The sequence below is a fragment of the Nocardia sp. NPDC004278 genome (assembly GCF_053602975.1).
Genome location: NZ_JBSGEQ010000024.1, coordinates 1 through 56,489, shown reverse-complemented (window position 1 = coordinate 56,489; position 56,489 = coordinate 1). Strand labels below are relative to the sequence as shown.

At 66.1% G+C, this 56,489-nt stretch carries 57 protein-coding genes and 1 pseudogene (1 of these 58 running past the window's edge); 27 read left to right on the top strand and 31 right to left on the bottom strand.

Translation table 11 applies throughout. From position 1 onward, the window contains the following. On the top strand, window positions 1-195 hold the 3' portion of the coding sequence (locus ACWEO2_RS30460) for a hypothetical protein (protein ID WP_452408477.1). The gene continues 321 nt to the left of window position 1, outside the view; only the last 195 of its 516 coding nucleotides appear in the window; its start codon lies off the left edge, out of view; the stop codon is at window positions 193-195. On the opposite strand, the gene ACWEO2_RS30455 is transcribed toward ACWEO2_RS30460, so the two are convergent. The 5 genes from ACWEO2_RS30455 to ACWEO2_RS30435 form a co-directional block, all read right to left on the bottom strand. Then, window positions 192-1,223 carry a glycoside hydrolase family 172 protein gene (locus tag ACWEO2_RS30455; protein WP_452408476.1) on the bottom strand — a complete coding sequence of 344 codons (1,032 nt, stop codon included), beginning with the start codon at window positions 1,221-1,223 and terminating at the stop codon, window positions 192-194. The genes ACWEO2_RS30460 and ACWEO2_RS30455 overlap by 4 nt on opposite strands. Next, the gene (locus ACWEO2_RS30450; protein ID WP_452408475.1) at window positions 1,220-1,684 is read right to left on the bottom strand and encodes a thioredoxin family protein; all 465 of its coding nucleotides are present in this window, start codon (window positions 1,682-1,684) and stop codon (window positions 1,220-1,222) included. Before ACWEO2_RS30450 ends, ACWEO2_RS30455 begins: the two co-directional genes overlap by 4 nt. Window positions 1,685-1,743: 59 nt before the next feature. Next, window positions 1,744-3,225 carry an FGGY-family carbohydrate kinase gene (locus ACWEO2_RS30445; RefSeq protein ID WP_452408474.1) on the bottom strand — a complete coding sequence of 494 codons (1,482 nt, stop codon included), beginning with the start codon at window positions 3,223-3,225 and terminating at the stop codon, window positions 1,744-1,746. Window positions 3,226-3,252: 27 nt separating this feature from the next. Then, entirely contained in the window at window positions 3,253-4,665 is a 1,413-nt protein-coding gene (locus ACWEO2_RS30440; RefSeq protein ID WP_452408473.1) for an L-fucose/L-arabinose isomerase family protein, read from the bottom strand. A gap of 83 nt (window positions 4,666-4,748) precedes the next feature. Next, complete coding sequence (locus ACWEO2_RS30435) at window positions 4,749-5,603, bottom strand: SDR family NAD(P)-dependent oxidoreductase (RefSeq protein WP_452408472.1); 855 nt, start codon at window positions 5,601-5,603, stop codon at window positions 4,749-4,751. 107 nt (window positions 5,604-5,710) lie between these two features. On the opposite strand from ACWEO2_RS30435, the gene ACWEO2_RS30430 reads away from it, so the two are divergent. Beyond that, a complete protein-coding gene (locus tag ACWEO2_RS30430; RefSeq protein WP_452408471.1) occupies window positions 5,711-6,301 on the top strand; it encodes a TetR/AcrR family transcriptional regulator in 591 nt (196 codons plus the stop codon). Here the strand turns inward: ACWEO2_RS30430 and ACWEO2_RS30425 are convergent. Both ACWEO2_RS30425 and ACWEO2_RS30420 read right to left on the bottom strand, forming a co-directional pair. Then, on the bottom strand, window positions 6,279-7,160 hold the full coding sequence (locus tag ACWEO2_RS30425; protein WP_452408470.1) for a glycosyl hydrolase family 32: 882 nt from the start codon (window positions 7,158-7,160) through the stop codon (window positions 6,279-6,281). The genes ACWEO2_RS30430 and ACWEO2_RS30425 overlap by 23 nt on opposite strands. A gap of 68 nt (window positions 7,161-7,228) precedes the next feature. Next, complete coding sequence (locus ACWEO2_RS30420) at window positions 7,229-8,119, bottom strand: LysR family transcriptional regulator (RefSeq protein ID WP_452408469.1); 891 nt, start codon at window positions 8,117-8,119, stop codon at window positions 7,229-7,231. Window positions 8,120-8,230: 111 nt separating this feature from the next. On the opposite strand from ACWEO2_RS30420, the gene ACWEO2_RS30415 reads away from it, so the two are divergent. Next, on the top strand, window positions 8,231-9,391 hold the full coding sequence (locus ACWEO2_RS30415; protein WP_452408468.1) for an iron-containing alcohol dehydrogenase: 1,161 nt from the start codon (window positions 8,231-8,233) through the stop codon (window positions 9,389-9,391). Between the two features lie 31 nt (window positions 9,392-9,422). Next, window positions 9,423-10,049 carry an FMN-dependent NADH-azoreductase gene (locus ACWEO2_RS30410; RefSeq protein ID WP_452408467.1) on the top strand — a complete coding sequence of 209 codons (627 nt, stop codon included), beginning with the start codon at window positions 9,423-9,425 and terminating at the stop codon, window positions 10,047-10,049. A 38-nt stretch (window positions 10,050-10,087) separates the two neighbouring features. On the opposite strand, the gene ACWEO2_RS30405 is transcribed toward ACWEO2_RS30410, so the two are convergent. The 3 genes from ACWEO2_RS30405 to ACWEO2_RS30395 form a co-directional block, all read right to left on the bottom strand. Further along, window positions 10,088-10,858, bottom strand: coding sequence for a tyrosine-protein phosphatase (locus ACWEO2_RS30405; protein WP_452408466.1), 771 nt, complete (start codon window positions 10,856-10,858; stop codon window positions 10,088-10,090). A gap of 4 nt (window positions 10,859-10,862) precedes the next feature. Beyond that, the gene (locus tag ACWEO2_RS30400; protein WP_452408465.1) at window positions 10,863-13,106 is read right to left on the bottom strand and encodes a pyruvate, phosphate dikinase; all 2,244 of its coding nucleotides are present in this window, start codon (window positions 13,104-13,106) and stop codon (window positions 10,863-10,865) included. 421 nt (window positions 13,107-13,527) lie between these two features. Further along, window positions 13,528-15,807, bottom strand: a complete 2,280-nt coding sequence (locus ACWEO2_RS30395; protein ID WP_452408464.1) for an ATP-binding cassette domain-containing protein — start codon at window positions 15,805-15,807, stop codon at window positions 13,528-13,530. A gap of 64 nt (window positions 15,808-15,871) precedes the next feature. Here ACWEO2_RS30395 and ACWEO2_RS30390 point away from each other — a divergent pair, with 64 nt between their 5' ends. Next, on the top strand, window positions 15,872-16,840 hold the full coding sequence (locus ACWEO2_RS30390) for a helix-turn-helix transcriptional regulator (RefSeq protein WP_452408463.1): 969 nt from the start codon (window positions 15,872-15,874) through the stop codon (window positions 16,838-16,840). 28 nt (window positions 16,841-16,868) lie between these two features. Here ACWEO2_RS30390 and ACWEO2_RS30385 read toward each other — a convergent pair whose 3' ends face one another. The 5 genes from ACWEO2_RS30385 to ACWEO2_RS30365 are packed head-to-tail and all read right to left on the bottom strand — an operon-like array spanning window position 16,869 to window position 21,080. Then, the gene (locus ACWEO2_RS30385; protein WP_452408462.1) at window positions 16,869-17,066 is read right to left on the bottom strand and encodes a hypothetical protein; all 198 of its coding nucleotides are present in this window, start codon (window positions 17,064-17,066) and stop codon (window positions 16,869-16,871) included. 15 nt (window positions 17,067-17,081) lie between these two features. Continuing rightward, window positions 17,082-17,900, bottom strand: coding sequence for an SDR family NAD(P)-dependent oxidoreductase (locus ACWEO2_RS30380; protein ID WP_452408461.1), 819 nt, complete (start codon window positions 17,898-17,900; stop codon window positions 17,082-17,084). Between the two features lie 15 nt (window positions 17,901-17,915). After that, window positions 17,916-18,647: a glucose 1-dehydrogenase gene (locus tag ACWEO2_RS30375; RefSeq protein ID WP_354956199.1), complete on the bottom strand. Its 732-nt coding sequence runs from the start codon at window positions 18,645-18,647 to the stop codon at window positions 17,916-17,918. Between the two features lies 1 nt (window position 18,648). After that, a complete protein-coding gene (gene kstD, locus ACWEO2_RS30370) occupies window positions 18,649-20,328 on the bottom strand; it encodes a 3-oxosteroid 1-dehydrogenase (RefSeq protein ID WP_452408460.1) in 1,680 nt (559 codons plus the stop codon). 14 nt (window positions 20,329-20,342) lie between these two features. Then, window positions 20,343-21,080 (bottom strand): glucose 1-dehydrogenase, encoded by a 738-nt coding sequence (locus ACWEO2_RS30365; protein WP_452408459.1) that lies wholly within the window; start codon window positions 21,078-21,080, stop codon window positions 20,343-20,345. A gap of 170 nt (window positions 21,081-21,250) precedes the next feature. Here ACWEO2_RS30365 and ACWEO2_RS30360 point away from each other — a divergent pair, with 170 nt between their 5' ends. From ACWEO2_RS30360 to ACWEO2_RS30325, 8 genes are all read left to right on the top strand, one after another. Further along, window positions 21,251-22,378 (top strand): LLM class flavin-dependent oxidoreductase, encoded by a 1,128-nt coding sequence (locus ACWEO2_RS30360; RefSeq protein WP_452408458.1) that lies wholly within the window; start codon window positions 21,251-21,253, stop codon window positions 22,376-22,378. A 28-nt stretch (window positions 22,379-22,406) separates the two neighbouring features. Beyond that, complete coding sequence (locus ACWEO2_RS30355) at window positions 22,407-23,195, top strand: glucose 1-dehydrogenase (RefSeq protein WP_452408457.1); 789 nt, start codon at window positions 22,407-22,409, stop codon at window positions 23,193-23,195. A gap of 10 nt (window positions 23,196-23,205) precedes the next feature. Then, on the top strand, window positions 23,206-24,147 hold the full coding sequence (locus tag ACWEO2_RS30350; protein ID WP_452408456.1) for an alpha/beta hydrolase: 942 nt from the start codon (window positions 23,206-23,208) through the stop codon (window positions 24,145-24,147). After that, window positions 24,144-24,539: a VOC family protein gene (locus ACWEO2_RS30345; RefSeq protein WP_452408455.1), complete on the top strand. Its 396-nt coding sequence runs from the start codon at window positions 24,144-24,146 to the stop codon at window positions 24,537-24,539. The genes ACWEO2_RS30350 and ACWEO2_RS30345 overlap by 4 nt, the downstream gene beginning before the upstream one ends. A gap of 103 nt (window positions 24,540-24,642) precedes the next feature. Continuing rightward, complete coding sequence (locus ACWEO2_RS30340) at window positions 24,643-25,158, top strand: hypothetical protein (RefSeq protein WP_452408454.1); 516 nt, start codon at window positions 24,643-24,645, stop codon at window positions 25,156-25,158. A 93-nt stretch (window positions 25,159-25,251) separates the two neighbouring features. Beyond that, complete coding sequence (locus tag ACWEO2_RS30335) at window positions 25,252-25,668, top strand: nuclear transport factor 2 family protein (RefSeq protein ID WP_452408453.1); 417 nt, start codon at window positions 25,252-25,254, stop codon at window positions 25,666-25,668. A gap of 86 nt (window positions 25,669-25,754) precedes the next feature. Then, window positions 25,755-27,836: a TRAP transporter permease gene (locus ACWEO2_RS30330; RefSeq protein ID WP_452408452.1), complete on the top strand. Its 2,082-nt coding sequence runs from the start codon at window positions 25,755-25,757 to the stop codon at window positions 27,834-27,836. Beyond that, window positions 27,833-28,828, top strand: coding sequence for a TAXI family TRAP transporter solute-binding subunit (locus tag ACWEO2_RS30325; protein WP_452408451.1), 996 nt, complete (start codon window positions 27,833-27,835; stop codon window positions 28,826-28,828). The genes ACWEO2_RS30330 and ACWEO2_RS30325 overlap by 4 nt, the downstream gene beginning before the upstream one ends. A gap of 6 nt (window positions 28,829-28,834) precedes the next feature. Here the strand turns inward: ACWEO2_RS30325 and ACWEO2_RS30320 are convergent, their stop codons facing one another. Further along, entirely contained in the window at window positions 28,835-29,701 is an 867-nt protein-coding gene (locus ACWEO2_RS30320) for a helix-turn-helix domain-containing protein (RefSeq protein WP_452408450.1), read from the bottom strand. Between the two features lie 91 nt (window positions 29,702-29,792). On the opposite strand from ACWEO2_RS30320, the gene ACWEO2_RS30315 reads away from it, so the two are divergent. The 3 genes from ACWEO2_RS30315 (at window position 29,793) to ACWEO2_RS30305 (ending at window position 33,314) form a co-directional block, all read left to right on the top strand. Then, window positions 29,793-30,587 carry an SDR family oxidoreductase gene (locus ACWEO2_RS30315; protein WP_452408449.1) on the top strand — a complete coding sequence of 265 codons (795 nt, stop codon included), beginning with the start codon at window positions 29,793-29,795 and terminating at the stop codon, window positions 30,585-30,587. Further along, window positions 30,584-31,660 carry an NAD(P)H-dependent amine dehydrogenase family protein gene (locus ACWEO2_RS30310; protein WP_452408448.1) on the top strand — a complete coding sequence of 359 codons (1,077 nt, stop codon included), beginning with the start codon at window positions 30,584-30,586 and terminating at the stop codon, window positions 31,658-31,660. The genes ACWEO2_RS30315 and ACWEO2_RS30310 overlap by 4 nt, the downstream gene beginning before the upstream one ends. Before the next feature lie 295 nt (window positions 31,661-31,955). Beyond that, the gene (locus ACWEO2_RS30305) at window positions 31,956-33,314 is read left to right on the top strand and encodes a cytochrome P450 (protein ID WP_452408447.1); all 1,359 of its coding nucleotides are present in this window, start codon (window positions 31,956-31,958) and stop codon (window positions 33,312-33,314) included. 156 nt (window positions 33,315-33,470) lie between these two features. Here ACWEO2_RS30305 and ACWEO2_RS30300 read toward each other — a convergent pair whose 3' ends face one another. Beyond that, the gene (locus ACWEO2_RS30300; protein WP_452408446.1) at window positions 33,471-34,712 is read right to left on the bottom strand and encodes an epoxide hydrolase family protein; all 1,242 of its coding nucleotides are present in this window, start codon (window positions 34,710-34,712) and stop codon (window positions 33,471-33,473) included. Window positions 34,713-34,797: 85 nt separating this feature from the next. On the opposite strand from ACWEO2_RS30300, the gene ACWEO2_RS30295 reads away from it, so the two are divergent. Beyond that, a complete protein-coding gene (locus ACWEO2_RS30295; protein ID WP_452408445.1) occupies window positions 34,798-35,235 on the top strand; it encodes a MarR family winged helix-turn-helix transcriptional regulator in 438 nt (145 codons plus the stop codon). Window positions 35,236-35,422: 187 nt separating this feature from the next. Beyond that, complete coding sequence (locus ACWEO2_RS30290) at window positions 35,423-36,040, top strand: hypothetical protein (RefSeq protein WP_452408444.1); 618 nt, start codon at window positions 35,423-35,425, stop codon at window positions 36,038-36,040. 210 nt (window positions 36,041-36,250) lie between these two features. On the opposite strand, the gene ACWEO2_RS30285 is transcribed toward ACWEO2_RS30290, so the two are convergent. Next, a complete protein-coding gene (locus ACWEO2_RS30285; RefSeq protein WP_452408443.1) occupies window positions 36,251-36,580 on the bottom strand; it encodes a hypothetical protein in 330 nt (109 codons plus the stop codon). A gap of 151 nt (window positions 36,581-36,731) precedes the next feature. Here ACWEO2_RS30285 and ACWEO2_RS30280 point away from each other — a divergent pair. The 3 genes and pseudogenes from ACWEO2_RS30280 to ACWEO2_RS30270 all read left to right on the top strand — a co-directional run. Next, window positions 36,732-36,956 (top strand): annotated as a pseudogene (locus ACWEO2_RS30280) (IS3 family transposase); the annotation flags it as partial. Window positions 36,957-36,992: 36 nt separating this feature from the next. Next, on the top strand, window positions 36,993-37,697 hold the full coding sequence (locus ACWEO2_RS30275; protein WP_452408442.1) for a TetR/AcrR family transcriptional regulator: 705 nt from the start codon (window positions 36,993-36,995) through the stop codon (window positions 37,695-37,697). 22 nt (window positions 37,698-37,719) lie between these two features. Beyond that, the gene (locus tag ACWEO2_RS30270) at window positions 37,720-39,249 is read left to right on the top strand and encodes a glycosyltransferase family 39 protein (RefSeq protein WP_452408441.1); all 1,530 of its coding nucleotides are present in this window, start codon (window positions 37,720-37,722) and stop codon (window positions 39,247-39,249) included. 168 nt (window positions 39,250-39,417) lie between these two features. On the opposite strand, the gene ACWEO2_RS30265 is transcribed toward ACWEO2_RS30270, so the two are convergent. From ACWEO2_RS30265 to ACWEO2_RS30250, 4 genes are all read right to left on the bottom strand, one after another. Further along, window positions 39,418-40,467 (bottom strand): aminotransferase class V-fold PLP-dependent enzyme, encoded by a 1,050-nt coding sequence (locus ACWEO2_RS30265; protein WP_452408440.1) that lies wholly within the window; start codon window positions 40,465-40,467, stop codon window positions 39,418-39,420. 215 nt (window positions 40,468-40,682) lie between these two features. Next, the gene (locus ACWEO2_RS30260) at window positions 40,683-41,096 is read right to left on the bottom strand and encodes an SRPBCC family protein (RefSeq protein ID WP_452408439.1); all 414 of its coding nucleotides are present in this window, start codon (window positions 41,094-41,096) and stop codon (window positions 40,683-40,685) included. Between the two features lie 24 nt (window positions 41,097-41,120). Further along, a complete protein-coding gene (locus ACWEO2_RS30255) occupies window positions 41,121-41,603 on the bottom strand; it encodes a nuclear transport factor 2 family protein (RefSeq protein WP_452408438.1) in 483 nt (160 codons plus the stop codon). A 44-nt stretch (window positions 41,604-41,647) separates the two neighbouring features. After that, entirely contained in the window at window positions 41,648-42,001 is a 354-nt protein-coding gene (locus ACWEO2_RS30250) for a hypothetical protein (RefSeq protein WP_452408437.1), read from the bottom strand. Window positions 42,002-42,195: 194 nt separating this feature from the next. Between ACWEO2_RS30250 and ACWEO2_RS30245 the strand changes: the two genes are divergently transcribed. Then, window positions 42,196-42,492 (top strand): three-helix bundle dimerization domain-containing protein, encoded by a 297-nt coding sequence (locus ACWEO2_RS30245; RefSeq protein ID WP_452408436.1) that lies wholly within the window; start codon window positions 42,196-42,198, stop codon window positions 42,490-42,492. On the opposite strand, the gene ACWEO2_RS30240 is transcribed toward ACWEO2_RS30245, so the two are convergent. From ACWEO2_RS30240 to ACWEO2_RS30205, 8 genes are all read right to left on the bottom strand, one after another. Further along, window positions 42,440-43,402, bottom strand: coding sequence for an NAD(P)H-dependent flavin oxidoreductase (locus ACWEO2_RS30240; RefSeq protein ID WP_452408435.1), 963 nt, complete (start codon window positions 43,400-43,402; stop codon window positions 42,440-42,442). The two genes, ACWEO2_RS30245 and ACWEO2_RS30240, sit on opposite strands and share 53 nt — an antisense overlap. Before the next feature lie 56 nt (window positions 43,403-43,458). Then, window positions 43,459-44,490 (bottom strand): zinc-binding dehydrogenase, encoded by a 1,032-nt coding sequence (locus tag ACWEO2_RS30235; RefSeq protein WP_452408434.1) that lies wholly within the window; start codon window positions 44,488-44,490, stop codon window positions 43,459-43,461. Next, the gene (locus ACWEO2_RS30230; protein WP_452408433.1) at window positions 44,490-45,695 is read right to left on the bottom strand and encodes an LLM class flavin-dependent oxidoreductase; all 1,206 of its coding nucleotides are present in this window, start codon (window positions 45,693-45,695) and stop codon (window positions 44,490-44,492) included. Before ACWEO2_RS30230 ends, ACWEO2_RS30235 begins: the two co-directional genes overlap by 1 nt. Window positions 45,696-45,720: 25 nt before the next feature. Further along, complete coding sequence (locus ACWEO2_RS30225) at window positions 45,721-46,608, bottom strand: VOC family protein (protein WP_452408540.1); 888 nt, start codon at window positions 46,606-46,608, stop codon at window positions 45,721-45,723. A gap of 13 nt (window positions 46,609-46,621) precedes the next feature. After that, window positions 46,622-47,632 (bottom strand): 2Fe-2S iron-sulfur cluster-binding protein, encoded by a 1,011-nt coding sequence (locus ACWEO2_RS30220; RefSeq protein WP_452408432.1) that lies wholly within the window; start codon window positions 47,630-47,632, stop codon window positions 46,622-46,624. After that, on the bottom strand, window positions 47,629-47,814 hold the full coding sequence (locus tag ACWEO2_RS30215; protein ID WP_354956258.1) for a hypothetical protein: 186 nt from the start codon (window positions 47,812-47,814) through the stop codon (window positions 47,629-47,631). The genes ACWEO2_RS30220 and ACWEO2_RS30215 overlap by 4 nt, the downstream gene beginning before the upstream one ends. 53 nt (window positions 47,815-47,867) lie before the next feature. Beyond that, window positions 47,868-49,013 carry a Rieske 2Fe-2S domain-containing protein gene (locus ACWEO2_RS30210; RefSeq protein WP_452408431.1) on the bottom strand — a complete coding sequence of 382 codons (1,146 nt, stop codon included), beginning with the start codon at window positions 49,011-49,013 and terminating at the stop codon, window positions 47,868-47,870. Window positions 49,014-49,109: 96 nt separating this feature from the next. Next, entirely contained in the window at window positions 49,110-49,586 is a 477-nt protein-coding gene (locus ACWEO2_RS30205; protein ID WP_452408430.1) for a flavin reductase family protein, read from the bottom strand. A 239-nt stretch (window positions 49,587-49,825) separates the two neighbouring features. On the opposite strand from ACWEO2_RS30205, the gene ACWEO2_RS30200 reads away from it, so the two are divergent. Next, entirely contained in the window at window positions 49,826-50,668 is an 843-nt protein-coding gene (locus tag ACWEO2_RS30200) for an IclR family transcriptional regulator (protein ID WP_354956263.1), read from the top strand. 68 nt (window positions 50,669-50,736) lie between these two features. Then, on the top strand, window positions 50,737-51,882 hold the full coding sequence (locus tag ACWEO2_RS30195) for an acyl-CoA dehydrogenase family protein (RefSeq protein WP_452408429.1): 1,146 nt from the start codon (window positions 50,737-50,739) through the stop codon (window positions 51,880-51,882). Window positions 51,883-51,938: 56 nt separating this feature from the next. Here ACWEO2_RS30195 and ACWEO2_RS30190 read toward each other — a convergent pair whose 3' ends face one another. Further along, on the bottom strand, window positions 51,939-53,567 hold the full coding sequence (locus tag ACWEO2_RS30190) for an MFS transporter (protein WP_452408428.1): 1,629 nt from the start codon (window positions 53,565-53,567) through the stop codon (window positions 51,939-51,941). A 216-nt stretch (window positions 53,568-53,783) separates the two neighbouring features. On the opposite strand from ACWEO2_RS30190, the gene ACWEO2_RS30185 reads away from it, so the two are divergent. From ACWEO2_RS30185 to ACWEO2_RS30175, 3 genes are all read left to right on the top strand, one after another. Continuing rightward, window positions 53,784-54,284, top strand: a complete 501-nt coding sequence (locus ACWEO2_RS30185; protein WP_452408427.1) for a hypothetical protein — start codon at window positions 53,784-53,786, stop codon at window positions 54,282-54,284. Between the two features lie 127 nt (window positions 54,285-54,411). Then, entirely contained in the window at window positions 54,412-54,705 is a 294-nt protein-coding gene (locus ACWEO2_RS30180) for a hypothetical protein (RefSeq protein WP_452408426.1), read from the top strand. Window positions 54,706-55,231: 526 nt separating this feature from the next. Beyond that, the gene (locus tag ACWEO2_RS30175) at window positions 55,232-56,380 is read left to right on the top strand and encodes a S8 family serine peptidase (RefSeq protein WP_452408425.1); all 1,149 of its coding nucleotides are present in this window, start codon (window positions 55,232-55,234) and stop codon (window positions 56,378-56,380) included. The last annotated feature ends 109 nt before the right edge of the window (window positions 56,381-56,489 follow it).

Below are 56,489 nucleotides of genomic sequence, written 5' to 3'. Positions count from 1 at the left end.
TGTGACGGCGTCGGGTGGTATCGCGTCGACCCGGCGGTCGCGGAATTGGAAGCCACCCGTCGCGAGCTGTCCGGCCTGCTGGACGGGTTGTCGGTGCTGGACGGCATCGAATCGGCGATGGACGATGCCCTGTCCCGCGCCGATGAGCTACTCGCCATGGAACTGCCGGATGACGAGGACCTAAGCCCGCACTAGGCCCTGATACCCCGCACTAGGCCCTGATACCACAGCGCCGTCGTCGCGATATCCGCGTTTTCCAGCGGCAGGTACGTGCCGTCGTCATGCCAGCCGAGCGCCTGCATTGTCACGCGCAGCTCCCGCTGGTAGCAGATGGGATCGCGGATATGCCAGCGATACATGCCGAATCGCTGCTGTGGCCGGTAGATCTCATCGGAGGGCAGCACCTGGTGCAGTCCGAGGTAGGGCGTCGAATAGGTGCGGTACGCGCCGTCGAGGTCGAAGTTCCAGGCGCCGCCGAAGTAGTCCTCGGTGCCGGTACCGCACAGCGTCGGATGGGTGGTGTCGCCGTCGAGGTAGAACTTCAGCTCGCCCTCACCCCACCAGCCCGGTGCGCCCGGCCGGATGGCCAGGTAGGTGCCGACATACCGGCCCGGTCCGGGCACCGTGTCGAGGATGGTGTGCACGGCGGGCGCGCCCAGCGGTGTGCCGGTGCGACGCAGCGCGTGCAGATATCCGGCGTCCGCAGGGACGTCCTGCTCGGTGTAGGTGAACTGGTAGTAGACCGGAACCGCACGCGCACTGCCATTGTGCAGGGTGATCCTGGCGTGCGCGCGAAAAGGCATGGGCCAGTAGCTGTTCAGGCCTCCGGCCGGGGCGACGACCACCATTTCCGATCGCACCAGCGCCAATTCGTCCCAGCCATTGCAGAAGAAGTCGCCGAGCGGCAGCTCGATCGCGGGCCGCGGCTCGGCGTCCCAATACATGCGCAGGGTGATCAACCCGAGCGCGCTGCGGTCGGTGGTGAGCCAGCAGTGCCGGAGTACACCGGGGCCGGAAATATCTGCCAGCGTTGCGGTTTCGCCCGCCGCCAGGTGAATGGAGGGTGAGACCTTCCAGCCGGGGCCGAGCAGCCGCGCCGCATGTGCGCCGGTGCCATCGGTCGCGCGAGCACCCGCACCGGGGGCGCCGGTCGGATTCTCCGCACTGATCGAGCGGGTGCGCGCGGCATCCAGGCGCCAGAGTTCCGACCCCGGCGTGCTCACAGCCCCGGCCAGCCGTATCGGTCGGTCACCGCCGCGTGGCCCGCGCGCTTCTGGTAAGTGAAGCCGGTCTGCGGCTGTTCGGGTTCGCCGACCGACACGCTGGCCGAGAGTTCGGCCAGCTCGCGCCGGAACTGGTCCATATCCAGCCAGAGGATCTGCTGCACCAGTTCCTCCATCGATTCGGCGGCCATCGCTCCGGCCTCCGAATACACCAGCAGGCCCTCGCGGAAGGCCATGAGGGTCGGATACGCCTCGATCTTGGCCACTTGGGTCAGATGCTGTTCGGCGTCGATATCGACCGTGCCGTAGACGATCTCGGGGTGCAGGTCCGAGGATGCCTCGAAGACCTCGGCGAAGCGGCGCGATGGCTCACACCATTGCGCGCCCCAGTCGATCAGCACGATATGACTGTTCGCGACGGTCGCGTCGAAGTTATTTCGGGTCAGGGTCATGGTCGGCATCGAGATCCCTCGCGATCACTGTCCTATCGGCAACCTTGCATCCTCGCACAGGCACGGGCTTATGGGGGAGGTGCGGATCGGTGCTGTTCCGCCGCAAGGAAATGCGCGATATGCCTGGTGGATTCGTACATCTCGCGGTAGCGCGGGTAGTACGCAGCGTAAATTGCTCCGTGCTCCGGATCGGGTTCCACCACGCCGATGATGGGGTTCCAGCCCGCGGTATCGACGCCGACGGCCGCCGCCGCGAGCAGGGCGTCGCCGAGGCAGGCCCCGACGGTATCGGCCGGGAGTTGCTGCGGCAGGCCGGTCACATCGGTGACGATCTGGGTCCAGAGCCCACCCTTGGTGCCGCCGCCTACCGCGACCAGCCGTTGCGCCTGCCCGCCCGCGGCGGTCATTGCCTCGAGGTTGTGCCGCACGCCGTAGGCAATGCCCTCCAGCACCGCCCGATACAGCTCCGCACGTCCGTGTCCGAGGGTGAGACCGGCGATTATGCCCCTGGCGTCCGGATCGAACAGCGGTGTGCGCTCGCCCGCGAAATAGGGCAACGCGAGCAGGCCGCGACTGCCCGCGGGGACCTCGGCGGCCTCGGCCACGAGTTCGGCGAAGTCGCCGCCGACGAGTCCGCGAAGCCAATCCGTGACCGCGCCCGAGGTCGCCATGCCCGCAGCAGATGTGTAGGTGCCCGGCCAGGCTCCGCAGGTGAGCCACAGTCCGGGATGCGGTCGCGGGTCGGTGAGCACCTGCACGAGGAACATGGTGGTGCCGTACATGATCATCGCATCGCCGGGTGCGCGGACGCCGACGCTGGCGGCCTCGGCCCAGGCGTCGATGGTTCCGGTGGTGACCGGGAGTCCGGCGGGTAGTCCGGTTGCTGCCGCGGCGGCCGCGCGCACCCGTCCGACAATCTCAGTGGGCCAGAACAATTCGGGCAATGCCAGACCCGGTGCGACGGCAGCCGCCCAGTCCCACGCCCAATTGCGTTGGCGCAGATCATATATCGGCACACACTGGCTGGCCGATTGATGGTCGAGCACATAGCGGCCGGTAAGTCGATGCACCAGAAATGAACTCGCCATCAACAGCATGGTGGTGCGGGCCGCGACCGGTGGCTCATGGCGGGCCAGCCAGCGCAATTTGGGGCCGACGGCCTGGCTGGTCAAAGGGGAACCACCGCGCTCGAGCACCGCGGCTGCGCCGAATTCCTGGTTCAGTTCGGCGATTTCGGCGGTAGCCCTGGTATCTACGCCATACAGGATGGCCGGGCGCAGCGGAATTCCGTTGGCGTCGGCGGGCAGCAGGCAGGGGCCGATCCCGGATACGCCGAGTGCGTCGAGGGGCGCGCCGCCGGCCGCGTCGAGGAGTTCGCGGATGATCGCGCAGAATTCCGCCCACCAAACCCCTTCGGCATCATGTTCGACCCAACCCGGTCGCGGCGTCGAAACGCCGTGCCTACATTCGGATCTGGCAATGACGGTGCCGTCCGGCTGGACCAGCACGCCCTTGGAACTGGAGGTTCCGATATCAACTCCGAGGAACATATCCGGCCCTCCTGTTCGTGGAGCTCGTCATCGGGTGAATTCGTCGACGGTGATATCGAGGAGATCGCAGGCGGCTCGGACCGGGGCCCGATGATCGCCGGGGACGGCGTGAATATGGTTGGCGCCGAAGCGGGACAGGAAATCTCCGGCATGTGCGTCCAAGCGGGCGAAGGCATGTGGCCATTCCCAGGTGGACTGCTTCATCAGTGCTTCGTTGGTCGCCGGGTCGTAGGTTTCGAAATCGCCCAGCATCAGCTGCATTCGATAGTCGCCGTCCTTGCGGGTGAGGCGGGCCAGGGTCATGCGGCCGGGTGCGGCCAGATGGTGCACGGAGGCGCCGCCCGCCGGGAAGAAGAACACCTCCGGATATAGATGCACATTGGCCAGGTTTTCCTGCGGATCCGCGCTGCGGGCCGCGAACCAGGTGGCGTGTTGGCCGGAGTTGCACAGATCCCAGATATCGCGGTCTGCGTGATAGTGCCGGACATCGGCGAAGAGCACCGGGGTGTGCGCGATTCGATGGAGCAGCTGCATGGTGAGCGCGCCGTCCATATCTGCTTCGGTCGCGCACACATGGGGTTGTTTGGGGCCGTTCCAATCGTAGGGATCATTGAGGAACGCCTCGGTGATATCCATGGTCGCGAAGTACTGGGTGAGTTCGGGCTGACCCTTGATGCCGGAGAAGTCCAGGCGCCATTCGGCGATCAGTTCGCGCACCGCCAGATATGAGCGGATCTGTCGTTCCAGCAATTCCGGGGTGAGTTTCACGCCGTCGTAGTGCACGCCAGCGGTATTGCGCTCCAACCACTCTCGCGCCCCCTTCGCCTCCCCGGCATCGGCCGATTCGGCGCGGCGCACGATCTCCCACTGGTCTATTTCCTCGACATCGATGCCGAATAAGCGCTGCCACTGATCGGTATTGGCCACGGCCGTATTCATCCCCATCGGCCGACCGCCGAAGCGCCCGAAAGTGCTGCCGCGCAAACTGGATACGGCCGCCGCCGCGGTGGCCTGGATGCCGATCGCCGCGATCAGCTCGGTATCGGCCGGATCGCCCCATAACCGGGCGTGCGTGCGGCCGATCTGATCGAGTGCACCGCCCGCGGCCAGCATGCCGACCATGCCGGGCTGCACCGGATCGATATTGGACAGCAGCAGTAGCGGCCCCGGCGTTGCCCCCGCGGCCAGCATGGTGAAGTGCGGGAATGCCCAGACCGCGTAGTGCAGCACGGTGAGATCCACACCGGCGGCGGCCACTTCGCGGGCCACCGATCCGGCCAATGCGTTCGTACTGATCGGCGCCGCGCCGCGGACCACCTCGTGTCCGGCCGACTGCAATCCGGCGACCAGCCGATCCTCCGCCGATTCGATGAATTCCGCGATGCCGGCGTGCACGTAGTCACGCCCATCGGAAATGCTCATAACACCGATCCGCGCCATCCCGACCGCCTCCCAACGCGCAGGCCCCCTCCAGGATTATCCATCCGGAGGGGGTGGCGGGTGGTCGGCTTCGGGTCAGCGGGTCAGCGGTCGTTATCCACCGGTGATGTTCGGCCGTCGACCAGCTCCGCGGTGATCGCGTCCAGGCGCCGGGCCCGGGCCGGGTCGAAGTCCGTGCCAGCCAGGGGCAGTCGCGTGCGGCGCCGGAAGGCCGCGAGCGGTTCGGTCGGCGGATGGTCGATCAGCTCAGCGATGGGGACGATGGCCTGGTGCACCGGTTGCCCGGCGACCAGCAGCCAGGCCTTGGTGAGCAGACGGTGCATCATTGGCAGCGGATCGGCCATGGCGGTGCGCACCATCAGCGGGTTGTAGAGCACATATCGGGTGCGCGCCCCCGGATGGCGTTGCGGAAATGCCGCGCCGAGCAGGTCGATGCAGCGTGAGGACTGCATGGACGCGCGCATTCCGCGATAGCCGTCGCGCAGTTGCAGGTCATCCCATTCGATGGTGCCGGGAAGTCCACCGGGGCCCGCGATATTCATGATGACCGGTGCGGTGGCGCGTTCGAGTGCGTCGAAGAGTCCGTGCCCGAGGACATATCGGCTCAGATACAACAGTGCGAAGGTGTATTCGAAACCGTCGACGGTCTCCTGGCGTACCGACCGGAAGTTCTGCGCGCCGAATACCAGCCCGTCGACGGTGTCGGTGACGGCCTCGACCTCGGCGAGCACCTTTCGCATCCCGGCGACCGTGCTGAGATCGGCCTGTACGAAGACGGCCCGGTCGGCGGCGCCGAGCGCGGCGGCCTCGCTCAGGAATCGGGCGCCTTTGGCCGCACCGCTGGCGACCGCGAACACCCGGTCGCCGCGGCCGAGGAAGTGCAGCGCTAGCCCCTTGCCCATGCCGTCGGTCCCGCCGGTTATTACGTAGGTGCGCATCGAATCGCTTCTCCTCGAGTCAATTTCGGTTGAGTCACCGGCCGGTGACATCGAGGCTAGGAAGTGCGGATCGGGCAAGTCAACAATTGATGACTTACGCTGACTTCATGACCGAAACCGCAGCGCCGGGCCGTCGGCGCGACCGTGCCGCCACCCGATCCGCACTGCTGGACGCCGCCCGAATCCGGTTCGCCACCATCGGATTCGACCGCACCGGCGTCCGTGATATCGCAGGTGATGTCGGGGTGGATCCGGCGCTGGTGTTCCGCTACTTCGTTTCCAAGGAGCAGCTCTATGCCGAGGCAATGTACCTAGAGATCCCGAAAAGGGTTGCCGCCGATCCGCATCGACCGGTGGTGTCCATCGTCGACGCGCTGCTGCGCGATGTCGTATTCGAGGATTGGCCCGCCTTCGGCGGTGAGCATCCGCTGCTGGCGATGTTGCGGTCTTCGGGCCATGCGGCCGTGCGCGACCAATTGCGCGCCCAGCTCTGCGATGACTACCTGCGGGACATGACCGCGCGCTTGGACGGTCCCGATGCCGCCCTGCGCGCCGAATTGATCGGTGCGGTGCTGCTGGGTCTGGGGGTGATGCGCTCCGTGGTCGGCGCGCCCGCGGTGTCCGGGGCGACCTTCGAGCAGACCAGGGCGCTGGTGGCGGATATGGTCCGGGCGGTCAGCGGGGGACGGACGCGGTGACGGAGGGTGGGTTCGGGAAGGTGAGCGGTGCCAGATACACACCGCCCTGGGCCCAGCCCGCGCTGGTGATCCACCAGCGGTCATCGTCGCGGACGAGTTCGGTGGCGTGGGCGGCGATATGGCCCGCTTTGTCGCCGATACGGAACTGGTAGGGGGTGTCGCTGCGGAATACGTCGGTTCCGAGGTAATGCGGGCGTGGACCGATGAACAGGTACCACCAGCCGCCGTGCTGCACGACGAACGGCGATTCGGTATTGCCCGCCTCGGTGCCGCTACTCGGGTCCGTATAGGCGATATGCCGATCGCCCCAGTGCACCAGGTCCCCGGAGGTGCGATAGGCGACCACATGGTGACCGCCGCGCGGTGCGCTGGTGGCGCAGTAGTACATGACCCACTGCTCGCCGATCCGCAAAACCATCGGATCCCTGGCGTCGTAGCCGTCGCGGAACAGTGGCCCGGACCGGCTGCGGGTCCAGTGGTACAGGTCGCGCGAGGTGGCCAGATTCATCGCGGCGGCGGTCCGATCGACGCCGCCGCCCGCGTAGAACATGTAGTACCGCCCGTCGACGCCGATGACATGCGGTGCCCACAGATGTGTCTCGCCGTAATCGCGATCCACGGTCAGGGCGGGCGCCTGCTTGGTCCATGGTCCGTGCAGCCGGTATGCGGTGGCGTGGGCGAATTCGATTTCGTGGAACGGGTCGGCCGGTTCCGGATGGGTGATGCCGAACAGGTGCCAGCGACCCGATGCGTCGCGAACCACGGTGTGGTCGTTGATGTACCACGGGTGCGGCTCACCGGCACTGGGGTCGTACACCCTTGCGAACGCGCCGGCCCGCACCACCTCGCGCGTTGCCATACGCTCATGATGCCGGGGGCAGGCCCCGCCGAGGCGGGGTCCGAGACATTGAGATGTGGTGTCACTACCTAGGTGCCAGGTATCAGGCCGTCGTGAGTCGCCACGATGGTGCGCAGCATCGCGACCGCGGTTCGCACCCGGGCGAGCCGGTGCAGGTCCCGCGGCACGACCAGCCAATACTTCCGGGTGACTGTGACCTCCTCGGCGAGAAGGCGGTCGAGCCGCGGATCGGAATCGCCGATATAGAGCGGTAGCACGGCGACGCCCAAGCCGCTGGCAACGGCGTTCCATTGGCCGGTGATGTTGTTGGTCTGAATGCTCACGCGATGGCCCGGAAGGATGTCATCGAGAATCCGAAGGGCGGGAATGTCGAGCAACGCGTCGACATAGCCGATCAAACGATGGTCGCGCAGGTCGGGGACGCGAGTGATGGGCGGATGCGCGGCAAGGTAGCCGCGCGCCGCGAACAGGCCCAACCGGTAGTCCGCGAGTTCGCTGACTTCCACCGACCTCGGCGATGGGGGCTCGAGGGTGACCGCGATATCGAATTCCCGGGTAGCGACGACGTCCTGCCTTGTCGCGGTGACGATTTGGATATCGAGGTCGGGATGCTGCGCGCACAATTCGGCCAGATTCGGTGCGAGCAGAAACGCGCCGAAACCATCCGGGGTGGCGATCCGGACCGTGCCCGACAACCGGCCACCCGCCGCGATGCTCTCCATGGCGGCCAGCAGGGTCGACTCGACCGCCTCGGCGTGGGCCAGCAGGCGGTACCCCGCGTCGGTGAGCACCCATCCGCTCGGGGCCCGATCGAATAGGCGGATTCCGAGTGAGCGCTCGAGCGCGGCGATTCGGCGGCTCACCGTCGTGTGATTGACACCCAGCCGCTGCCCGGCGCCTACCAGCCGGCGGGTTCGGGCAACTTCGAGGAAGTACCGGAGGGCATCCGCATCGATCATCGACGCATGCTACCCGCCCTGTGCGAATACGCACAGCAATGTGCCGATTTGATGCTTGCGATCTGCGACATGTCGCACGAGACTCGACCGCTGTAGGAAGGAGATTCAACAGTGATCGCACACCTCGCACTACCTCGCATCCTGCGCATCGGCGGCGGCGCGGTCCGCGAAATCGCCGACGTGGTCGCAACTCTCGGGCTGACCCGCCCGCTCGTGGTCACCGACTCGTTCCTCGTCGGTACCGGCGCGGCGGAGCGAATGATCAAAGACCTCACGGCGGCCGGACTGTCACCGAGGCTGTTCCCGGATACCGTCCCCGATCCGACCACCGATTCGCTGGCCGCCGGCCTGCTCGCCATCCGCGAGCACGGCTCGGACTCGGTGATCGGATTCGGCGGCGGCAGTCCGATGGACACCGCCAAGGCGCTGGGCTTGCTCGGCCGGCAGGGCGGGCAGATGCGCGACTACAAGGCTCCGCGCACCAATGCCGGCCCCGCGCTGCCGGTCATCGCTGTCCCGACGACCGCCGGAAGCGGTTCGGAGGCAACGCAATTCGCGGTGATCAGCGACAGCGATGACGACGAGAAGATGCTGTGTGTCGGGCCCGCGTTCCTGCCGGTCGCCGCGGTGATCGACTACGAGCTGACGGTCTCGATGCCGCCGCGGCTGACGGCCGACACCGGCGTGGACGCGCTCACCCACGCCATCGAGGCCTACGTCAGCAGGAGGGCGAATCCCTTCGCCGACAATCTCGCTCTCGTCGCCGTCGGAGCCATCGGCCGCGTCTTGCGGCGCGCCTACGCCGACGGAGACGATATCGAGGCCCGCGAGCAGATGATGCTCGCCGCCACCATCGCGGGGATGTCGTTCTCGAATTCGAGTGTCGCGCTCGTACACGGGATGAGCCGGCCGATCGGCGCGCATTTCGGTGTCGCGCACGGTCTTTCCAACGCCATGCTGCTGCCGGCCGTCACCGCGTTCTCGGTCGGCGCGGCAGCGGACCGCTACGCCGACTGCGCCCGCGCGTTCGGGGTGGCCACCAGCCTTGACGGCAACGCCACCGCTGCAGGCAATCTCGTCTCGGCGCTGACCGAGCTGTGCCGAGACCTGCGGGTGCCCACGCCCAAGGCATACGGCATCGACAGACAACGGTGGCATGAGCTGATCCCGGTCATGGCCGAGCAGGCGCTGGCCTCGGGTTCACCCGCCAACAATCCGCGCGTCCCGGCCGATGCCGAGATTCGCGGCCTCTATGCACAGATCTACTGCTGAACCAGCACCCGCCGACATCTCGAGGATGGTCATGACACGCTTGCTCCACATCTCGGCTTCGCCGCGCGGCGAACAGTCGGAGTCGATCGCATTGGCCGGCAGCTTCCTGGCCACCTATCGGGAAGCGCATCCGGACGCGGTGATCGATGAATGGAATCTCTGGGAGACCGACCTGCCGGACATGGGACCAGCCGCCGCGCAGGCGAAGATGAATGCCCTCACCGGCACCCCTCTCACCGACGCCCAGAACACGAGCTGGAATCGGGTGCTGGACACCTTCCGCCGCTTCGACAGCTACGAGCACTACTTGTTCAGCGTGCCCATGTGGAACCACGGGCTGCCCTATGTCCTCAAGCATTTCATCGACGTGATCTCGCAAAACGGTCTGCTGTTCGCCATCGACCAGCAGACCGGCTACCGCGGCCTGCTCGCCGGCAAGAAGGCCGCCATCGTCTACACGGCCGCCGTCTACCACCCCAGCAGCCCGGACGAATTCGGCGTCGACTTCCACGCCACGTACTTCGACTACTGGCTGCGGTTCGCGGGCATTACCGATGTGGCGCGAATTACCTTCCATGCCAATATGTTCGATGACAATGCTGGCGCGCTCCGGGAGCAGTCGCACCGAGCGGCCGCCATTCTCGGCAAAGGCTTCTGAATCAAACCGGGACACGACCTCAGGTATTAAAACTCGAGCTAGTCGGCGTCCACGAGTACCTTGCGGAGCTGGGCCAGTTCGGCAGCGGAAAGGCCATGTGCGCGCAGCCATTCGCCCGCGCCACCGTGCGTGGTGCGCAATTCGTCGAGGAACCGCATGATCACATCGGGATCGACCCCGAGTATGCCGGTACGCACCGGGGGCAGTCCGTGATACGACGGCAGCGCGTCGAGGCGTTGCCGAATGCGTTCCAGCCGTTCGCCGGTGAGCGCGTAATCGGCGGCGATCACCTCGGCGGGCACACCCACCGCGTCCAGCACCACGGCCGCCAGCACGCCGGTGCGGTCTTTTCCCGCGGCGCAATGGAAGACGACCGAGTGACGCGCGGAATCGGCAATGATGCGTGCCGCCGCAACGATGGATTCGCCACTGTCGGAGAGGAGTTCGCGGTAGAGGGCGACGAGATCGTATTGACTGCCGTCGGGAACGAGTTCGCCGGGAGTCGCGGCGACGGTGCTCGCCTTGCGCACCGGTAGGTTGACCATGCGCACGGCCGCATTGCCGGTCAGCCTGCCGTAGCCCTCGCGCAGCACCTCGTCCGGGTTGCGCAGGTCGATCAGGGTCCGCAGGCCGACCGGGCCGATGAGTCGCCTCAGGTCGTCCTCGGTGAGATGCTGGGGTGTGCTCGCGCGGTAGATGACGCCGAATCGGGTTGTGCCGCCGCCGATTACCGGAAGACCGCCGAGGTCGCGGACATTGTCGATTTCGGCGAAGTTCACCCATCGCCGCTGCGCATTATCGGTGAACATGGCGCTAGTGGGCTCGGCCCGCGGCGGCTTCATCGGCGCGGCTCAGGCCGCACAGGCCGATGAGGTCTTCGTGCAATTCGAACCACACCGTGTGATAGCTGTCCATGATCGGCCGGGCCACCCAGCTGTGGTCGCCACCGTTCATGCGCTCGACGGCGCGGGTCAGCCGATCGGTGTAGGGCGTGAGGCGGGGCGCGAGCGCGCCGATGCGTTCGACCAGCGGTGCGACGCGGTGGTGCAGCGTGGTGAGCCGCGCCAAAATCGTTGCGTCATAGGCATGGTCGGAGTGATCGTTCACCGTACTCGCGTCCTTCATCTGCCACGCCGTGATGACTTCTTTGAGCTCGGCATTGAACTGGCAGAATTCATCGTAGGCCGCGGCGATGACGGTCCGGTCGATATCGGCGCGCTCGTGTTCCAAGAGTTGGGTCAGTTGTTCGCGGCCGTGCGGGGTCAATCGCACGCCGACCGGTGTGCTGGCACATAGCCCGCGGGTTACGAAATCACCACTGCGGGAGACGGCTTCGGTCTCAGCGATATCGAGGCTCGCGGCGACGGCGTTCGGCTGCACGCGGCCCTTGATGCCGATCAAGCGCAGTATCGCGAGCTCGGAAACCTCGGGTTTCGCCTGGATGGCATTGTGGGCGCCGGTATCCGGAGGGGCTGCTGGTAGTCGCAACACTTGGGCATCGGAAGGCTCTGCTGTTGACGTGGATTCGCTTCGATCGCGGCCGGCCAGGAACTCGGGCAGCCCGGCGGCATCGACCCGCGCCCACTGTGCGAGGCGATCGACGTCCTCGAGCACCGCGGCATCCACCGCCTTTCCGGCCACCTGGCCCGGCCAGACCGTGCCCGCTCCGCCGTCGACGGTGACGAGGCGACCGGCCAGCGCCTCGACAACCCCTGGGCCGCAGCCGACAACACATGGGCGGCCCAGTTCGCGGCTCACCAGCGCGGCATGCGAGGTCGCGCCGCCGAGTTCGGTGACGATGGCCTGCGCCGCGATCATGCCGTGCAGATCGTCCGGGCTGGTCGTCGGGCGCGCCAAGATCACCTGCTCGCCAGCGGCGGAACGTGTTTCAGCTTCGTCCGGATCGGTGACCACCACACCGGAGGCGAGGCCGGGGCAGGCGGATTCACCATGGGCGAGCGGGGTCAGCCCGGTGTCATCGCCGGATGCGGGACGCAGGACCGTCCGCAGTTGGTCGGCGCTGACCCGGGGCAATGCCTCGTTCACATCGATGAGGCCCTCGTCGACCATCCCGACGGCGGCGCGAACCGCCGCGCGCGCGGAGCGTTTCGCCGGCCGCGACTGCAACAACCACAGCCGGCCGGACTCGACCGTGAATTCGATGTCCTGAATATCGCGGCCGTCGCGCTCGAGGAGTTCGGCGGCGGCGAGCAATTCCCGGTGCACATCGGGCAGCGTCGCCGCGAGGTCGTCCAGCGGACGTGGGGTGGTGCGCCCGGAGACGACATCCTCGCCCTGTCCGCCGATCAGCCATTCACCGAAGACCGCGCGTTCGCCGGTATTCGGGTTCCGGCTGAACAGCACGCCCGTCCCCGAGTGCGCGTCGAGATTGCCGAACACCATGGCCTGCACCGTGACCGCCGTACCGAGCGTATCGGAAACGCCACGGGTGCGGCGATAGGTCTTGGCGCGCGCGGAATCCCACGACCGGAACACCGCGGTGACAGCACCGCGCAACTGTTCCCACGGATCCTCGGGCACAATGCCATTCGCATCGCCCAGCACGATCTCCCGATACTGGGTGCTGAACCTGCGCCGAGTGTCACTGGCATACAACGGATTTCGGGTCTCATCGGTCAGTGCCCGCTCGACCGCGTCGGTCATCCCCAGATTCAGGACGGTATCCATCATTCCGGGCATGCTCACCGCGGCCCCGGAACGCACCGAGACCAGCAACGGCCGCTGCTCGGAACCGAACCGCCGTCCCGTCCCACGCTCCAGTGCGGCGATACCCTCGCGTACCCCGGCCCAGATCTCCGCACCGAGCACTCCACCATTGGCTCCGAATTCCGCCCAGGCCTCGGTCGTCAGCACGAACGCTGGCGGCACCGGCAGTCCCAGCCCCCGCATGTGATCGACGCTCCACGCCTTCCCACCGATCCGCTCCCGCGAAAGTCGACACGTCCCATCGAGCTCGACAACGGATGCGTGCCGATCGGAATCGAGCCCTCCGAAGACCGCCTCCGGTTGCTCCACCGACTCCACTCCGATCGTCATGTCACTCCTCACGTTGTCGACAGCCACCAACCCAGCAGGTGACAAGGGCAGATCATCGGTTCGCCGGACCGAGGCTCGGCCGTCCGATCGCCCTGGCGAATACCGCCCCGTTTCGCGCGCCGCGGGGCAGCGCAATCCCAGATTGCCGCCGCGCAGCGCTCCGGCGTACCGGACGTCCCGGTCAGCAGGATGTGCCGCAGCGATCGCGGCTCCGGATCCGCGGACTACCACGACAAGCCTCGGACACTCCAGCGCACCGGCCAGCCTGGCCGAGGACTCGTGGTTTGCCGCGGTCTTCGCGTGCATGCAGGAGTGGGCCCGAGCCACCGGATGGCGTGCGCGCTGATCAAAACCACGAGCACGTGCGCACCGGATCACCACGGCAAACCTGGCGGCTTCAGCGTGCCGACCTGGTCAACGGTCATTGCGTCACGCTGCGCCGCAGGTAGTCGGCGGTGATGGAGCGGTGATCGTCGAGCAGTGCCGTGGGAGTTCCGGCGAAGACGATTTCGCCGCCGTGCTTACCGCCGTCGGGCCCGAGATCGACGACCCAGTCGGCCCGCTTGACCACCTCCAGGTCGTGTTCGATGACGATCACCGTATTGCCCGCGTCGACCAGTCGGTCCAGCAGTGCGAGCAGCGTGTCGACGTCAGCCATATGCAACCCGGTCGTCGGCTCGTCGAGCACGTAGATGCCGCCCCTGCGGTGCAGGTGGTCGGCGAGTTTGAGGCGCTGGCGCTCACCGCCGGACAGTGAACTCAGCGAGCGTCCCAGCGTCAGGTAGCTGAGGCCGACCTCGTTCAGTGCGCGCAGCGGCGGGTGAATCTTGCTGCCCGCGTTGCCGTTCCAGAAGTCGAGCGCCTGCTCGGCCGTCATATCCAGAATATCGGCGATGGATGCGCCGCGAATCGGGTAGCCGAGCACCTCGGGGCGGTAGCGGCGGCCATGGCAGCTCTGGCAGACGGTGGTGATCGGGTCCATGTACGCCAGATCCGTGAAAATAACCCCAGCGCCGCCGCATTCGCCGCACGCGCCCTCGGAGTTGAAGCTGAACAAGCCGGGCTTGACGCCGTATTCCTTGGCGAACAATTGCCGCATCGGGTCCATGATGCCGATGTAGGTGGCGGGACTGGAGCGGCGGGAGGCGGCAATGGCCGACTGGTCGATGGCGATGGTCTGCGGGAAGGCGGTGACGAATGCGCCGGATATCAAGGTGCTCTTGCCCGAACCCGCCACTCCGGTGACCGCGGTGAGCACACCGGTGGGGAACCGCGCGGTGACGTTCTTCAGATTGTAGGAGTCGGCGTCGGCGACGGTGAGCCAGCCGGTCGGGGTTCGGTTGCCGCGCTTGATCGGCCGGACGAGACGCAGCCGCTCACCGGTCAGGGTGCCCGAGGTACGCAGCTTTGTGAGCGTGCCCTCGAAGACGACCTGACCGCCATGTCCGCCCGCGCCCGGCCCCATATCCACGATATGGTCCGCGACGGCGATGACATCGGGGGAGTGCTCGACCACCAGCACGGTATTTCCCTTGTCCCGCAACTGGATCAGCAGTTGGTTCAGCCGACCGACATCGCGCGGGTGCATGCCGACGCTGGGTTCGTCGAAGATATAGGTCATTCCCGTGAGACTGGAGCCGAGATGCCGAACGACCTTGAGCCGCTGGGCTTCACCGCCCGAAAGGGTGGACGTCTCACGGTCGAGTGAGAGATAGCCGAGGCCCACCTCCGCGATCCGCCGCAACCGGGCAATGGCGGCATCGGCGATCGGCGCGGCGGGGGTCTGTGCGAGTGCGCTCAGCACCTCGATCAGGTCGGACACCTCGAGGCGGCCGTATTCGGCAATGCCGAGACCATTGATCCGGCTCGCCAATGCGGCGGAGTTCAGCCGTGCGCCACCGCATTCCGGGCAGATCTCCTCGCTGACCACTGCCGTCGCCGCCGCGCGATTCTTATCGCTCAATGCGCCGAGGTCGCGTTTGATATAGAGCCGGTCGAAACGTTCCAGCAGCCCCTCGTAGGCATTGCTGCCCATCGATCCGGTCCGATTGAGTCGGGGCACCCGGAACCCGTTGCCGTATAGGAACAGTTGCCATTGCTCGGCGGTGAAATCGCGTAATGGCATATCCGGATCGAAGAGTCCGGATTCCGCATAGAGCTGCCACTGAAAAGTGCCCACCGCGAAGGGCGCGAAGTTGATAGCGCCCGCATTGAGCGATTTGTCGGTATCGAGCAGCTTGTCCAGATCCGGCCGCACGACATGTCCGAGCCCGCCGCACTCCGGGCACATGCCCGATGGGTCGTTGAACGAATAGTGGGTCGCCGCACCGGCACTGGGCTCGCCATAGCGCGAGAACAGCACTCGGATGACCGACTGGATATCGGTCATCGTGCCGACGGTGGAGCGGGAGTTGCCGCCGATCGGCTTCTGGTCGACCACCACGGCGGGCGCGAGATTGTCGATCACATCGGCCTCGGGCCGCTCGTACTTGGGCAGCCGGTTGCGGATGAACCAGGTGAAGGTCTCATTGAGCTGGCGCTGCGATTCGACGGCGACGGTGCCGAAGACCACCGACGATTTGCCCGATCCGGATACCCCGGTGAAGACGACGATCTTGCCTTTGGGGATGGCCAGGGAGATATTGCGCAGGTTGTTGGCACGGGCCCCGATGATCTGGATGGTGTCTCGGTCTGCGTTCACAATCGCCACGGTAGAGCCGAATGAGGTCAGAATCGGTCCTCATTTGGGGGTCATACTGGAAGCTGTGACCGAAACCGCCGCCCGCCTGCTGCAACTGCTGTCCCTACTGCAGACCCGTCGCGAGTGGACCGGTCCGGAACTGGCCGAACGCCTCGGTGTGACCGTGCGGACGGTGCGCCGCGATATCGAACGGCTGCGTGAATTGGAGTATCCGGTGCACGCGAGCCTCGGCTCGATCGGCGGCTACCGCCTGGCTGCGGGGACCGCGCTCCCGCCGCTGCTGCTCGACGACGACGAAGCGGTCGCGATCACGCTCGGACTGCGCAATGCCGCACTCGGCGCGGTCGAGGGCATCGACGAGTCATCGGCACGCGCGCTGGTCAAACTCCAGCAGGTGCTGCCCACCCGGCTGCGCCGCCGCGTCGAGGCGGTGCGGTTCGCGACGCTCTCGCTCGGTGGACCCGCGGCCGGACCGCTCATCGACCCCGAAACCCTGGTTGTGCTGGCCGCGGCCTGCCGCGACGGCGAACGCATTCGCTTCCATTACCGCGATAAGGGCGATACCGAAACCCGCCGACTGGCCGAACCGCACAACCTCGTCTCCGCGGGCCGTCGCTGGTACCTCGTCGCCTGGGATATCGACCGCGCCGACTGGCGCACCTTCCGAGTCGACCGCATCGAATCCGCACAACCGATCGGAATCCGCAGTACGCCAAGGAAATTACCCACCGAGGACGCCGCGGCTTTCGTCACCGAATCGCTCGCGAAATCCCGCCCGATACGCCGAGTCGTCTTCATCGTGCACGCCCCGGCCCCGGAACTGATCGAAAGCTTCCGCGTCCGCCCCGAGGAAATCGAGCCGATCGACGCCAAAACCTGCCTCCTGCGCACCACTGCCGACTCATTGGAATGGACCGCCCTCCGAATCGCCCACCTGGGCCTGGAATTCGAGGTCCGGGAGCCACCGGAGATGGCGGAAATGCTCCGCGACCTCGGCGCGAAGTTACTGCGCGCGGCCCACGCGAGCGTGTGAAACGGGACATGCTGTGCGGCAATCGGAATCAGCGGCACCGCATCGGCCGAGGCCGAAAGGTCAGGTAGGACCGCCGAGGCGGGGCGGTGCTGGTCAGATCGCACGTCATGCCGAGGCCGCCGACGGTGCCCGGGAGATCGGGGCCCGCCGAGCAGGCCACGACCTCCCGGCCAGCGCGGGCTGCGGCAACGGCGGGCACGAAGTCGGTGGTCGGTGTGCGAATCACCAGCGGGTCATGGTCTCACTCGACTTCTTTCTTCATCTGCGCGGTCAGGATGCGCTGATAGCCGGAGCCGAAAATCCGGGGCAGCAAATCGATTACGCGGGCGTCGGCACCGATGAGAATCTTGGCCTTGTCCTTGCGGATGCCGCGCAGGATGGTCTTCGCGGCGGATTCGGGTGTCGTCTTGGCCAATTTGTCGAAGTTGGCGGCCAGGGCGTCGCGGTCGCGGTCGCCGCCCGCGCGGGCCTTCCAGGCGATGTCGGTCTTGATCATGCCGGGATGGACGCTGCTGACGCCGACCGGGTAACCCGCGATCTTCATCTCCTGGCGCAGTGCGTCGGTGAAGCCGCGGATACCGAATTTGGTTGCGTTATAAGCGCCCTGGCTCGGACAGGCAGCGAGTCCGAACATGCTGGAGACATTGGCGATATGGCCGTCACCGGATGCGATGACCTGCGGCAGAAAGGCTTTCGTGCCGTACATGACGCCCCAGAAATTGATGCCGACGATCCACTCGAAGTCTTCCCAGCTCAACTCCTCGACATTGGCGGTCAGCGAGACGCCCGCATTGTTGACCACGAGATTGGCGGGGCCGAAATCGGATCGGACCTCATCGGCGTGTGCGTAGACGGCGGCGCGATCGGTGACATCGAGCCGATAGGCGCATGCCTCGGCCCCAGCCTGTTCACACAGTGCGACGGTTTCGCTGACATTGGCCAGGTTTCGCCCGGACAACGCCAATCTGGCGCCCTGGCCCGCCAGCTCCAGCGCGAGCGCGCGACCGATGCCAGCACCCGCGCCGGTAATGACGACGACCTTGTCCTCAAAGTTCTTCACAGCAGGTGTCCTTGGTTATTTGGTGGTGTAGCCGCCGTCGGCGACGAATTCGGAGCCGGTGCAGAAGCTGGACTCGTCGGAAATGAGGAACAGCACGAGGTTGGCCAGCTCACCCGGCGCTGCGGCACGGGGGAGCGGCTGGTCGTGCACCATCGAGTTGGAGCGGTCGGAGTCGGCGGTCATCTCGGTGGCCACGACACCGGGATGGACCGAATTGACTCGGATTCCGTCGGCGCCGAACTCCTGGGCGGCGGCCTTGGTCATCCCGCGCACCGCCCACTTGGACGCGACATAGCCGAGGATATTGCTGAAGGCGATGATGCCGCCGATCGAGGAGATATTGACGATCGAGCCGCCACCGGCCCGGCGCATCGACGGCACAACGGCCTTCATACCGAGGAAGACCCCGACCTGGTTCACATCGATGACGCGGCGGTAGTCCGCCTCCGCCAGCCGCTCGATCGGATCGACATGCACGATCCCCGCATTGTTGACCAGACCCCAGACCGGTCCGAAGGTGCGCTCGGCCTCGGCAACAACTGCCGCCCACGCGGATTCGTCGGTGACGTCGAGCGGAACGAACAGCGCGCTGTCCCCGAGTTCGGCGGCCACCGCCTTGCCCTCGTCGGCGAGGACATCCGCGATAACGACCGAGGCCCCCTCGGCCGCCAAGCGACGGGCGAATGCGGCGCCCATGCCGCGCGCGCCGCCGGTAATGATGACGGTCTTGCCTGCGACTCTGTCCACGTCATACTCCTCGGGGATGTTCGAGATCGGCGATGTGCTGGGCGGCGATATAGCCGAACACCATGGCGGGACCGATGGTCGCGCCCGCGCCCGCGTAGCTATTGCCCATGACGGCGGCCGAATTGTTGCCCGCCGCATAGAGTCCGGGGATCGGCGCACCGTCCGTGCGCAGCACCCGGGAGTGTTCGTCGGTGACCAGACCGCCCTTGGTGCCCAGATCGCCGGGCACCATCTCGACCGCGTAGAACGGGCCCTGGTCGATCGGCGCCAGGCACGGATTCGGGGTGACGGTGGGGTCGCCGTAGTAGCGGTCGTACGCGGATTCGCCGCGATGGAAGTCCTCGTCGCGCCCGGCGCGCGCGAAGCCGTTGAAGCGCTCGACCGTCGCGGTCAGGGCTTCGGCCGGTACGCCGATCTTGGTGGCGAGTTCGGCCAGTGTATCGGCCTTCTTGATGATTCCGGCGTCGAAATACTTCTGCGGGATGGCCTGTTTCGGGAAGGTGCCCAGGAACAGGTACCGATCGCGAAAGCGCTGGTCCATGATGAAATGCGCGGGCACATGGCCGACACCGGTGGCGTGCCGCTCGTACATGGTGTGCACCACATCGACGTAGCTGGCCGATTCGTTGGTGAACCGCTCGCCGGCGTCATTGACCATGATCGCGCCGGGCTGGGAGCGTTCGGCCAGGCAGAAGAACGGCGGTCCGTCCGGATTGCGCACCGAGGGGCCCCACCAGGCATCATCCATCAGATCCAGTGCGGCGCCGAGCTTTTCACCCGCCACAATGCCGTCGCCGACATTCTCGGTCGCGCCGACGGTCCAGTCGGTGCTGACCGGCTCGGCGAAGAATCGCTCGCGCATCTCCAGGTTGTGCTCGAAACCGCCAGCGGCAAGCACGACACCGCGGCGCGCACGGATAACGATCGGCGCACCGTCGCGCTCGGCACGCACACCGACCACCACATCGTTGTCGGCAATGAGATCCGTGAGGGGCGTATTCAGCCAGACCGGCACACCCGCGTCGCGCAGTGCCAGCCACAGCCGCGCCACCAGGGCCTTGCCGAGACTCAGCGGCTGCCGCCCGCGAATGCGGTTCAGCACGGCCTGCGCGCCCACCTTGAGCGCGGTGCGCTTACCCTTCCAGGTCCGCGCGATCATATTCAGATCGTGGAAGTCGCTGACGGTGAACGCGATGCCCTTCGGGCCCGACATGGTCGGCCGGTTGATCAGCTCCATATCCTTGCCGAGCAGACGGCCGTCGACGATCGCGGGTTCGATACTGCGGCCCTGCGCGAGTCCGCCGGGCAGTTCCGGGTGGTAGTCGGAATAGCCACGGTCGTAGACGAATTGGAGATGGTTCGTGCGCGCGCCGAGATAGGTGAACATCTGCGGCCCGTTGTCCAGGAAGGCGTCCTGCTTCTCCTGCGGAACCCGGTCGCCGACAACGGATTTCAGGTAGACCCGGGCCAGGTCCGGATTGTCGGGCACACCCTCGCGCACCAGCACCGGATTGTTCGGAATCCAGACACCGCCGCCGGAGCGGGCGGTGGAACCGCCGAAGCTGCCGCTCTTTTCGATCAGCACCACCGAAAGCCCGCGATAGGCGGCGGTCAGCGCGGCCGTCATACCCGCCGCGCCGGAGCCGACGACCACGACGTCGTAGGTGTATTCCTGGGACATCTGGCTCTCCTTTCCTAGTAACCGGCGCCGGTGAGCATGCCGCCGTCGACGACAACCTCGGTTCCGGTGCAATAGCTCGCGGCATCGGAGGCCAGGAAGACCACTGCCTCGGAGACCTCGCCGGACTGTCCCCAGCGCGGAATCGGCAGACCGGCGAAGAAGCTGTTGCCGTCGACGCCCGAGCCCGCCGCCGCCGTCATCGGGGTCGCGATGCCGCCGGGATGGATGGAGTTGACCCGGATTCCGTCCTTGCCGAGTTCACGGGCGGCCGATTTGGTGAGTCCGCGGATCGCGAACTTGCTCGCGCTGTAGGCGGACAGGCCCGCCGCGCCGATGAAGCCCTCGACCGAGGAGATATTCACGATGGCGCCACCGCCGGTCATGGCGGGTGCGGCGGTTTTGATACCGAGCCAGGTGCCGGTGACGTTCACCGTCATGATGGTGGTGAAGTCGGCCAGGCTCATCTCGGCGATGCGCTGGAAGCGCAGCATGCCCGCATTGTTGACGAGCACATCGAGTCCGCCGAACTCGTCCACCGCGGTCCGCACCGCGGCGGCCCAGTCCGCCGCACTGGTCACATCGTGGTGCATATAGCGCGCGCCGGTCTCGGCGGCGAGCTGTTCGCCCTGCTCGTCGAGGACATCGCCGAACACCACTCGCGCGCCCTCGGCGACGAAGCGGCGGACGTGTTCGGCGCCCATTCCGCGCGCTCCGCCGGTGATCAGCGCGACCTTGTCATCGAGTCGACCCACTGCAGGTCCGTCCTTTCTGCGGCGTCGGTTCGATCGCCGTGTCGAATTCGACGCTATGGGCGCGAGGGCGAGGCGACCGGAGCCAGTCCCATCTAGCGAGACATGCACCTGACCTCAACGAGAGCATCGGAAATATTTCTACTAGGCATATTGAGAAATGGAGGCCATGCATGAAGTTCTCGATGATCTTCGAGGCGCAGATGACCAACCCGTCGGCCGATCACGAACGGCAGGTCCTGCGCGACTGCGTCGAGCAGGCGGTACTGGCCGAGGAGATGGGTTTCGACACCGTCTGGGCGGTCGAACACCACGGCCTGAAGTGGTACGCGCATATGAGTGCGCCGGAGATCTTCCTGACCTGGGTGGCCGCGCGCACCGAGCGGATCCGCATCGGCCACGGCGTGGTGTGCATGCCGTTCAACTTCAACCACCCGGTGCGCGCGGCCGAACGCGCGGCCATGCTCGATGTGCTCTCCAACGGGCGGGTGAACCTCGGCGCGGGCCGCGGCGCCACGCCGCAGGAGACCTCCATGTGCGGTGTCGATCCCGACCGCACCTATCAGGAGGTGGAGGAGTCGCTGCGCATCATCGGCAAGGCCTGGCAGGATCCGGAGGGCGAATTCGAATGGCACGGTGAGCTGCTCGATATCGATCCGCATCCGATGCTGCCGCGTCCGGTGCAGCTGCCGCATCCGCCGCTGTTCATGGCGTGCACCAAGAAGGACACCCTGAAGCTGGCCGCCGACTACGGAATCGGTGCGCTGGTACTGGGCTTCGCGGGCGTGGAGGAGATCGCCGAACTGCGCCGCACCTACGATGCCGCCATTGTCGAGCGGACCGGGGAGAAGTTCGTCTCCACCGTGGTCAACGACCACTTCGCGGCGCTGTGCCCGACGATCGTGCTGGACGACCGGGAGAAGGCGCAGCAGATCGGTGCGCGCGGCCAGCGGTTCTTCGCTCAGTCCATCAAGCACTGGTATGGCGCGGGCCCGGTGCCGGACGAGGCCATCGACCCGACCGTGGACGAGATGGCCCGGATTCGCGAGGCCGCCGATGAGCATGTGGCGTACCTGCACGAGGCGAAGATTCCGGTGAAGGCGGGGGCCACTTCGGTTTTCAATGCCGAACACGCCTACGGCAGTCCCGAGGACGCCATCGCCTACGTCGAGCGGCTGCAGGCGGCCGGTGCCGACGAGATCCTGTGCCTGATCCAGATGGGCACCGTGCCGCAGGAGGCCTGCCTGGAGACGATTCGGCACTGGGGCGAGAAGGTCATCCCGCACTTCCGCAAGAGCTAGTCACAACTGAATTGGCAAGGAGCAGACAATGATCGATCTGACCGGCAAGGTAGCGCTGATCACCGGCGCCGCGCGGGGACAGGGTGCCGAGGAGGCTCGGCTGTTCGCCGCGGCGGGTGCCAGCGTGGTATTGACCGACGTGCTCGAAACCGAAGGTAAGGCCGTTGCCGAATCCATCGGTGCCGCCTCGCGATTCGTGCGCCATGATGTGAGCAGTGCCGAGGACTGGTCGGCCGCGGTGCAGACCGCGGTGAGCGATTTCGGCAAGCTCGATGTGCTGGTGAACAATGCGGCGATCTACACGACGAAGGCCCTCACCGAGACCACTGTCGAGGAGTTGGAACGCATTCTGCGGATCAACCTGGTCGGCGCGTTCATCGGCATGCAGTCGGTCGTCGGCCCGATGGCGGCGGCGGGCGGCGGTTCGATCGTCAACATCTCATCGCAGGCCGGATTGCAAGGGCTGATGGGACATTCCGCCTACGGTGCGTCCAAATGGGCACTGCGCGGGCTGACGAAGACGGCGGCGCTGGAGCTCGGTCCGGCGGGGATCCGGGTCAATTCGGTGCATCCCGGCCCCATCGCCACCCCGATGATCGGCCATCTCGGCCTCGGCACCGGGCCGGGGAGTTTCCCCGCGCTGCCGCTGGGACGGGTCGGCCTGCCGTCCGAGGTGGCGGATCTGGTGGCGTTCTTGGCCTCCGATGCCGCGGCTTTCATCACCGGTGCGGAATTGGCCATCGACGGCGGATTGTCCGCGGGACAGTTCATTCCGCCCGGCTCGATGCCGCCGGTCGGCGCCGCCGGCGAGCGGTGAGGTACCGGCGATGCCGCTGAAACCCGAGGCGCAGGCGATCGTCGATGCGGCTTCGGCGTCATTCCCCGCATTGGGCACCGAGGTGCTCGATGCGGCACAGGCGCGCCGGATCCTCGCCGCTCGTCCGGCTCCTCCGGTGCAGCCGGTTCCGGTCGACCAGGTCGAAGAGCGGATGGTGCCCGGGCCCGCCGGAGCGCCGCCGGTGCGGGTTCGCCTGTATCGGCCCGCGGGCACCTCGTTGCCGATCGTGGTCTTCTTTCACGGCGGCGGGTTCGTGATCTGCGGCCTGGACAGTCACGATCAGCTGTGCCGAGCCATGAGCAACGGTGTCGGCGCGATCGTGGTATCGGTGGACTATCGGCAGGCGCCGGAACACCGCTTCCCGGCCGCGGCCGAGGATGCCTATGCGGTACTGGAATGGGTTGCGGCCCAGGCGAATACGTTCGGCGGGGAGCCGGGCCGGATCGCGGTCGCCGGGGACAGCGCGGGCGGGAATCTGGCCGCGGTGACGGCGCTGATGGCCCGTGATCGCAATGGGCCCGATATCGTCCACCAACTGCTGGTCTATCCGATGTTGGATCCGGCGCGCGACACCGCGTCCTACCGGGACAATGCCAACGGGTACTTCGTCACCGATGACCATTTGCAGTGGTACTGGGAGCAATATCTCGGATCCGACGGTGCTGCGGCCAACCCCTACGCGGCACCGCCGCGCGCCACCGACCTCTCCGGGCTGCCGCCCGCCTATGTCATTACCGCCGAATTCGATCCGCTGCGGGACGAGGGGGAGGACTACGGAGCCCGACTTCGTGCGGCCGGGGTAGCGACCGTGGTGATCCGCTACGACGGCCAGTTCCACGGCTTCTTCACCATGGCCGACAGCCTGCCCGATGCGAAAGAAGCCACCGCCCAAGCCTTTTCCGCACTCCGCCGTGCATTGGAGGTCCGATGAGTGCATCATCGCGCAGCGATTCGATCAAGGGTGGGACGGTCGAACGACTCGGCACGATTTTCCCCGCCGACAATCTCAGCGCCGCCATCGATCTGCTCACCGCGGTATTGGGTACCACCGCAACATTCGTCGACGGTGACCGGTGGGCGCAGTTCGATATCGGTCCGACCCGAGTCATGCTCGCGGGTGCCGATGAGCGTGATATCCCATCCCTTGCGGTCAAGGTCGGCGATCTGGACGCCACCCTCGCTCGTCTCCGGGCCGCCGGATTTCCGGCCGACGAGCCGGTGACCGGGCCGCACGAACGACGCACCGCGGTCCGCCCGGCTCCCGAATCACCGTGGGCGATAGTCCTGTACGAACCCGCTCCCGCGAATCGTCCGGCTGGATAGCCGCGCATCGCCTGGGTTGTGTGGCTCAGCTGACTTCGCGCACCACCCCCCATACGCTACCGTATGGGTACCGTTCCATACGGTAGCGAATGGAGGTTGGGTCGTGGTTCGAAACATCCATCAGCGGGAGTATCCGGTGCCCGCGGAGCAGGTCGGTGCACTGCTCGCCAGGGCCGCCGAACCGGACAGTCCGGTGTGGCCGCCCGGCTGGCCCGCGCTGGTGCTCGACCGGCCGCTCGGTGTCGGGGCCGACGGCGGCCATGGGCTCATTCGGTATCGGTGTACCGAGTGGGTGCCGGGTCGCCGCGTGCAGTTCACCCTCGCGCCCGGGTCATTCCTCACCGGCACGCACACCTTCGACGTGCTGGATGGCAAGTGGCCGGATAGCAGCATCTTGCGCCACGAGATCGACGGCCGCCTGCGCGGAATCGGCTACATCCTGTGGCCGGTCGCCATCCGCTGGATACATGACGCGATGATCGAGGCAATCCTCGATAGAACCGCCGTCTCGCTGGGGCATCCGCCCGTCACCCCGGCCCGCCCGTCGCGGTGGGTCACCTTCCTGCGCAAGGTCATGTCCCGTCGCGCGACAGCCGCGCCGGCGGATTCGGCCGCGTAGGCACGCGCAATCCGTTCGGCAGCCGCCTGGGCGGCCGGGTTCGGTGCGTCCTGGGCGGCCCGGGCAATGGCGCCCGCGCAGTACAGTCGTCACATGGCACTGTCGGCGCAGGACCGAATCGAGATCGGCGATCTGATCGCACTACACGGTCACCTCATGGACGCGGGTGAGCTGGACCGGATGGACGAGTTGTTCACCGCCGGAATCACTTACGACCTCAGTGATTTCGGATCGGGGGAGCTGCGCGGAATTCCGGCGCTGCGAAAGGCGGCGGTCGCACTCGGTGACGGGAATCCGGTCGGACACCACATTACGAATGTGGTCATCACCGAGACGGACGGCGCGGTTCGGGTGCGGTCCAAGGGGATCGCGATCCACGCCGATGGGAGCAGCCGCAGCGTGGAATACGACGATACGGTCGTGCGCGAGGCCGGTGGTTGGCGGATCTCCTATCGCCGGGTGATCTTGCACGGAGCGCCGCTCGGTGGTCGCGTGACCAAGTCTGCCTAGGGCGAAGAACATACGCCGGCCTTGTTTTATCGGCGACATATTTGTTAGCTGTATACGGACGGTCGCGCGTTGATATGGTCGCGCCCATGTCGGACACACGGGACGCTCATCTCGAAGCCGAGTCTCCCACCGACCATCAGGTGGGGGCGACTGATGCCGGGCTGACCGGACCGGATCCGGAGCATCGGGCACTGCCGGACAAGATCGAGGTCGACGACGAGGAACGGCCCGCCCGGGTGCTGCATGGGTGGGCCGAGTGGGTCGTGGCGACGGCCGCCTTCGCGGTCGCGCTGCTGGTGCTGTGGCAGGTGTTCCGGCCATTGGCGCAGGGCAGTCAGTACTACCTGGTGATCTTCCTGGCCGGAACGCTGCCGGTGGTGTTCCTGGCCTATCGGTCGGGGCTGCGCCGGCTCGAGCGCGGGGCGGGTCCGGGGCCGATCGATGGGCTGCTGGCCCTGGTCGCGCTGGTGGTATGCCTGTATCCGGTGCTGCCGATGGCGATCGGGTCCAGTGGCGGCGGCTATAACGCGTTCCTGGATCGGCAGGGGTTGTTCGATCCGGTCGATATCGCCATGGGCACGGTGCTGTTGGTGTTGGTGCTGGAGGCTTGTCGGCGCACCACAGGGTGGGTGTTGCCCGCGGTATGCCTGGTTTTCATCGCGTATGGCTATTACGGCGGCTACCTGCCGCAGCAGTGGACCGTCGCGCACGCCGGACTCGACTTCGGGCAGATCGTCGATGCGCTGTACAACTCGGGCAGCGGGTTCTACGGCACACCACTGGATGTCGCGGCCAGCTATATCGTGCTGTTCACCCTCTACGGTGCGGTACTCGAATTCTCGGGTGCGGCACAGTTCTTCGTCGATCTGTCGGTCGCGGCATTCCGGCGCTCGCGCGGTGCCGCCGGACGCACCACGGTCGCCTCGGGATTCCTGCTCGGCACCGTCTCCGGATCGGGCACCGCGACCGCGGTGACGGTCGGCGCGGTCACCTGGCCGATCCTGCGCCGCGCCGGATATCCGCCGGAACAGGCGGCGGGGGTACTCGCCGCGGCGGGTGTCGGCGCGATCCTGTCACCGCCGACACTGGGCGTCGCCGCGTTCATCGTCGCCGAATACCTCGACGTCTCCTATGTCACGGTGCTGGGCTGGGCGATGATCCCAACGCTGCTGTACTACCTGGGGATTCTGCTCGCGGTCGAGATCGATGCGCGTCGGCTCGGCACCGAGCAGGTCGAGATCAGCGTCGGCTCGGTATGGCGGCTGCTGGCCCGATTCGGTTACCACTTCCTATCTTTGATCGCGATCGTGGTGCTGCTGCTGATCGGCGTGAGCGCCGCCAAGGCCGTCATATACGCCACCGCACTGGCCTTCGTGCTCGCCTTCCTCGACTCCCGCATCCGGGCCCGGGCGCGCTCACCGCGCCGGATCTTCCACATGCTCGGCAGCGGTGTGCGTTCGGCGCTGCCGGTGGTCGCGGTGTGCACATCGGCAGGGGTGATCACCGCGATCGCCACCAAGACCGGGCTCGGCGCGCAGTTGGCCTCGGTGCTGGTGAGTGCGGGAAAGGCGGTGTCGGACAACCACACCGTGGTGCTGGCGTGCACGGTGGTGCTCGCCGCGATCGCACTCGCGCTGCTCGGGCTCGCGGTGCCGGTGACCGCGTCGTTCATTATCGGCTGGGCGATCATCGGTCCGGCACTGCTCGCGCTGGATGTGTCCGCGCCCGCAGCGGCCATGTTCGTCTTCTACTACTCGGTGCTGTCCGAGGTGACGCCCCCGACCGCGCTGGCGGCGGTGGGCGCGGCGGCGATCACCGGCGCGCGTGCGGTGCCGACGATGTGGCAGGCGCTGAAGTACGCGCTGCCCGCCTTCCTGGTACCGATCGTCTTCGTACTCAGCGGACCCGGTGAATATCTGCTCGGGCACGGGCCGGTGCTCGGTGTGCTGTGGACGACGATCGTGGCCGGTATCGGCGTGGCGGCGCTGGCCGTGGCGACCGGCGGCTGGATGCTCGGCATCGGTCCGGCCGGGATCGCGGCCCGGCTGCTCGCCGCGGTGGCCGGTCTGGCCCTGTTGTACCTGGAGCCCGGCGCACTCGTCGTCGGTCTGGTCGCGCTGACCGCGGCCGTCGGGGTCACTCTGCTCTCCCGAAGGAGGACGACTTGAAAAGAGTTGCCATCGCATTCGCCGTTGCCGTGCTGTCGGCCGGATTGCTGGCCGGATGCGGGGGACGCCGAGACACGCCGCAGTCCGATGCCGGTGGCGCGGTCACCTGTGAGGTGAAGGATGACACCCGCATCGGCATCGCGACGGGCAATTCCACCGGCGTGTACTTCGCGCTCGGCAACGCATACGCCGAACAGGTCTCGCAGGCCACCGGCGGCAAGGTGAAGGCGACCGCCGCCGAAACCGGTGCGTCGGTGCAGAACATTCAGCAGTTGGTGGCCGGCACCTATCAGGTCGCGTTCGCGCTCGCCGATACCGCCGCCGACGCGGTCATGGGCAATGCCAGCTTCGACGGCAAAAAGCAACCGGTGCAGGCACTTTCGCGGCTCTATCCGAATTACACCCAGGTGATCGTGCGCACCGGCGCCGAGATCGAATCGGTCGCCGATCTGCGCGGCAAACGGGTCTCCACCGGCTCGCCGAAGTCCGGTACCGAGGTGATCGCCCAGCGCGTACTGCAGGCGGCCGGGCTGAATCCGGACACCGATATTTCGCCCCAGCGTCTGGATCTCACCAAAACGGTGGACGGTATGAAGGACGGCTCCATCGACGCCATGTTCTTTTCCGGCGGCCTGCCCACTCCGGGCATTACCGACCTGCTCACCTCCACCAAGGGCAAGGTGCGCTTCCTCGATATCGCCGATATCTCCGGCACCATGCACGCGGTGAATCCGGTCTACGAGGAGGGCGCAATTCCGGCCACCGTCTACGGGCTGACCGCCGATGTGAAGACCATTGTCGTGCCGAATCTGCTGCTGGTCCGTGACGATCTCGACGCGAATCTGGCCTGTGTGCTCACCAGGACCCTCTTCGATCGCAAATCCCAACTGGAACAGGCGAATTCGGCCGCGAAAGGGATCAGCCGCGCTACCGCGACGATCACTGCGCCGGTGACATTGCACCGTGGGGCGGCACATGCGCTGACGAAGTGACCGTGCTCAGGACACCAGCGCTCCCGTCAGTGCGCGGGCCGTATCGACGGTGGCGGCGATGAATTCATCGCGTTCGGGTTTGGTCGTCGATGCGCGCAGCGGCCCCAACTGGACCTCGTAGGCCGCCACGCCCGCGGCATCGAAAACCGGTGCGGCGAGATAGCTCAGCGGCAGTACGGCCGCGGAGTCGAGTTCGGCCCTGGTGAACGGTCGCGAGGTGAGAAATGCGAGGCGACGCAGGGCCCGGGTCCGCAGGTGCGGCTGCACGAGTTCGGTGCCCATGGCACCGAGGAGGTCGGCGAGGAGTTCGACCGTGCCCGCATCGTCGGTGCGCGGGCGGAACAGGGCAACGCCGCGATCGCGCACGAGGGTGAGCAGGCCGCTCGCGATGCGGCGGTCCGCGTCGGGCGCGGTGGCCAGCCAGGTGTTCTGTTCGGTGGCCGAACGCCACGGCATCACGCTGGCCCCGGCCGGAAATTGCAGCGGAATGCGATGGCCGACCGGGATGCCGGGGACGACGCGTTCGGGCCCGTGGCGCACATCGAGGACCGTGAGGTGCTCGGGCTCGATCCGGCTGAGGGTCGCGCCGTAGCCGGTGCGGACGGTGAGTTCGGTGAGAATATCGCCGAGCGCGCGCGGCAGCGCGGGGCCGTGCAGATTCGCCAGCGCCGGGCCGAGGCCGTAGCCGCGGTTCGGATCGCGCCGCACCCAGCCCGCCGAATCCAGTTCGGCGAGAATCGCGGTCGCGGTGGCGCGGGCGATATCGAGGCGGTCCGCGATGCCCGCGACGCTGATCGGCTCCGGGGTCGCGGCGAGCAGCGACACGATATCGATGACGCGGCGGGTCGGTGGGGACGGGGACCGGTCGGACATGGACAACCTCTTGTGCGGTTCGGTGGAGCGGTTCTACGATGTCGAATATTACGACAAGCAGTGTCGAATATTCGACAGTTGTGGAGTGCGCATGATTCTGGACAGATTCCGAATCGACGGACAGGTCGCCGTCGTCACCGGCGCGGGGCGCGGCCTCGGCGCGGCGATCGCGGTGGCCTTCGCGGAGGCGGGCGCGGATGTCGTCATCGCCTCCCGCACCAAGAGCCAGTTGGACGAGGTCGCCGAGCAGGTGACGGCCGCGGGCCGGCAGGCCCATGTGGTGCCCGCGGACCTGAGTGATATCGAGGCGACCGCCGGGCTGGCCGCCGCGGCCGTCGACCGCTTCGGACGCCTCGATATCGTGGTCAACAATGTCGGCGGCGCGCTGCCGTGCCCATTGCTCGACACCACGCCGGACGCGCTGGTGCAGGCGTTCAACTTCAATGTGACCAATGCGCACGCGCTGGTACGTGCGGCAGTGCCCAAGATTCTCGAAACCGCCGGTGGCGGTTCGATTCTCAATATCACCTCGACCATGGGGCGACTGCCTGGGCGTGCTTTTGCGGCGTACGGGACGGCGAAAGCGGCGCTGGCGCACTACACGCGGCTGGCGGCAATGGATCTGAATCCGCGCATCCGGGTGAATGCCATCGCACCGGGCTCGATTCTGACCTCCGCGCTGGAGATCGTGGCGGGCAACGATGCGATGCGTACGGAACTGGAGGCGAAGACGCCACTGCACCGCATCGGTGAACCCGAGGATATCGCCGCCGCCGCACTGTATTTGGTGTCGTCAGCCGGAAAGTACGTCACCGGTAAGGTGCTCGAGCCCGATGGCGGTCTGATCGCGCCCAATCTCGACCTGCCACTTCCGGATCTGTCATGACCTACCGCGTAGTCCAATGGGGCACTGGCAATGTCGGCGCGCACGCACTGGCCGGTGTGATCGCGAATCCGGATCTGGAATTGACCGGGGTATGGGTTTCGGGTCCGAAGAAGGACGGGCTGGACGCGGGAACCATTGCCGGACTGGATCATCCGGTCGGCGTCACCGCGACGACCGATACCGAGGCGATACTGGCGTCGCAACCCGATTGCGTCGTGTATTGCTCGATGACCGACAACCGTCTGCTCGAGGCGGTCGAAGATCTGCGCAGGCTGCTCAGTGCCGGAATCAATGTGGTCGCGTGCGCTCCGGTATTCTTCCAGTACCCCTACGGTGTGCTGCCGGATGAGCTGCTGAAGCCGATCCAAGAGGCTGCGGCACAAGGGAATTCGTCGCTGTGGGTCAATGGCATCGATCCGGGTTTCGCCAATGATCTACTGCCGCTGGCGCTCGCGGGCACCTGTCTGCGCATCGACCAGCTGCGGTGTCTGGAGATCGTCGACTATGCCAGCTACGACAACCGTGAGGTCATGTTCGACATCATGGGTTTCGGCAAACCGCTCGACGAGATCCCGATGTTGTTGCAGCCGGGGGTGCTATCGCTGGCCTGGGGCGGCACCGTGCGTCAATTGGCGGCGGGCATCGGCGTCACTCTCGACGCCGTCACCCAGACCTACGAACGCATTCCCGCGCCGGATTCCTTCGATATCGCCACCGGCCATATCGCCGAAGGGACCGCGGCCGCACTGCGTTTCGAGGTGCGCGGCATGGTCGGGGACCAGGTCGTGACGGTGCTCGAACATGTCACGCGCCTGCGCCCCGACCTGTGCCCGGACTGGCCGCAACCCGCCCACCACGAGGGCTCCTACCGTGTCGAGATCACCGGCGAACCCAGCTACGCCATGGACCTGGTCACCTCCAGCCGCAATGGCGACCACAACCATGCGACGCTACTGGCCACAGCCATGCGCATCGTCAACGCGGTCCCGGCGGTCGTCCAAGCCCCAGCGGGCATCCTCACCGCACTGGACCTGCCCCTGATCACCGCCCCCGCAACCCGCCCACCCGGGTAACCCGATGCTCCACATCCTGGATAGGGCCCGATAGGGCCCGAACCGACATAAACCCCAGGTCAACAGATTCTCGGTCGAATCCGCTGCATTTCAAGCTGATTCGGCGCTGCTGGCGGCAACCACGTCAGGCCCAAGCGTTGACGCGGTTGACAAGGTGGTGCTGGCCTGGGGCGGAGGGAACCCAAACCAACGGACTCCCGAAAGCAGGTCACGAAACGCCGAGTCGAAGACAGTCGTTTTCGGGCGCATTTTGCCAACCGTGGCAAATGCTGCGCACTCGGCTTTACTTGGTGCGGTGACGTCTATCTCCACCAGTGTCGGTGCGTTGCCACCGATGGTCTCTGGCCGCCTCCGCAACACCAAACGCTTTCTCACCGACCCGATTAATTTCCTCTCCGACGCTAGGTCCCAGCACGGTGACGTGTTTCGGTTCCAGCTGATCAACGGGGTCATGGTCGGCGTTACGCATCCCCACCACATCAAGTACATCTTGCAGGAACGCACGGTGAACTTCACTCGCGAGACCGAGATGTACGACATCCTGGAGCTGTTCGCGGGCCGCGGGCTGGCAACCATCGCCGACCACGACAAGTGGCGACATAACCGGCGCCTCGTGCAACCCGCCTTTCACCACAAGAAGATCAACGGGCTCAGCGAGATCATGGTGGCCGAGATCGACGCCATGTGCGACGAATGGGCCGAACACGCCCGGGCCGGCCGAACGATCGATGTCGGCGAGCAGATGAGCCACCTCACATTGCGGGTCGTGGTGCGGGCTCTGTTCGGGATGGATCCGCAGGGACCAGAGGTGACCGGTTTCTCCAACGCGACACAGCGGGTGAACGACGAACTGGGAAAGTTCATCCGGATGCCGTTGATCCCCTTGCAGTTTCCAACTCCGAGCCACCGCCGCTTCTGGCGGGCGCTCGGCGAGATGGATGCCATCGTCTACTCGGTGATCGACCAGCTCCGCGACAACGACAACGGCGGATTGCTGGCCATGCTCATGAACGCCACCGACGCCGAGACCGGCAAGAAGTTCACCGACAAAGAGTTGCGCGACGAGCTCGTCACCATGCTCTTCGCCGGTCACGAAACCAGCTCCTCGGCACTGACATCGGCCATTCTGTTCCTGCAATTGCATCCGGAGGTGCGTGAGCGGCTGCGTGACGATGTCGACGCCGCGTTGCCCGGCGGTCACGCCACCATGACCGACCTGCCCACGTTGGCCTACAACAAGCAGGTGATAGAGGAGGCGTTGCGGCTGATGCCACCGGCGTGGATGGGGCAACGCCGCGCCCGCGAGGACGATGAGATCGGGGGCCACCTCATCCCGGCAGGCACTCCGGTGATGTTCAGTTTCTATCACGCACACCGCAATCCCGAGGTTTGGGATCAGCCGGACACCTTCGACCCGGACCGCTTCGCAGCCGACGCGGTCGCCGCTCGCGACCGGAACATCTACCTGCCCTTCGGGGCGGGCGGACACCTCTGCATCGGCAACGCGTTCGCGATGATGGAAATGCAACTCGCGTTGTCGACCATCATGCGGCGGTTCGAGTTGACCATCGAGAACCCGAACCCCACTCCGGCTACGGCGATCACCCTCAACGCCAAGTTCCCGCTGATCGCATCCCTGACCGAACGCGGATAGCGCGCCGGTCCCGCGTGCCCTTACTGGGTGCTGTCTCGAAGTGGTGAGTGCGGGCTCGCGGCCCGCCTACCCGGAGACCTCACCCACACACCAACGCGGGCAACAACTTCCACCGAGCACACCGAGGGGTGGCATCGCAGCGGTGTCACCCCTCGGTCAGCGCCGTCCCCGGAAGGTGCGGCGTAGGTCGCCGGTCCATTGGTCGGGGATCTCCCAGGGAATGAAGTGGCCGCCGTGGTCGTGGACGGTGAGGTTGACGTGGTTGTACCACTGGGCGCGGTCGCTGGCGCGAAAGTGTTCGACGCGTTGGGCGGTGCTGACCCCGGGTGGGTTCTCGTAGCCCACGAAGGTGATGCCGGTGGGGGCCTGCACGACCGGGAGACGGTCGTGGGAAGGCGTCCAGGGGTAGCGGTTGTGGTTGGCGTAGAGGCGTATCGAGGTGCCGATGGTGTTGGTGGCCCAGTAGATCGTGGCGTGCGTGAGGAGATCGTCTCTGCTGAACACGGTTTCGATGTCGCCGCCGTTGTCGCTCCATTTGAACCAACGTTCCAGGATCCATGCCAGCATGCCCGCCGGGGAATCGGACAGGGCGTGGGCGAGGGTGCTCGGGGCGAGGAGGTGCGCGGCCAGGTGGACGGCGAAACGCTTGTCCAGCTCCACGATTCGTGCGCGTACCTCCGCGGGCAGGCCGTCGGGAATCGGCAGGCCGCCGCTGAAATCCCAGGCACGATCGCCGTTGAACAGGGTGAGTTTCAGTCCAGATCCGATGTGGATGGCAGACAACTCGTCGGCGTACTTGTGGCCGAGCTGCGCGGTGACCAGCGCGCCCACGTCGCAGCCGGCGGCACCGTATTTCTCGTAGCCCAGAACATCGGTCATGAGGGTGTGCCAGAGGTCGGCGACCTTCCAGAAGTTCACATCCGGGCGGTTCGCCAGCGGGCTGGAGAACCCGAAGCCGGGAAACGAGGGCACGATCACGTCGAACGCCTCGGCCGGATCACCGCCGTGCGCCCCCGGATCCGCCAGCAAGTCGACGACCTTGGACCAGTGCCAGAACGTCCAGGGCCAGCCATGTGTCAGAATCAGCGGCGTCGGATTCGGCCCGACGCCGGGCCTGCGCATGAAATGCACTGGTACACGGTCGATTTCGACATTGAAATGCTGGTAGGTGTTGATCTCGGCTTCGGCTGCGCGCCAGTCGTATCCGCTGCGCCAGTAGTCCACGAGCTCCTGGAGATAGCTGCGAGGCACGCCGTAATACCAGTCTTCATTGCCGACATCATCGGGCAGGCGGGTCAGATCCAGGCGCTGCCGCAGGTCGGTGAGCACGCTGTCGGGGACGTGAATCTTCGTCGGCGTCAAGGGGAACGGTCGGGCATCGTGGGTGCTGTCGCTCATCTGGCTCTCCTACGCCGTGTGGTGTCGACCTTACATAAGTAGCTTATTTAAGCAACTTTTATAATTCCCGGATATAGTTGCTCGTGTGGACGACATCGACGATTTCGACGTGGACGCCTTCGCCGCGGCAATCGAGGACTTCAACCGCGTCTACATCCGCATCCCGGTACGGGAGAAGCTGCCGTTCACCACACTGTCGGTGCTCGACACCCTGGCTCACCGGGGCCCGGCGCGGCTGACCGATCTGACCGAGACCGAGCAGATGACCCAGCCGGGCATCACTCAGCTCATCACGCGCTTGGAGCGCGATGGGCTGGTGCGGCGCCGCCGTGACCCTGGTGATGGACGGGCCGTGATCGTGCACCTCACCGAGGCAGGCCGGCAGGTGCGGCAAACCCGCCACGACGACCGGGTCCGGTACCTGGTTCCGATGGTCTCCGAGTTGAGCCCCGCACACCGACGGGCACTCGCCGCCGCGCTGCCCGCCCTCACCCGGTTCGCCCAGCTGGAGCGAGAGCGCTGACACGCAGGATCTTCCCGGCGACCTTCCGCTCGCTGCGGCACCCGCAAGGGCAGCACCGGAGACATGGAAAACCGGAATGCAGTGACTTCGAACTGTGTGTGGCGCGCTGCACGCCATTGAATTCGACACCGCTTAAGGTCTGACTCGGTCCGCCCATCAGGGGCAGTTGAGTGGAGGGATTCGAAGGATGAAGTTCGAGAAAATCACTGCTGCCGTTTTCGTGGCCATCTCGGCCGTGGGTGTCACTGCGGCAACCGCCCATGCAGAGCTGGCCGTAACGGAGCAGCCGACTGCGGTGACTGCGGGGGGCACGACTTCCGGTGTGGATCACGGAATCAACTACCAGATCACCGTTTCGCCAGTCGACAGGGGCATTATCACCACCGTCGAGAATGGCGAGTTCGAGATCGCGGAGGACGGTGCGGTGGTGCTCGAGTCCCGCGACGGAGCGGCGGTGACCGAAATGCCGCAGTGGTACGCCGTCGACGGGCGTTCGATCGCGATTGCGCAGCACATCGGTGCGGACGGCCGCACCCTGACGCTGACACCGACCCCGACGGCAGAAGATATTGCGCAACTGCAGGACATCAGCTCCTATGACCGACTCAAGGAGCAGATCAACAAGAACCTGCCCGGCGTCGTCGGCGGTGCCATCGTGGGCGGCATCCTCGGGGCGTGTCTGCCCCTGATATGGGGGATCAGCATTCCCGTGGGTGCGCTGATCGGTGGAACCATCGGCGGATACGTCGTGGGCGGCCCGGAGTTCCTCGACGCCGTACAGGCGTGGGCCACCGGCCAGCCGTGATCCCGGGCAGGTGAAGTAGCGGCCGACTGGTCGGGGGGTGCGGAGCTGTGGAGACCCGCAAGCGGGTGCTCGATGGCCTGGATGTGCTGGTCGCGCGGGGATCTGGTGCAGGCGCGGCCGGGAGGGTTCCCCGCCCGGCCGCGCACGCGGTCAGGTATCAGCGGTTGATCGAGGCCGCAGAGGCCCGCTGGCGCAAGGCGCGATGCGCGGTCAGCAATGCTCTTCTATGAACAGCATCCGCCGATCATCATGAGTACGGAACTCGTGCGCCAGGAAACGGCCGGTTGACCAGTCTCCGCCAGGACCCTGGTAGTTGTTTTTGACCTTGCTCCAAAACCCAGATCGTTCGGAGTGCGCGAGGAGGCGCGGGTGTGTGCCGCCGCATTCGCCGAGTATGACCGTGGCACGGGGATCCTTTAAGAGCCTTCGCACCACGCGCAGGTCGATGCGCCTCTTGTGGAGCTGCCAGATGCTGCCGGCATCGTCTTGCAGCAGAACCGGATGCTCCATCCAGTTCGGACTAGTGAGGAAATCCTCCATGCTCTGAGTGTCCGGTGCATGATCCAGGAGGGTCATGTCATTTTCTGATGCGCTGCGATGAGCACGGCGACGTTCCGGGCCCGAGCTCGGCGTGAAAGCCGCCCCATCAACCTATTACGCGCACCGCTACAAGCCCGCCACCAAGCCGGAGCGACGCGACGAGGACCTGACCCCACAGATCCAGCGCGTTCATGCCGAGAACTTCGGCGTCTACGGCGCGAGAAAGGTGTGGCTGCAACTGAATCGGGAATGCATCCGCGTGGCTCGCTGCACGGTTGAACGGCTCATGCGTCAGCCCGGACGGCGAGACGTGGTGCGCGGCAAGGTCAAACGCACCACGATCGCCGATCCGGCAGCGGAGCGTGTCGATCACATAATTGACTGACTTGGTCAGTCAATCTATGGTGAGCGGGTGCGTGGACGTGTGGTCGCTCGGCCATTGGCCGATATCGTTGATGCGGCGTGTGAAGTGTTCACGGACAAGGGATTTCGATCCGCCGGGATTTCGGATGTCGCGTCCGCGCTCGGGCTCAGTCACGGCGCGCTGTACACCTATGTCGAGAGCAAGCAAGCCCTGCTGCACCTGGCTTTGCTGGGGGCGCTGCGCCCGGCCGAGGTGGATACGCTCGCGATCCCGGTGGCCGCCTTGCCGCCGCATCGGATCGCCGATCTGTTCGATGCCTGGGTCACCGACCAGGCGGGCTTGCCGGTGCTAGCGCACGCCGCGACCCATACGCCGCAGCGGCCGGCCGATCAGGAGTTCGGCGAAATCATCGACGAGCTTTACGAATTCATCGATCGCAACCGGCGAGTCCTCAAACTTGTCGAGTGGTGCGCGGGCGAGCTGCCTGAGCTGGCGCAGCTGTATTTCGTGCAGCGGCGTCGGAGCATGCTCGAGCAGCTGGGAGAAGTCCTACAGTCCCGGATCCGCGCGCGTCGGCTGCGGCCGGTTCCCGACGCCGCGGCTGCGGCGCGATTCATCGTGGAAACCATCGCCTGGTTCGCCATGCACCGCCACGGTGATCCCGATTCGGCGATGTTCGATGACGAGACCAGCCGCAACACTGTTCGTCACCTGCTGATGGCCGCGTTCGTTCCCGCCGGCCAACCTGACTGATCACTCCGAGAAAGCGGCGATCGTGAATGAGATCAGCTGGGCAACCGCCCAGCACCAACCCGCTCCGTCCGCGTTGGCGGAGCAGGATACGCCTGCCCGTGCACCAATCGCCTGGCGTCCGGTGTCGGTGGTCGGGGCGGCTGCGGCGATGGTGCATCTTCTGGTGGCCACCCGTTTCGGCTGGCATCGTGACGAGTTCTATTACGTCATCTGCGGCCGGCACCTGGATTGGGGGTACGTCGACCAGCCGCCGCTGGCTCCGCTGCTGGCCCGGTTGGCCGCCGACCTGCCCGGTGGAGTGCTGCCGTTGCGCCTGGTGGCGATTGCCGCTCAAGTCGGATGCATCTTGCTGACGGCGGTGCTGGCAGCCGAACTCGGCGGGCGACGGCGTGCGCAAACCCTGGCCGCGGCGGCTGTCGCGGCCTGTCCGGTATTCGTGGCCGCCGCAATGATTTTCGGCACGACGGTGCTGGATCAGTTGGCTTGGGTGGCAGCGCTTGCGCTGACGGCCAGGGCTCTGCGACTGCGTACGACACGAGCGTGGCTCGCCGTGGGCGCGGTAGCCGGTCTCGGATTGCAGACCAAAGACACCCTCGCGGTGCTGCTGATCGGCCTTGCCGTCGGCCTGCTGTCGTTCCGCCGCGATGCGCTGCGCGGCCGCGGCCCCTGGCTGGCAGGCGCGGTGGCCGTCCTTATCGCCGCACCGAACATCGTGTGGGACGCCCGGCACCAGTGGGCGAATCTGGAGATGGCCCGAGAGCTCGCCACCCAGCAGGGCGGTGCCGTCGGCTCGCTGACACATCTGCCGACATTGCTGTTGCTGCTGGCCGGCCCTCCGTTGATCGTGCTGTGGTTATCGGGTGTGCGCCATCTGCTTTCGCGAGCCGGGTGTGCGCACCGCTGGATGCTGGCCGCAGCTGTGGTGGTCGTGTTGCTGTTCACCGTCAGCGGCGGCAAATCGTACTATGCCGCCCCGGCACTGGCCGGTCTATTCGCGGCCGGGGCGGTGCGGGCCGAAACATACGCGACCAACCGCGGACGCGTACGCTGGACGATCGCGCTCGCCGCCTCGGCGATCGTCGCGCTCGTGATCGGGTTGCCCGTGCTGCCCCCACACGCCGAGACCGCACTCCGGTCGGCAAATCCCCAACTCATGGAAACTTACGGCTGGCCCCGATTCGTCGATCAGATCGTCCGCGCCGCAGCACCGTTGCCGACCGAGGTCCCCGTCTTCGCCAGCAACTACGGCGAAGCCGGTGCAGTGACTATCCTCGGGCCCGCGATGGGATTGCACCGGCAGGTGCTCAGCGGCCACAACAACTACCTGCTCTGGGGGCCACCGGAAGGTACTCCCGACACCGTGCTGTGCGTCGGCCAATGGGACACCGCTTACCTGCATCACTTCTGGACACAAGTCACTGAGATAGCACCGATCACTTTGCCGACCGGATTGACCGATCAGGAAACCGCCCAACACGCCGCCATCTATCTGTGCGAACAACCCCACGGCACATGGGCACAACTCTGGCCCGACCTCCGGCACCTTGATTGACCGACAGCTTGCACCGCCGGCCGCCGGCCCCTCCGAGAACCGACACGCGCACGATAGTGTCGCTTAATGAGCGGTTCTCCGCTGGTCAACGCCGGTATGGGCTGCGCTGGGTGTCAGGTCGTCAAGCGCCTGGTGCGGCCTGATCGAACCCTGTGGAGCGTGCGGTTGTCAGCGCTCGGCGAGGGCGGTCAGTGCTCGGTCCACATCGTCGGTGCTGTTGTAGAGGTGGAAGGAGAAGCGCAGGCCGCCGCCGCGGGCGGATGTGATGATGCCCGCCGCTTCCAGGCGGGCTGCCGCATCGCCTGCGCCGGGCACCGAGATGATCGCTGAATCGGCGGGTACCGACTGGAAACCCAACTCTGCCAACCCGGTTCGGAACCGGGTGGCGAGTTCGCGGTTGTGGGCGCCGATCTTGTCGATGGTCAGCTCCTCGAGCAACGACAGACCTGCCAGCGCTGCAATGACGCCGAGCCAGTCCGGAGTGGAGTCGAATCGCTGGGCGGTGCTCGACAGTGCGATCGGGTCGTAGAGTTCGGCCCAGCGGTCGGCCGCCGCGTACCAGCCGGGGCTGATCGGGCGCAACTCGGCGGCGGCTTCCGGTGCGGCGGCGAAGAATGTGACGCTGCGCGCGCCGATCAGCCACTTGAATGTCGCACACACCCAATAGTCGGCATCGTCGAAACGCAGCGGCAACCATCCGGCGGCCTGGGTGGCATCGGCCAGCAGTCGGGCATTGTGCGCCCGGGTGGCCGCGCGCAACAGCGGCATATCCGTGGTCCGGCCGTCCTTGGACTGCACGACGCTGACCGCGACCAATGCCGTTTCGGGCCGCACCTCTTCGGCAAGGCGCTCCAATGGCACGAACCGCACGGCGAGATCGCCGCGATGCACGAAAGGCATGGAGACGGAAGAGAATTCGCCTTCGGCGAGCAATACTTCCGCTCCCGGCGGCAATGCGGCGACCACCGGCGCGATCAGCCCGGCCACGGTTGCCCCGAGCGCGATATCGTCGACCGAAGCGCCCGCCAGCAATCGCGCGAACCCGGCCCGCAATTCGGGTACCAGATCATCCCGCGTCGCCGGTGCACCACGACCCGCCGCCCAGAACGCGTTGATCTCCTGCACCGCCGCCAATGAGCGCGCGGACGGCAATCCATGCGAAGCGGTATTCAGATAGACGGTCTCGGTCGTGAACTCATCGGGCGCAAGCGAAGACATACCTGACACACTCCGCGCACGACCCGCCCGAGTCGAGTGCCACCCGCAAAATAGTGGCCCCAAATCCAATCTTCACCCAGCATGCCGGGTAGCCCTTGGACAAGCGATCACCATGCACTCCCCGCAGGCAAACGTCGAGAACGCACCTGCACCAGCGCATTCTCGGCTCATGACGGTCGTTTTGGGGGGCGCACGGTAGGTGGGGTGGGTGTTTCTCAGGCTGGATGGTGTTGTTCGATGGTTGTCTTCATTACTTGGGCGCCGCGTTCGACTCGTGGACGCACCTGGTCGGCGGCATTGTGGGGCAGCACGTCGGTGACCCAAACCAGGGTGCTGCGACCGTTGTCGGCATCGAGGACCTGGAAGGAGGCGTGGTGGTGGGTGAGTGGCAATTGGAAGCCCTCGACGGCCGAGTAGGCCAGTCTGCGCGCCTCGTCATCGATGGTGACGATCAGTTCGCGGATCACATTGCCGCCGGGCATGGTCAAAAATCTGACGTCGCCATCGATTCGGGTATCGACGACATATTCGGGCAGCAGGCGTTCGTGCACGGCGCCGATATCGCGCAGGGCCGCCCATACGTGCTTCGGGTCGACGTCGATCGAAATTTCATGCCGGATGGTGGCCATAGCGGATCCACCTTATCGGCTGTCTTATTTCGGGGTCCCGGCCGCCCACATGTTGGACAGGAGTTGGTAGCTGGGGGTGTCGGCGAGGGATTGCATCGACTCGTAGATGCGCTGATAGCTCGTCGCGGTGATGCGCCAGCGGCCGTCGCTGTCGCGGCGGTAGCTGTCGGTGTAGTAGCCCGCGCCGCGGATCAGTACGCCGTATTCGGTGGCGATCACGGTGTCCTCGAAAGCCCAAGAGCCTATTGCGGTATCGCCGTCCACGGTGATCTCCGGATGGTTGGCGATATGGGTCGTGACGATGGCGGGCCCGAGGTTCTCGCGCATGAACGCGGTGACGGCGTCACGGCCGTCCAGGGTCAGCGGTGCGCCCATGGCGTGGGTGCCGTAGCGACCGGCGACGTCGACGGCGAGGGTGTCCGCGAAGTCGTCCCATTGCTTGAGATCCAGCGTTCGGAAGTAGCGGTACTTGAGCTGGCGGACGGCTTCGATGGCGTCGAGATCCATCCGTTCAGCTTGGCACTCACGAAGCGGCAAAACAAGAACTTGTTCTAGCCGTCCGACGGAGCCGTCGGCTGTGCGGCCGCGGCCTGTGCGGCAAGGCCGTCCAGGACCGCGATGTGGGCGGATGGCACCTGGATATCCATGAATACCGCGCCCGGCTCGGCGGGGGTGAACGCGAAGCTGAAGAAGGCGCAGCAGCTCGATTCGCGGGCCGCGAGATCTTGCGCGCTCGCCGTGGCCGCGGCGTCGAGTTCGAGTCGGAGCAGGGTCGGCGCCGGGCGCTCGATCTTGCGCAGTGCCGTTGCGAACAGGAGCGCGAACTCACCTACGCGCAATGGCTGTTGTTCGGTGGGCAACGTGCACGCCTCCGGTGCCACCCACATCGGATTCTCGCCGAGCATTCCGACCACCTCCACGAGGCTATTGCGATATGCCAGAACGGTAGCGCGGAATCCGCGCTGAGAAAAGCACCGGATCCGCCCCACAATTGCGGGTGTTCGCGCGGGCGTAGCGGGTATCCGATTGGTGGACGCAGTAGTCGGCGCGCCCCGCTGCGCCCACCGCATCGCAAGTTCATCTTGGCCAGGAGTCCGCCATGACCGAAGGTCGCACCCCGCACGAACACCATGACCCGTCCATTGATCAGCAGCTGGCGCTGCGTACCGCCGCGCGCCGATTGGAGCGCGAATTCGACGAGGTCCCCGACGAAACCGTCGACCAGTGCTTGCGCTCCGCCTATGACCACGTTGCGGACCACGCCACCATCGACAACTTCCTGCCGTTGCTGGCCGAGCGCTACACCCGCGAATGGCTACACGCGATGACCGAGGATGAGCCGACTAACCGCAGCGCCCCGCGGCACGCCGAATCACCTGCTCGGCGTCGCCGCTGATCCGGCCCACCAGATCGGCGGCCGACTCCAGGCCGTCGATCAGGCCGACCGCCTCGCCCGCCCAGGTCGGCAGACAGTCCAGGTCGCCCCGCTCGGCCGCGTCTCGATACCGCTGTCGCGCAACCGAATCGGCCGCGAGTTCGGCTTCGCGGCCGTGCCACTCGTCGAGGAAGCTATTGCGCAGCGTGCGGGCGGTGTATTCGGCGGGCCACGGGGATTCGCGCGCGATGTCGATGATCCGGTTGCGTTCGGTGTCACCCGCATCGGCCTCGACGATAGCCTTTGCCTGTTCGGCGGATATCAGGGCTTCGGGTGTGGCCTCGAAGCGCGTCCCGATCAGCGCACCGGCCGCACCCAGCACGAGTGCGGCGGCCAGCCCGCGACCGTCGGCTATGCCGCCCGCGGCGAGTACCGGCACCGTCCCCGCCAGATCCACGACGGCTGGTACGAACGGCAGCGTGCCGCGCGCGCCGCCGTGTCCGCCCGCCTCGCCGCCCTGTGCGACCAGGACATGCGCGCCCGCGTCGAGGGCGCGGGCGGCCTCATCCGTGGTGGTCACCTGGACGAGCAGGCGAATATCGGCCGCCAGTACGGCATCCGCGTACGGTGTGGGATCGCCGAAGGACAACATGATCGCCGCCGGGCGGCGCTCTACTACTCGCAGTACGGCATTCAGATCGGTTGCCCAGCTCAATAACCCGACGCCCCAGGGCTTTTCGGTGCGGGCCGCGAGCACCCCGCATTCCCGATCGAGCAGGTCCGGATCGCCGCCACCGGCGCCGATCAGGCCGAATCCGCCGCCCTCGGAAACCGCCGCGGCCAACTCGCCGCCCGCCACCCCGCCCATCGGGGCCAGCATGACCGGGTGCTCGATGCCGAACATCTCGGTGAGATCGGTACGCAATGCCATGACCAGCCCCTTCGTCGCCCTCGACCGCCGTCCTCGACGATACGGCCCCGGGGCGGTCAGAGATCCGGTCGCACCAGGATCTGAATGTGATCGTCCGGATTGCGCAGTGCGTCGATGGCACCGGCGACGCCGCTCAGCCCGACCTGATCGGTAATGAGCGAGGCGGCATCGATGGTGCCGTCGGCGATGCGGTGCAGGGTCTTCGCGTACTCCTCATGCGGGTAGACCATGCACATCTGCAGCGAGATGTCCTTGTAGATGCCGACGATCGGGCGGATGACATCATCGGTCATCACCGCGCCGACCTGGAGAATCGTGGTCAGGCGCGGGACCTTGTACATCAGCTCGTTGATCATGCCGGGGACCGCGGCACAGACCCAGACGTGCAGGAGCTGGCCGGGGGATGCGGCCTCCCGCCAGACCTCGATCGGATCTGCGACAGCGGGGTCGACAACGCGGTGCGCGCCGAGCCGCAATGCGGTATCGCGCCGCAGCTTCGACGGATCGGAGGCGACAATCGGGGCCACCCCGCGCTCGGCCAGCGCGGCGACCGCACCCAAACCCACCGGGCCGCAACCGATCACGATGCCGGAGCCGCCGGGCCCGATCCCGGTGCGCACGACATTGCCGAAGCCGACGGCGAGCGGTTCGGTGAGCGCCGCGACGTGCGGTGCGACCGAATCCGGAATCGGCTCCAACGCCATGGCCTGCAACACCATGCGTTCGCCGTAGCCGCCCGGGAATTCATTGGAGAACCCGACACCGTGGATCTGGCCCGCATGATCGATGGCCCATGGCAGGGCCACCACCAGCTGTCCCTCGGTATGCGGGGTATCCGGTCCGGCCGAGACCACTCGTGCCGCGATTTCGTGACCCATGACGACATCGCGATCGGGATCGAATTGGAAAGTGGGGACACCACTGTCGCGGGAGGCCTGCAGGAATTCGTCCGTGTAGTCCAGGGCCTGCTTATCGGATCCGCAGATACCGCAGGAAATCGTCTCGACCAGGACCTGGCCGGGTCCGGGCACGGGCTCGGGCACCTCGTCGACGACCAGTGCACCGGCCCGCATCACCACCGCGCGCATCAGTTGGCCTCCTCGGTGCCCAGTGCGGAAGCCAAGGTCTGGCCGTACTTCTCGAAGGCACTCTGAATGCCAGCAGTCAGGCCGCCGATCATCCGTTCGCTATTGGCATGGGCCCACTCCAGCGAGGCGGTGCGATTGCGGTTGGCCCGGGTGAAATGCGGGATCACCTGTTCGGCGAAGAGTCGGGCCGAACGCTGGGTGGCGTCCCAGTCCGCGATATTCAGTCCGAGCAGCAGGAAGGTGCCGAAGCCGCCGGACTGTTCGGCGAGTTTCTCGATGGTCGCGATGGCATCGTCGGGGGTACCGATGGTGGCGCGGCCGAAGGCCGGGAACCCTGCACCGGTCCACTGTTCGACGGCGGCGCGGGCCGAGGTATTCCACGGCGCGCTGCGGCCGCTGAGTTTTTCGATGTAGTCGACGAGATGTCCGACGCCCCATTCGGCTTCGCGCATCGCCTGTTCGCGGGTTTCGGCGATGTGTATCGGCGCGACCAGCCGCCATTTGGCGCGATCGACGGTATGGCCGTGTTCGGCCATGGTCTTCTCATAGACCTGCCAATTCGGCAGCAGCGCATCGTATCCGCCGGGATCGGAGGCCGCCAGGGACAGCAGACCGGCGCCGTGCCGTCCGGCCAGCACCGCGCCGGACGGTGAAATCGTCGAGGCCACCGCCATTTCCAGACCGTCGACCTGATAGGGCAGCAGTTGCAGGCGGGCCTCGCTCAGGTGATACCAGTCGCTTTCGGCGGTCACCGTCTCACCGCGCAGCAGGCGGACCAGCACGTCCATGGATTCGTGCATCATGTCGCGCTGGCGGACCGGATCGATGCCCATCATGGCGGCATCGGTGGCCAGCTGACCGGGGCCGACGCCCATCATGGTGCGGCCCATGGTCAGGTGATCCAGCAGGCAGATGCGGTCGGCGAGCATCATCGGCTGGTGGTAGGGCAGGGAGTTCACACCGGTGCCCAGACGGATGCGGCTGGTCCGCTGGGCCGCGGCGGCGAGGAATACCTCGGGTGCGGCGATGATCTCCAGTCCGGCCGAATGATGTTCGCCGACCCAGGCCTCGGCGAAGCCGAGTCGGTCGGCCAGCTCCACCAGTCCGAGGTCGCGCTGGAGTTGCAGGGTCGGGTTGCCGGTGAGCGGATGGTATGGGGCGATGAAGAATCCGAACCTGGTGGGGCCGAACTGGTTGTCGCTCATTCAATTGTCCTTACATGCGGTGGGTTCAGCTGCGGTCCCAGTCGTGACCCCAATAGCTGTCGGCCGTCATTTCTTCTGCGGTGTAGGTGGTTTCGTCCACCAGCACACCCTCGGTGCCGAATTCGAGATCCCAGCCGCCCGGCGTACGGACGTAGAAGGAGATCATCTTGTCGTTGGTGTGGCGGCCCAGCGTGGAGGACAGGTGGTATCCGGCCTTGTTCACCCGATCCAGGGCACGGCCGACATCATCGAGACGGTCGACCTCGACCATGATGTGCACCAGGCCAGAGCCCTCCTTACCGCCGGAGGGGATCAGCGCCAGGCTGTGGTGGCGCTGATTCACACCGAGGAAGCGGATGCGCACCGGACCGTACTCGGGCGGCGTCGGCAGCCGGAACGCGCCGCGCGGCAGGAAACCGAGGACGTCGGTGTAGAAACGGAACGCGTCGTCGAGGTCGGGCACCGGCAGCACCACGTGGCCGAGACCGAGACCCTCGGTGACGAAACGGTTTCCGTGTTTGCCGACGACGGGGCTGTGGTCGAGGACCGGGCCGTGGAAGATCTCGATGGTGGTGCCGGAGGGATCGCGGAAGGTGATCGCCTCCTCCACGCTGCGGGCATCCGCCTCGGCCACGGTGAGTGCGGCGACTTCGATTCCGGCCTGCGCCACCGCCTCTCGTGCCTCGGCGAGCGCGCGGTGGTCGCGCACCTCCCAGCCGATGGCGAGCACCTTGTCGGTCTCGCCCGGCACCAGGACCAGGCGCGCGACGTGCTCGTCCATGCGCAGGTAGATCGCGTCCGGATCCGGACCGGTACCCTCGGCGAAGCCGATCACATCGAAGGCGAAGGTGCGCCAGGCCGCCGGATCGGCGACCGCGACCTTCACATAGCCGAGCGAGCTGATAATGCCCATAGGGGTGTTCTCCTCATTCATAGGTGATCCGGACCGTGTCGGTTACCGGCACCGCCTGGCAGGCCAGCACATAGCCGTCGGCCAGGTCCTCGCGTTCCAGTACTTCGTTGCGCAGCAGCTTCACTTCGCCGTCGACGACCCGGCAGACACATGCGCTACAGGCGCCCGCACGGCAGGAGTACGGTGCTTCGACGCCGCGGGCGAGCAGTAGATCGAGCAGCACTGTATTACGTGGCCACGGGAATTCGTTGGTAGTGCCGTCGAGTTCGACCTCGACGAGCGCGGCGTCGCCGGTGTCGTCGTCGACCTCGGCGAAGGGGTCGCCCGATAGCGAAACGAACTTCTCGACATGCACGCGGGTGCGGTCCATGCCGAGATTGCCGGACGCCTCGACCACGGCGTCCATGAAGGGCACCGGGCCGCAGACGAATACCTCGCGGTCCGACCACGGCGCGACCAGGGTGGTCAGTGTGCGCACCGACGGCAAGCCCTGTACGGACTCGAGCCAATGCAGCACGACCAGGCGATCCGGGTAGGCGGCGGTCAGCGACCGCAGTTCGTCGGCGAAGATCACCGAGTCATCGTCGCGGTTGGCATAGATCAGGGTGCAACGTCCGGACCCCTGCGCCAGCGCCGATTTCAGGATGGACAGCACCGGCGTGATCCCGCTACCCGCCGCGAGCAGCAGCAGATCGGTGTCGAGCGAGTCGGGCGTAAAGACTCCCGCGGGCGCCAGACTATCGATGGTCATGCCCGCGACGGCGTTATCGCACAGCCAGTTCGAACCGTAGCCGCCCTCGGTCCGTTTGACGGTGACCTTGAGTGGCCCATCCTCGTGCGGTGCGCTGGACAGCGAGTACGAGCGGGCCACCGAACCGGTTCGCGCACTGGGGATCCGCAGTGTCAGGAACTGGCCGGGGCGATAGGGCAGTGGCCGACCCGATTCGGCGACCAGTTCCAGCGATACCGCGTCGTGGGTTTCGGCGATCACGCGAACCACCCGCAGCGTTTCCGCCGTGCTCACAGCAGATCCCGATCACGCGTGGTCAACCCGACTTCGCCCGAGGTGACGGCCTTTTCGATACTGTCGCGCAAGGCCGCGCAGCCGCGCACCGGCCCGCCGCCATCGCGGGCGAACTCGGCACAGTGCGCGCGAGCGGCGGAACTCCACTGCACACTCGTATGCGCGGGGCTGAATTTGACCACGGACACCTGGTTTCGACAGGCGTGGCAGGTGACGCAATCCATCACTGGTCCGTTCAGGCGTCCGCGCGTTGGGCGGCCAGATTCTCGGCGACCTCGGCCTCCCACGCGGTGATCGCGCGGGTGGTGTCGACCTCGAATTCGAAGCGGTCGGTCATCTTCGGCTCCACCTCGGCGATATCGGTATAGAACTGCTCGTACCAGCGCCGCAGCTGATAGACCGGTCCGTCCTCCTCACACAACAGCGGATTGTCGATGCGGGTCTTGCGCTCCCAGATCGCCACATCCTGTTCGAAACCGCGGCCGAGTCCATTGGCGAAGCGCACCGCCATCGCCTCGGCCTCATCGGCCGAGAGGCCGGGCAGCTTCTTCACGATCGCGCCGTATTGCAGCACGAACTTGGTGGGCGAGACCGGGTAGTGGCAGTTGATCAGCACGGATTCGACTGTCTGCCCATTGGATTCGTTGACCAGGTAATCGATCATGTAGGAAGGGCCGAAGTAGTGCGCCTCCGAATGCAGCGTGTTCTGGCCGCCCGCTTCCTTGGCCAGTTCACCCTGCATATCCTCGCGGCCTATCGAGGTCATGTACTGACTGGCGATGTGCCCCTCGAAGACGTTCTTGAAGTAGGTCGGGAAGGCGTAGTGCACATAGAAGAAATGCGCCATATCCACGACGTTGTCGATGACCTCGCGACAGTTCGCACCCTCGATGGTGATCTGATTCCAGGTCCAGTCGCTCCACTCGTCGCTGAACGCGCCCTCGATCCGGGGAATCGCGACATCCGCGGGCGGTGGATTGCCCTCCGGATCGTTCCAGACGAACAGCTGCTTGTTCTGCTCCATCGTGACCCAGGACTTGGTACGGGCCAGCGGGGGCACCCGGCGGGCATAGGGGATCGCGGCGCAGCGGCCATTGCCCTTCCAGCGCCAGTCGTGGAACGGGCAGGCGATGGTGTCGCCCTTGATGGTGCCGTCGCCGAGGTTGCCACCCATATGCCTGCAGTAGGCGTCGAGCACATGCAGCGTGCCGTCCTCGCCCGCGAACACCACCAGTTCGGTGCCGAAGATTTCGATGGTGTGCGGTTTACTGTCGCGGAAGCTGTCGGCAAGGCCGATGCAGTGCCAGCCGCGGGCGTATCGGGTCGGCGGGGCGCCGGTGTCGATCACGCGCACCTGGTCGTCGGTGTTCGCCGGGCTCATTGGTCCTCCACGTTCGTCGTCCGTGTCGTTGTGCTTCGATGGTTCGGCGGTGTCCGCCGTTGCCGAAAGGTGGCGTCCCACTGGTCGGGAGCGAGCTCAAACGCTGGTAAGGCGCTCGAATCCGGAGCGGTAGAACAGCAGCGGGTCGGCCTCACGGTCCGCCCCGAGCGCGGTGACATTGCCGATGACGATGGTGTGATCGCCGCCGTCGAGTTCGCCGCCGAGTTCGCAATCGATCCACGCGATCGATCCGGCCAGCAGCGGTGAGCCATTGGGGGACGGCTGCCAATCGAGGCCGTCGAATTTGTCGGCACCGCTGCGACCGAGCTGTCTGCACACATCCTCCTGATCCGCGGCGAGCACGTTTACGCAGAACTTGCGGGCGGTCCGGATGCGCGGCCAGGTGGTGGAGGTCCTGGCCGGGAACAGGGCCACCGCGGGCGGATCGAGGGACAGTGCGGAGAAGGACTGGCAGGCGAACCCGATGGGTTCGGCGCCGTCCAGGGCGGTGATCGCGGTGACTCCGGTGGCGAACCGGCCGAGGACGGCCTTGAAGTCGAGCACGACGGCCATGGCGCTCCTATTTCGACTAGAAATATTCCGTTTCGCCATGAAGGTAAGCGGCGCGCTCGGTGGGCTGTCAATAACGGATTCCGGCTACCGAGAAGATCCGTAGCGATCTCCGTAGTTTTCGGGATTCCGGGTTGTCCGCGCGACGGCACTGTGATGGGGGACACGAACAGGTATGCCGAAAACGGACATGCCTAATCGAAATACTCTAAGCTAGATGCGCTACACAATGGAGGTGCGCCATGACGGTCGAGGTGCTGACCGGCCCGCAGTCCGAACAGCTGTTGTCGGGTTCGGGTCGACCGACCACCCGGCCCGCGCAGACGCCGGTATCCATGATCGAGCGGATGACGCTGATCCTAGACGCTTTCGACGGTTCGACACCGACCCTGACGCTACTCGGCCTCGCCGAACGCACCGGCCTGCCCCGATCCACCGTGCACCGGATTCTGGACCAGATGATCCGGCTGCGCTGGTTGGCGCACGCGCCCGGCGGTTACCGACTCGGCATGCGTCCGCTCGAGCTGGGCGGACTCGCCGCCGACCACAACGAGATTCGCGATGTGGTGAGTCCACTGCTGCACGATCTGTGTCAGCGGACCGGCATGGTCGGCCATCTCGGCGTGCTCGACGGGCGCGAGGTGCTATACCTGGACAAGGCCGGTGGCCGGGTTACCGCCAGCATCCCGACCCGCCTCGGCGGGCGGATGCCAGCGCACACCACGGCTCTCGGCAAGGCGCTGCTGGCCTCGCTGGAGCCGAGCATTGTCGAGACATCCTTCCGGGACCGGCTGCCACAGCTGACGCCGCGCACCATCTGCGACAAGGCGGAACTGCATCGTGAGCTGACCAGGATCCGGCACCGGCAGGGTGTTGCCCTGGACAACGAGGAATCGATCACCGGGATCGCCTGCGTGGCCGTGCCGATTCGGGGCCGGGGGGCCGCCGTGGGGGCGCTGTCGCTGTCCGGCCAAATCGGCGGGGAGCGAACGGCTCTGGATACCGCCCGGTTGGCGCGCGTCCTGGTCGAGGTGGCGCATGAGGCGGGGCGCGCACTGTTTCCGCGCCACGCGCGCTGGCGGTGATCATTCGGCCGTCTTAGGCGGCGGGCTCGGCTAGCGTCGCCAGTGGGGGCCTCGGTGAGGAGGGCGACGTGATCTACAGCGATGAGCATCAGGAATTCCGTGCGCTGGTGCGGCGGTATATCGGGCAGAAGATCAATCCGCATGTCGATGAGTGGGAACGCGCCGAGTGGATGCCGTTGCACGAGATCTTCGCGGATATGGCGAAACTCGGGATGCTCGGGCTGGAATACGATCCGGCCTACGGTGGCCAGGGTGCGGACCACCTGTTCACGGTGGTGCTGTGTCAGGAACTCGGCCGGGTCGCGCACGGATCGTTCCCGATGGCGCTCGGCGTGCACGTCGCGATGGCGACGCCGTCATTGCACGCGCACGGCAGTACCGAACTCAAACAGGAGTTTCTCGCGCCCGCCATGCGTGGCGAGCTGGTCTGCGGTGTCGCGGTCACCGAACCGGAGGCCGGTTCGGATGTGGCGGGCATCCGGACGCACGCCCGTCGCGACGGTGCCGACTGGGTGATCAATGGCTCGAAGATGTTCATTACCAACGCCCTTCAGGCCGACTGGCTGTGCACCTTGGTGCGCACCTCCGACGAGGGCGGCTACCGCGGCATCAGCCAGATCATCATTCCCACCGGAACTCCTGGATTCCGGGTCGACCGCAAACTCGACAAGCTCGGTATGCGCGCCTCCGATACCGGTCTGCTCACCCTCGACAATGTCCGAGTTCCCGTGCGCAACACCATCGGTGAGATCGGGCGCGGCTTCCAGCAGCAGATGTCGCAGTTCGTGATGGAGCGAATGTTCGCCTCCTACAGCGTGCCCATCACCTGCGCACTCGAACTGGAACTGACCCGCGACTATGCCCGGCAGCGGAAAGTGTTCGGCCACCCGCTGACCGCGAACCAGTATCTGCAATACACCTACGCCGAACTCGCCGCCCGCGTCGATATGCTGCGCGTCTATACCGAGACCACCGCCCAGTCCTATATGGCGGGCACCGATGTCACCCGCATGGCCACGATCTGCAAACTGGAAGCTGCCCGCCTCGGCCGCCGGGTGGCGGACTGGTGCCTGCAGATCCACGGTGGCATGGGATATATGGAGGAAACCTGGACCTCGCGCGCCTTCCGTGACAGCCGCCTGCTCAGCATCGGCGGCGGTGCCGACGAGGTCATGCTCCGCGTGTTGTCCATGATGGACGGCTTCACCGACTGACCGGCGCACGAAAACGGGCCGGAACCAGACGGTCCCGGCCCGCTGTCCGCGTCGTGTCAGTGGGCGGTGCCGCCGGTGGCGGGGGTGCGGCCGTGGCGCATGACGAGGGCGATCAGCAGGGCGATCACCGAGGCGCCCGCCGCGAACCAGAAGCCCATTTCGTAGCCATGGTCGGCAAAGACCTGCGGGATGACAGATCCTTGTGCGGGCTGACCGGCGACGCTCACCTGCGCGGTGATCGGACTGGCGTTGAGGTAGGCGGTGACAATGGCCAAGCCGATGGCGACGCCCATGGATTGCATGACGCCGAGCATGCCGAGGCTGATGCCCTGCTGTTCCTGTGGCACGGCCTCGACCATGAGAATGGGCATGGACGCGTAGTAGAAACCGAATCCGATGCCGAATGCGGCACTCACCCACAGGAATACGACCCAGGTGTGGGGCAGGACGGCGTAGCCGACGCCCGCGCCGACGAACAGCATGAGCGCGAAGACCAACGGCAGCCGGGCCCCGATCTTACGGGCCAGCGCACCGGCCAGGGCGCCGCAGATCATGGCGAGTACGGACTGCAACAATGCGACTCGGACGGCGAATTGCAAAAGGGTGAAGCCATTTCCGTAGCTGTATCCGGGATCCAGTAGCACCTGGACCATCGCGGGCGGCATCGACTGACCGGTCTGCTGCTGGATCTGCGCGAGGGTGGCCTGCTGGACACCGGCGGCCACGGTATCGGAGTCCGGGGTCTGGGTCATATAGCCCAGTGCGTAGGACTGGACGCCGATGAGGAACGACGCGAACAGCGCACCGCCGAGGACCAGCGCCACCCGCGGATGGAACAGCAGTTTCATATCCATGATCGGCCGGGTGACGCGCAACTCGACCACGACGAACAACACCAGCAACGCGATGCCGCCGAACAGCCAGGCCAGCGTGAGCGGTTCGCGCCAACCCCAGTCCTGGCCCTTGTCCAGGTAGATCAGCGTCAACGCGGCCCCGGCCGACAGCAGTACCGCACCGAACACATCGATGCGCTCGCTGACCCGCAACTTCGATTCGGGCACCACGATCCACACCAGCGGCAGCATCAGCAGTGTGAATCCGGCCAGCACCCAGAAGATCGCGCGCCAGCTGTAGTTGTCGACGAGGTATCCGCCGAGCAGCGGCCCGCCGACCGCGGACAGTCCGAGCCCGGTCGCGGTGACACCGAGGCCGAGCGGAACATATTTGCGCGGCAGTAGATCTCGGATCAATCCATAGGCGATGACCGCGGTGGCGATCGCGGTCGCCTGCAATCCGCGCCCGATCAGGAACAGCCCCCAGGAGCTGGTGACCGCGTCGATCGCGCATCCGATCATGAAGAGCACACCGCAGACCAGGAACATCCGCTTCTTGCCCCAGACATCGCTCATCTTGCCGATGAGCGGGGACGCGGCGGCGCCGATGAGGCCGAAGACGATAATGGCCCAGTTGATATTGGCGCCGACGCCGGGGAAGGTCGGTGCGATCTTCTGCAGTGCGGCCGCGACGATCGTGTACTGCATCGGGGCGACCTCGGTGAACGCCACGATGACCGCGAGAACGGCGAATATCCTGGCGGGCGATGCGCCGTCGAGTCGGCCAGTATCAGCGGATTCGATTGCGCCGCTGGGTCTTTCAGCGGCGGTATCTTTGGAAATGGTGGACATGAATCGGGCTCCGCAGTTCGGGAACGACCTGGTGGTGTTCGATGGTGATGATTTGTGAAACCTGTCACAAAGCGTTGTCGGTCGTATCTTTCGAATCCCACTGAACGGGATGTCTCAACCGGAGTGGCCCATGCACGCCGGGCCGGGCGCAACCTCGTTCAGGTCAGTGACGCAGGAATTCTGTCCATTGGGCTCTCGGGCGGATACGCACTGTCAGTGCACAACACCGCAAGCGCGGCGACCAAGGCGGTGTTCGGGGGCGAGGGCGAACCGGTGCTCGCTGCCCTGGACAACCTGGCCGGCATGATCGCTCCGCAGTGCACCCGCGTGCTGGCTCGACTGTGCGAGCGGCGCATTCCGTGCGGTCCTGGTGCCGCCACTGCCCCGCTGACTATGTTCGTACCCGTCTACGAGTGCATGGGGCAGGAGATCGCGATGCTGGTGAACGTGGAGTGGCGTCAAGTGGTGGAATCAGCGTCGGCCGGGACGCTCTCGAGGTTTCGTCAGGAATTCGCCGAGCGGGTGTGGTCGGATCCTGATGATATTGCGTTCGCAACCGGGGTGTGTTCGATCTCGAGGAGTCACAGAGCACCGGCCAATGATGACAGTGGCGGTTCCCAGCCAGTTGACGCACCGCTGCTCACGACTCGTCCCCTCCATCACCGTTTTCGAGCATACAGTCGAATCCCGCAGCAAGACAGACGGAGAGCGGCGTGAACGCACGCCGACCGGCGCGCGTTCGCCTGCTCGAGTTCCTGCGCCCCATGCACCAAGGCGCTGGCACGAATCTGAGCCGACCTCGCGGCACCGGGTCTTCGTCGGTGCCCGTGCCCACGATCCGGCCGTGACCGATATCGTTCCGGCCGAGGCGCGCGGGCCGGCGGATCTCGCATTGGCGGATCCGCTGGACGCGGCCGCCGCCGACTACGACCGCCCGATCCAGAATACCGAGGAGGCTTACCGGGTCGACTGGCGCGCGTGGCTGCGATTCCTCGAGGATCTGAATTCCACTCTGGCCGAGGACGATCCGCACGGGGCGCCGGTCCCACCGACCACCTGCCAGGCGCATCGACGCTGCGCCTGCCAGCGTCGACAGCGCCACCACGTGAGCAGCCGTGCTCTCAGCACAAACGGCTGAAATACCAAGGGTATCAGCGGAATCAACGACAAGGCGACGCCGCGACCAATCCGGCCGATAGCTAGAATCGGCTCGGTGCGCGCCGGACGGCCGGCCGCTCACCGTGCCAGGTTCGCAGCAGTCCGTGCCGGCCACCATCATCCATCATCGTGAACGTCTCGAAAGCCGGTGCGGTGAAACACATCCGGAACTTGGCCAGGACACGGATAAGGGTGCCCGGTAAAGTCGGGGCCCAGAGTATCGGCGGAACACTCCATCGTAGCGATGAGTCGTACCTGCACCGCCGATGCTCCGGAGCCGGCGCGAACGGCGCGGCCTGCGGCCGGGCGCATCGCCGGGTCCGGCGAAATGATGCCGCCGATGCACCCTGGCCACGGCCAGGGCGAGAAGGAGCGCGAACGTTCACGTGGCTGCGGCACGACGACGACATCTGGGACGGCAGTCTCGAGACCGACGAGTCAATCGAGGTGAGTCGGTGCGACGAGTGATGCGATCAGCGCTTGCGGTTTTGGCGAGCTGTGTCCTCATGACGCCCCTCGGCAGTCCCGCCGAAGCGACCCCTGGGCCGCACTCGGAAGAGTGGTGGTTCGATTCCTTCGCCATCGAGAGCATCGTCTGGCCGCTGACGAAGGGCGCAGGCGTCACGGTTGCCGTATTGGACACCGGCGTGAACGCGGATCTGCCCGAGTTCAACGGTGTGGTGCTGCCCGGTGCCGATTTCAACGGGACCGGGACGGACGGCAGGCAGGATACTGATCCGGAGAGCGGCCACGGCACCGGCATGGCGAGTCTGATTGCCGCGCAAGGCGGGGGACCGACCAACTGGGTGGGGATCGCCCCTGAAGCGCGGATCCTTTCAGTCGTCGACCGAGAAACGTCACCCGACGTAGAAGCCCGGTCCATTCGTTATGCGGTAGACCATGGGGCGAAGGTCGTCAGCATGTCGCACGCCGACATCGCGACCGCCTACCCCGATCATTGCCCTCCCCAGGTTCTCGATGCGGTCGCATACGCGGCGAAGAAGGATGCCGTTCTCGTTGCCAGCGCCGGGAATGACGGCGACGGCGGTAACGACCCTCAATATCCGGCCGCATGTCCCGGCGTCGTAGCGGTCGGCGCGTACGACCACCAGGGCGATCCGTGGGAGAAGACACAGCGGCAGGACTACGTCACGGTCGCCGGGCCGGGCGTCGACGTCGGGTCGATCGGCAAGGACGGCCGGCTTTACCACCACGGGTACGGGACCAGCCAGGCGACGGCGCTCGTAGCGGGTGCGGTGGCCTTGATCCGCTCGAAGTTCCCTGACGAATCCGCACGACGGATCGTGCAGCGGATCACGGCGACGGTCACCGACGTGGGCCCTTCCGGCAGGGACGATCAGACGGGCTACGGAGCCCTTAGTCTGCGTAATGCGTTGCGGCAGAGCGTTCCGACCACCGCGCCCAACCCGGTCTACGAACGCCTGGACAAGGCCCTCGCCGCGCAGGGCACGACACCGAGCGCCGGCCCGAGCGCACCCGCTGCGTCGCATACAAATGGCTCGTCGCCGCTTTCCACCGTCGTGACCTTCGTCGTCGTTTTCGCGACCATCATCCTGGGCATCGTGATCGCCGCCGTTATCAAGAGCCGCCGTCGGCCGCCGTCGCGTGTTACGCCGACCCCGAAAATCCCGTGACGACTCGCGGGGACCTATGCGGCGACGGTCGCGAGGCGGAGGTGATCCTCGATATCGGCGGGTGAGCCGGTGTAGTGGAGAGTGTGCAGGCCGAGGCGAGCGGCGGCTT

Bases quoted from the DNA above. Each gene is read 5' to 3' on its own strand.
- ACWEO2_RS30290 (WP_452408444.1), top strand. From the start codon at position 35,423: ATGAAGTTCGAGAAAATCACTGCTGCCGTTTTCGTGGCCATCTCGGCC.
- ACWEO2_RS30255 (WP_452408438.1), bottom strand. From the start codon at position 41,603: ATGGATCTCGACGCCATCGAAGCCGTCCGCCAGCTCAAGTACCGCTAC.
- ACWEO2_RS30315 (WP_452408449.1), top strand. From the start codon at position 29,793: ATGATTCTGGACAGATTCCGAATCGACGGACAGGTCGCCGTCGTCACC.
- ACWEO2_RS30235 (WP_452408434.1), bottom strand. From the start codon at position 44,490: ATGCGCGCGGTGGTGATGCGGGCCGGTGCACTGGTCGTCGACGAGGTG.
- ACWEO2_RS30310 (WP_452408448.1), top strand. From the start codon at position 30,584: ATGACCTACCGCGTAGTCCAATGGGGCACTGGCAATGTCGGCGCGCAC.
- ACWEO2_RS30440 (WP_452408473.1), bottom strand. From the start codon at position 4,665: ATGGCGCGGATCGGTGTTATGAGCATTTCCGATGGGCGTGACTACGTG.
- ACWEO2_RS30350 (WP_452408456.1), top strand. From the start codon at position 23,206: ATGCCGCTGAAACCCGAGGCGCAGGCGATCGTCGATGCGGCTTCGGCG.
- ACWEO2_RS30400 (WP_452408465.1), bottom strand. From the start codon at position 13,106: ATGACGATCGGAGTGGAGTCGGTGGAGCAACCGGAGGCGGTCTTCGGA.
- ACWEO2_RS30335 (WP_452408453.1), top strand. From the start codon at position 25,252: ATGGCACTGTCGGCGCAGGACCGAATCGAGATCGGCGATCTGATCGCA.
- ACWEO2_RS30175 (WP_452408425.1), top strand. From the start codon at position 55,232: ATGACGCCCCTCGGCAGTCCCGCCGAAGCGACCCCTGGGCCGCACTCG.
- ACWEO2_RS30225 (WP_452408540.1), bottom strand. From the start codon at position 46,608: ATGGGCATTATCAGCTCGCTCGGCTATGTGAAGGTCGCGGTCGCCGAT.
- ACWEO2_RS30250 (WP_452408437.1), bottom strand. From the start codon at position 42,001: ATGCTCGGCGAGAATCCGATGTGGGTGGCACCGGAGGCGTGCACGTTG.
- ACWEO2_RS30330 (WP_452408452.1), top strand. From the start codon at position 25,755: ATGTCGGACACACGGGACGCTCATCTCGAAGCCGAGTCTCCCACCGAC.
- ACWEO2_RS30450 (WP_452408475.1), bottom strand. From the start codon at position 1,684: ATGCCGACCATGACCCTGACCCGAAATAACTTCGACGCGACCGTCGCG.
- ACWEO2_RS30245 (WP_452408436.1), top strand. From the start codon at position 42,196: ATGACCGAAGGTCGCACCCCGCACGAACACCATGACCCGTCCATTGAT.
- ACWEO2_RS30200 (WP_354956263.1), top strand. From the start codon at position 49,826: ATGACGGTCGAGGTGCTGACCGGCCCGCAGTCCGAACAGCTGTTGTCG.
- ACWEO2_RS30240 (WP_452408435.1), bottom strand. From the start codon at position 43,402: ATGGCATTGCGTACCGATCTCACCGAGATGTTCGGCATCGAGCACCCG.
- ACWEO2_RS30230 (WP_452408433.1), bottom strand. From the start codon at position 45,695: ATGAGCGACAACCAGTTCGGCCCCACCAGGTTCGGATTCTTCATCGCC.
- ACWEO2_RS30285 (WP_452408443.1), bottom strand. From the start codon at position 36,580: ATGGAGGATTTCCTCACTAGTCCGAACTGGATGGAGCATCCGGTTCTG.
- ACWEO2_RS30435 (WP_452408472.1), bottom strand. From the start codon at position 5,603: ATGCGCACCTACGTAATAACCGGCGGGACCGACGGCATGGGCAAGGGG.
- ACWEO2_RS30260 (WP_452408439.1), bottom strand. From the start codon at position 41,096: ATGGCCACCATCCGGCATGAAATTTCGATCGACGTCGACCCGAAGCAC.
- ACWEO2_RS30300 (WP_452408446.1), bottom strand. From the start codon at position 34,712: ATGAGCGACAGCACCCACGATGCCCGACCGTTCCCCTTGACGCCGACG.
- ACWEO2_RS30190 (WP_452408428.1), bottom strand. From the start codon at position 53,567: ATGTCCACCATTTCCAAAGATACCGCCGCTGAAAGACCCAGCGGCGCA.
- ACWEO2_RS30420 (WP_452408469.1), bottom strand. From the start codon at position 8,119: ATGATCGATGCGGATGCCCTCCGGTACTTCCTCGAAGTTGCCCGAACC.
- ACWEO2_RS30445 (WP_452408474.1), bottom strand. From the start codon at position 3,225: ATGTTCCTCGGAGTTGATATCGGAACCTCCAGTTCCAAGGGCGTGCTG.
- ACWEO2_RS30405 (WP_452408466.1), bottom strand. From the start codon at position 10,858: ATGTTCACCGATAATGCGCAGCGGCGATGGGTGAACTTCGCCGAAATC.
- kstD (WP_452408460.1), bottom strand. From the start codon at position 20,328: ATGTCCCAGGAATACACCTACGACGTCGTGGTCGTCGGCTCCGGCGCG.
- ACWEO2_RS30425 (WP_452408470.1), bottom strand. From the start codon at position 7,160: ATGGCAACGCGCGAGGTGGTGCGGGCCGGCGCGTTCGCAAGGGTGTAC.
- ACWEO2_RS30355 (WP_452408457.1), top strand. From the start codon at position 22,407: ATGATCGATCTGACCGGCAAGGTAGCGCTGATCACCGGCGCCGCGCGG.
- ACWEO2_RS30210 (WP_452408431.1), bottom strand. From the start codon at position 49,013: ATGAGCCCGGCGAACACCGACGACCAGGTGCGCGTGATCGACACCGGC.
- ACWEO2_RS30430 (WP_452408471.1), top strand. From the start codon at position 5,711: ATGACCGAAACCGCAGCGCCGGGCCGTCGGCGCGACCGTGCCGCCACC.
- ACWEO2_RS30360 (WP_452408458.1), top strand. From the start codon at position 21,251: ATGAAGTTCTCGATGATCTTCGAGGCGCAGATGACCAACCCGTCGGCC.
- ACWEO2_RS30320 (WP_452408450.1), bottom strand. From the start codon at position 29,701: ATGTCCGACCGGTCCCCGTCCCCACCGACCCGCCGCGTCATCGATATC.
- ACWEO2_RS30265 (WP_452408440.1), bottom strand. From the start codon at position 40,467: ATGTCTTCGCTTGCGCCCGATGAGTTCACGACCGAGACCGTCTATCTG.
- ACWEO2_RS30205 (WP_452408430.1), bottom strand. From the start codon at position 49,586: ATGGCCGTCGTGCTCGACTTCAAGGCCGTCCTCGGCCGGTTCGCCACC.
- ACWEO2_RS30345 (WP_452408455.1), top strand. From the start codon at position 24,144: ATGAGTGCATCATCGCGCAGCGATTCGATCAAGGGTGGGACGGTCGAA.
- ACWEO2_RS30410 (WP_452408467.1), top strand. From the start codon at position 9,423: ATGACACGCTTGCTCCACATCTCGGCTTCGCCGCGCGGCGAACAGTCG.